55 protein-coding genes and 1 pseudogene (2 of these 56 running past the window's edge) are annotated in these 56,850 nt (G+C 68.1%); 22 read left to right on the forward strand and 34 right to left on the reverse strand.

Translation table 11 applies throughout. The annotated features are described in order from the left end of the window. Positions 1–793, reverse strand: partial view of an acyl-CoA dehydrogenase family protein gene (locus QSK35_RS22165; protein WP_285749180.1) — the 5' portion only. The gene continues 353 nt to the left of window position 1, outside the view; 793 of the gene's 1,146 nt are visible here — the first part of the coding sequence; it begins with the start codon at positions 791–793; its stop codon lies beyond the left edge, outside the window. Positions 794–891: 98 nt separating this feature from the next. Here QSK35_RS22165 and QSK35_RS22170 point away from each other — a divergent pair, with 98 nt between their 5' ends. Next, on the forward strand, positions 892–1,503 hold the full coding sequence (locus tag QSK35_RS22170) for a TetR/AcrR family transcriptional regulator (RefSeq protein ID WP_285749182.1): 612 nt from the start codon (positions 892–894) through the stop codon (positions 1,501–1,503). Here QSK35_RS22170 and QSK35_RS22175 read toward each other — a convergent pair. Beyond that, positions 1,500–1,772: a GlsB/YeaQ/YmgE family stress response membrane protein gene (locus QSK35_RS22175; protein WP_285749184.1), complete on the reverse strand. Its 273-nt coding sequence runs from the start codon at positions 1,770–1,772 to the stop codon at positions 1,500–1,502. The genes QSK35_RS22170 and QSK35_RS22175 overlap by 4 nt on opposite strands. A 25-nt stretch (positions 1,773–1,797) precedes the next feature. Continuing rightward, positions 1,798–2,718 carry a sporulation protein gene (locus QSK35_RS22180; RefSeq protein WP_285749458.1) on the reverse strand — a complete coding sequence of 307 codons (921 nt, stop codon included), beginning with the start codon at positions 2,716–2,718 and terminating at the stop codon, positions 1,798–1,800. Positions 2,719–2,869: 151 nt separating this feature from the next. On the opposite strand from QSK35_RS22180, the gene QSK35_RS22185 reads away from it, so the two are divergent. After that, positions 2,870–5,800, forward strand: coding sequence for a carboxyl transferase domain-containing protein (locus QSK35_RS22185; protein ID WP_352244138.1), 2,931 nt, complete (start codon positions 2,870–2,872; stop codon positions 5,798–5,800). Positions 5,801–5,984: 184 nt separating this feature from the next. After that, entirely contained in the window at positions 5,985–7,271 is a 1,287-nt protein-coding gene (locus QSK35_RS22190; RefSeq protein WP_285749187.1) for an MFS transporter, read from the forward strand. Between the two features lie 98 nt (positions 7,272–7,369). Here QSK35_RS22190 and QSK35_RS22195 read toward each other — a convergent pair whose 3' ends face one another. From QSK35_RS22195 to QSK35_RS22205, 3 genes are all read right to left on the reverse strand, one after another. After that, positions 7,370–8,233: an Rv1352/Rv1906c domain-containing protein gene (locus QSK35_RS22195; protein WP_285749189.1), complete on the reverse strand. Its 864-nt coding sequence runs from the start codon at positions 8,231–8,233 to the stop codon at positions 7,370–7,372. A 115-nt stretch (positions 8,234–8,348) separates the two neighbouring features. Further along, positions 8,349–9,488: a helix-turn-helix transcriptional regulator gene (locus QSK35_RS22200; RefSeq protein WP_285749191.1), complete on the reverse strand. Its 1,140-nt coding sequence runs from the start codon at positions 9,486–9,488 to the stop codon at positions 8,349–8,351. Positions 9,489–9,614: 126 nt separating this feature from the next. Further along, positions 9,615–10,028, reverse strand: coding sequence for an NUDIX hydrolase (locus tag QSK35_RS22205; RefSeq protein WP_285749193.1), 414 nt, complete (start codon positions 10,026–10,028; stop codon positions 9,615–9,617). 131 nt (positions 10,029–10,159) lie between these two features. On the opposite strand from QSK35_RS22205, the gene QSK35_RS22210 reads away from it, so the two are divergent. Both QSK35_RS22210 and QSK35_RS22215 read left to right on the forward strand, forming a co-directional pair. Continuing rightward, positions 10,160–10,894: a TauD/TfdA family dioxygenase gene (locus tag QSK35_RS22210; protein WP_285749195.1), complete on the forward strand. Its 735-nt coding sequence runs from the start codon at positions 10,160–10,162 to the stop codon at positions 10,892–10,894. Next, positions 10,891–11,235, forward strand: a complete 345-nt coding sequence (locus tag QSK35_RS22215) for a hypothetical protein (RefSeq protein WP_285749197.1) — start codon at positions 10,891–10,893, stop codon at positions 11,233–11,235. The genes QSK35_RS22210 and QSK35_RS22215 overlap by 4 nt, the downstream gene beginning before the upstream one ends. A 1-nt stretch (position 11,236) precedes the next feature. Here QSK35_RS22215 and QSK35_RS22220 read toward each other — a convergent pair. Beyond that, positions 11,237–11,716, reverse strand: a pseudogene (locus QSK35_RS22220) (GNAT family N-acetyltransferase); the annotation flags it as partial. A 21-nt stretch (positions 11,717–11,737) separates the two neighbouring features. On the opposite strand from QSK35_RS22220, the gene QSK35_RS22225 reads away from it, so the two are divergent. Together QSK35_RS22225 and secA2 are read left to right on the forward strand one after the other, a co-directional pair. After that, complete coding sequence (locus tag QSK35_RS22225) at positions 11,738–12,910, forward strand: MFS transporter (RefSeq protein WP_285749200.1); 1,173 nt, start codon at positions 11,738–11,740, stop codon at positions 12,908–12,910. A gap of 42 nt (positions 12,911–12,952) precedes the next feature. Beyond that, entirely contained in the window at positions 12,953–15,241 is a 2,289-nt protein-coding gene (gene secA2 / locus QSK35_RS22230) for an accessory Sec system translocase SecA2 (protein WP_285749202.1), read from the forward strand. A gap of 380 nt (positions 15,242–15,621) precedes the next feature. Here secA2 and QSK35_RS22235 read toward each other — a convergent pair whose 3' ends face one another. The 5 genes from QSK35_RS22235 to QSK35_RS22255 all read right to left on the reverse strand — a co-directional run bounded on the left by QSK35_RS22235 (position 15,622) and on the right by QSK35_RS22255 (position 22,271). Continuing rightward, entirely contained in the window at positions 15,622–16,734 is a 1,113-nt protein-coding gene (locus QSK35_RS22235; RefSeq protein WP_285749204.1) for an aromatic ring-hydroxylating oxygenase subunit alpha, read from the reverse strand. 6 nt (positions 16,735–16,740) lie between these two features. Beyond that, positions 16,741–17,853 (reverse strand): N-methyl-L-tryptophan oxidase, encoded by a 1,113-nt coding sequence (gene solA / locus QSK35_RS22240; RefSeq protein WP_285749206.1) that lies wholly within the window; start codon positions 17,851–17,853, stop codon positions 16,741–16,743. A gap of 1 nt (position 17,854) precedes the next feature. Further along, positions 17,855–20,185 (reverse strand): GcvT family protein, encoded by a 2,331-nt coding sequence (locus tag QSK35_RS22245; protein WP_285749208.1) that lies wholly within the window; start codon positions 20,183–20,185, stop codon positions 17,855–17,857. Between the two features lie 108 nt (positions 20,186–20,293). Beyond that, positions 20,294–21,457 carry a cytochrome P450 gene (locus QSK35_RS22250; RefSeq protein ID WP_285749210.1) on the reverse strand — a complete coding sequence of 388 codons (1,164 nt, stop codon included), beginning with the start codon at positions 21,455–21,457 and terminating at the stop codon, positions 20,294–20,296. Between the two features lie 43 nt (positions 21,458–21,500). Beyond that, positions 21,501–22,271 (reverse strand): IclR family transcriptional regulator, encoded by a 771-nt coding sequence (locus QSK35_RS22255; RefSeq protein ID WP_285749211.1) that lies wholly within the window; start codon positions 22,269–22,271, stop codon positions 21,501–21,503. A 113-nt stretch (positions 22,272–22,384) separates the two neighbouring features. On the opposite strand from QSK35_RS22255, the gene QSK35_RS22260 reads away from it, so the two are divergent. From QSK35_RS22260 to QSK35_RS22280, 5 genes are all read left to right on the forward strand, one after another. Further along, positions 22,385–22,702: a bifunctional 3-phenylpropionate/cinnamic acid dioxygenase ferredoxin subunit gene (locus QSK35_RS22260; protein WP_285749213.1), complete on the forward strand. Its 318-nt coding sequence runs from the start codon at positions 22,385–22,387 to the stop codon at positions 22,700–22,702. Then, positions 22,699–23,781, forward strand: coding sequence for an NAD(P)/FAD-dependent oxidoreductase (locus QSK35_RS22265; RefSeq protein WP_285749215.1), 1,083 nt, complete (start codon positions 22,699–22,701; stop codon positions 23,779–23,781). The genes QSK35_RS22260 and QSK35_RS22265 overlap by 4 nt, the downstream gene beginning before the upstream one ends. 10 nt (positions 23,782–23,791) lie before the next feature. Beyond that, positions 23,792–25,225 carry an aldehyde dehydrogenase family protein gene (locus QSK35_RS22270; protein WP_285749217.1) on the forward strand — a complete coding sequence of 478 codons (1,434 nt, stop codon included), beginning with the start codon at positions 23,792–23,794 and terminating at the stop codon, positions 25,223–25,225. Next, positions 25,222–26,715 (forward strand): GMC family oxidoreductase, encoded by a 1,494-nt coding sequence (locus tag QSK35_RS22275; RefSeq protein ID WP_285749219.1) that lies wholly within the window; start codon positions 25,222–25,224, stop codon positions 26,713–26,715. The genes QSK35_RS22270 and QSK35_RS22275 overlap by 4 nt, the downstream gene beginning before the upstream one ends. 66 nt (positions 26,716–26,781) lie before the next feature. After that, positions 26,782–28,125 (forward strand): type VII secretion protein EccB, encoded by a 1,344-nt coding sequence (locus QSK35_RS22280; RefSeq protein ID WP_285749221.1) that lies wholly within the window; start codon positions 26,782–26,784, stop codon positions 28,123–28,125. Between the two features lie 46 nt (positions 28,126–28,171). Here QSK35_RS22280 and QSK35_RS22285 read toward each other — a convergent pair whose 3' ends face one another. From QSK35_RS22285 to QSK35_RS22310, 6 genes are all read right to left on the reverse strand, one after another. Next, a complete protein-coding gene (locus QSK35_RS22285; protein WP_285749223.1) occupies positions 28,172–29,773 on the reverse strand; it encodes a helix-turn-helix domain-containing protein in 1,602 nt (533 codons plus the stop codon). After that, positions 29,770–31,032, reverse strand: coding sequence for an MFS transporter (locus tag QSK35_RS22290; protein ID WP_285749460.1), 1,263 nt, complete (start codon positions 31,030–31,032; stop codon positions 29,770–29,772). The genes QSK35_RS22285 and QSK35_RS22290 overlap by 4 nt, the downstream gene beginning before the upstream one ends. Before the next feature lie 51 nt (positions 31,033–31,083). Continuing rightward, complete coding sequence (locus QSK35_RS22295) at positions 31,084–31,821, reverse strand: 3-hydroxybutyrate dehydrogenase (protein WP_285749226.1); 738 nt, start codon at positions 31,819–31,821, stop codon at positions 31,084–31,086. 302 nt (positions 31,822–32,123) lie between these two features. After that, entirely contained in the window at positions 32,124–33,137 is a 1,014-nt protein-coding gene (locus QSK35_RS22300; protein WP_285749228.1) for an LCP family protein, read from the reverse strand. A gap of 76 nt (positions 33,138–33,213) precedes the next feature. Continuing rightward, entirely contained in the window at positions 33,214–33,600 is a 387-nt protein-coding gene (locus QSK35_RS22305; protein ID WP_285749230.1) for a DUF3037 domain-containing protein, read from the reverse strand. Continuing rightward, positions 33,584–34,357: a HipA family kinase gene (locus tag QSK35_RS22310; RefSeq protein WP_285749232.1), complete on the reverse strand. Its 774-nt coding sequence runs from the start codon at positions 34,355–34,357 to the stop codon at positions 33,584–33,586. The genes QSK35_RS22305 and QSK35_RS22310 overlap by 17 nt, the downstream gene beginning before the upstream one ends. A gap of 291 nt (positions 34,358–34,648) precedes the next feature. On the opposite strand from QSK35_RS22310, the gene QSK35_RS22315 reads away from it, so the two are divergent. Further along, positions 34,649–34,771, forward strand: a complete 123-nt coding sequence (locus QSK35_RS22315) for a hypothetical protein (protein ID WP_285749234.1) — start codon at positions 34,649–34,651, stop codon at positions 34,769–34,771. Here the strand turns inward: QSK35_RS22315 and QSK35_RS22320 are convergent. The 5 genes from QSK35_RS22320 to QSK35_RS22340 all read right to left on the reverse strand — a co-directional run bounded on the left by QSK35_RS22320 (position 34,747) and on the right by QSK35_RS22340 (position 38,350). Beyond that, the gene (locus tag QSK35_RS22320) at positions 34,747–35,022 is read right to left on the reverse strand and encodes an SRPBCC domain-containing protein (RefSeq protein ID WP_285749236.1); all 276 of its coding nucleotides are present in this window, start codon (positions 35,020–35,022) and stop codon (positions 34,747–34,749) included. The genes QSK35_RS22315 and QSK35_RS22320 overlap by 25 nt on opposite strands. Before the next feature lie 196 nt (positions 35,023–35,218). Continuing rightward, entirely contained in the window at positions 35,219–35,524 is a 306-nt protein-coding gene (locus tag QSK35_RS22325; protein WP_285749238.1) for an ArsR/SmtB family transcription factor, read from the reverse strand. Positions 35,525–35,541: 17 nt separating this feature from the next. Beyond that, positions 35,542–36,279, reverse strand: a complete 738-nt coding sequence (locus QSK35_RS22330; RefSeq protein ID WP_285749240.1) for an SGNH/GDSL hydrolase family protein — start codon at positions 36,277–36,279, stop codon at positions 35,542–35,544. A gap of 40 nt (positions 36,280–36,319) precedes the next feature. After that, positions 36,320–37,381, reverse strand: coding sequence for a lactonase family protein (locus tag QSK35_RS22335; protein ID WP_285749243.1), 1,062 nt, complete (start codon positions 37,379–37,381; stop codon positions 36,320–36,322). Between the two features lie 147 nt (positions 37,382–37,528). After that, entirely contained in the window at positions 37,529–38,350 is an 822-nt protein-coding gene (locus QSK35_RS22340; RefSeq protein ID WP_285749245.1) for a PPK2 family polyphosphate kinase, read from the reverse strand. 140 nt (positions 38,351–38,490) lie between these two features. Between QSK35_RS22340 and rocD the strand changes: the two genes are divergently transcribed. Both rocD and QSK35_RS22350 read left to right on the forward strand, forming a co-directional pair. Further along, positions 38,491–39,717: an ornithine--oxo-acid transaminase gene (rocD, locus tag QSK35_RS22345; RefSeq protein WP_285749247.1), complete on the forward strand. Its 1,227-nt coding sequence runs from the start codon at positions 38,491–38,493 to the stop codon at positions 39,715–39,717. Positions 39,718–39,877: 160 nt separating this feature from the next. Beyond that, positions 39,878–41,257, forward strand: a complete 1,380-nt coding sequence (locus QSK35_RS22350; RefSeq protein ID WP_285749249.1) for a DUF2252 domain-containing protein — start codon at positions 39,878–39,880, stop codon at positions 41,255–41,257. Here the strand turns inward: QSK35_RS22350 and QSK35_RS22355 are convergent, their stop codons facing one another. From QSK35_RS22355 to QSK35_RS22365, 3 genes are all read right to left on the reverse strand, one after another. Then, positions 41,258–41,758 carry a hypothetical protein gene (locus tag QSK35_RS22355; protein ID WP_285749251.1) on the reverse strand — a complete coding sequence of 167 codons (501 nt, stop codon included), beginning with the start codon at positions 41,756–41,758 and terminating at the stop codon, positions 41,258–41,260. Positions 41,759–41,823: 65 nt separating this feature from the next. Further along, on the reverse strand, positions 41,824–43,449 hold the full coding sequence (locus QSK35_RS22360; protein WP_285749253.1) for an ABC-F family ATP-binding cassette domain-containing protein: 1,626 nt from the start codon (positions 43,447–43,449) through the stop codon (positions 41,824–41,826). A 34-nt stretch (positions 43,450–43,483) separates the two neighbouring features. Beyond that, positions 43,484–43,735, reverse strand: coding sequence for a DUF3040 domain-containing protein (locus tag QSK35_RS22365; protein WP_285749255.1), 252 nt, complete (start codon positions 43,733–43,735; stop codon positions 43,484–43,486). A gap of 74 nt (positions 43,736–43,809) precedes the next feature. Here QSK35_RS22365 and QSK35_RS22370 point away from each other — a divergent pair, with 74 nt between their 5' ends. Continuing rightward, entirely contained in the window at positions 43,810–44,952 is a 1,143-nt protein-coding gene (locus tag QSK35_RS22370) for a M48 family metalloprotease (RefSeq protein WP_285749258.1), read from the forward strand. A gap of 1 nt (position 44,953) precedes the next feature. On the opposite strand, the gene zapE is transcribed toward QSK35_RS22370, so the two are convergent. Beyond that, a complete protein-coding gene (zapE, locus tag QSK35_RS22375) occupies positions 44,954–45,949 on the reverse strand; it encodes a cell division protein ZapE (RefSeq protein ID WP_285749260.1) in 996 nt (331 codons plus the stop codon). Between the two features lie 33 nt (positions 45,950–45,982). Here zapE and QSK35_RS22380 point away from each other — a divergent pair, with 33 nt between their 5' ends. Both QSK35_RS22380 and QSK35_RS22385 read left to right on the forward strand, forming a co-directional pair. Next, positions 45,983–46,699, forward strand: coding sequence for a pyrimidine reductase family protein (locus QSK35_RS22380; protein ID WP_502881697.1), 717 nt, complete (start codon positions 45,983–45,985; stop codon positions 46,697–46,699). A 17-nt stretch (positions 46,700–46,716) separates the two neighbouring features. Continuing rightward, positions 46,717–47,784 carry an ATP-dependent DNA ligase gene (locus tag QSK35_RS22385; protein WP_285749262.1) on the forward strand — a complete coding sequence of 356 codons (1,068 nt, stop codon included), beginning with the start codon at positions 46,717–46,719 and terminating at the stop codon, positions 47,782–47,784. Here QSK35_RS22385 and QSK35_RS22390 read toward each other — a convergent pair. Continuing rightward, complete coding sequence (locus tag QSK35_RS22390; protein WP_285749264.1) at positions 47,733–48,581, reverse strand: SMP-30/gluconolactonase/LRE family protein; 849 nt, start codon at positions 48,579–48,581, stop codon at positions 47,733–47,735. The two genes, QSK35_RS22385 and QSK35_RS22390, sit on opposite strands and share 52 nt — an antisense overlap. 43 nt (positions 48,582–48,624) lie before the next feature. Here QSK35_RS22390 and QSK35_RS22395 point away from each other — a divergent pair, with 43 nt between their 5' ends. Continuing rightward, positions 48,625–48,837, forward strand: a complete 213-nt coding sequence (locus QSK35_RS22395) for a hypothetical protein (RefSeq protein ID WP_285749266.1) — start codon at positions 48,625–48,627, stop codon at positions 48,835–48,837. On the opposite strand, the gene QSK35_RS22400 is transcribed toward QSK35_RS22395, so the two are convergent. Next, positions 48,834–49,709 carry an EamA family transporter gene (locus tag QSK35_RS22400; protein ID WP_285749268.1) on the reverse strand — a complete coding sequence of 292 codons (876 nt, stop codon included), beginning with the start codon at positions 49,707–49,709 and terminating at the stop codon, positions 48,834–48,836. The two genes, QSK35_RS22395 and QSK35_RS22400, sit on opposite strands and share 4 nt — an antisense overlap. Before the next feature lie 84 nt (positions 49,710–49,793). Here QSK35_RS22400 and QSK35_RS22405 point away from each other — a divergent pair, with 84 nt between their 5' ends. Continuing rightward, positions 49,794–51,341, forward strand: coding sequence for an alpha/beta hydrolase (locus QSK35_RS22405; protein ID WP_285749270.1), 1,548 nt, complete (start codon positions 49,794–49,796; stop codon positions 51,339–51,341). 271 nt (positions 51,342–51,612) lie between these two features. Here the strand turns inward: QSK35_RS22405 and QSK35_RS22410 are convergent, their stop codons facing one another. The 5 genes from QSK35_RS22410 to QSK35_RS22430 all read right to left on the reverse strand — a co-directional run bounded on the left by QSK35_RS22410 (position 51,613) and on the right by QSK35_RS22430 (position 56,091). Beyond that, a complete protein-coding gene (locus QSK35_RS22410; protein ID WP_285749272.1) occupies positions 51,613–52,476 on the reverse strand; it encodes a hypothetical protein in 864 nt (287 codons plus the stop codon). A gap of 199 nt (positions 52,477–52,675) precedes the next feature. Further along, positions 52,676–53,362, reverse strand: coding sequence for a DUF6319 family protein (locus tag QSK35_RS22415; protein WP_285749274.1), 687 nt, complete (start codon positions 53,360–53,362; stop codon positions 52,676–52,678). A gap of 34 nt (positions 53,363–53,396) precedes the next feature. After that, complete coding sequence (locus tag QSK35_RS22420) at positions 53,397–53,975, reverse strand: DUF2238 domain-containing protein (RefSeq protein WP_502881698.1); 579 nt, start codon at positions 53,973–53,975, stop codon at positions 53,397–53,399. A 64-nt stretch (positions 53,976–54,039) separates the two neighbouring features. Further along, positions 54,040–54,978: a DUF1996 domain-containing protein gene (locus QSK35_RS22425; RefSeq protein WP_285749278.1), complete on the reverse strand. Its 939-nt coding sequence runs from the start codon at positions 54,976–54,978 to the stop codon at positions 54,040–54,042. 918 nt (positions 54,979–55,896) lie between these two features. Continuing rightward, positions 55,897–56,091 (reverse strand): DUF8847 domain-containing protein, encoded by a 195-nt coding sequence (locus tag QSK35_RS22430; protein WP_285749280.1) that lies wholly within the window; start codon positions 56,089–56,091, stop codon positions 55,897–55,899. A 158-nt stretch (positions 56,092–56,249) separates the two neighbouring features. Here QSK35_RS22430 and QSK35_RS22435 point away from each other — a divergent pair, with 158 nt between their 5' ends. Together QSK35_RS22435 and QSK35_RS22440 are read left to right on the forward strand one after the other, a co-directional pair. Further along, positions 56,250–56,630 carry a response regulator gene (locus QSK35_RS22435; RefSeq protein WP_285749282.1) on the forward strand — a complete coding sequence of 127 codons (381 nt, stop codon included), beginning with the start codon at positions 56,250–56,252 and terminating at the stop codon, positions 56,628–56,630. Next, positions 56,627–56,850: the 5' end (the start) of a PAS domain-containing sensor histidine kinase gene (locus QSK35_RS22440; protein ID WP_285749284.1), read on the forward strand. 799 nt of this gene lie beyond the right edge of the window; only the first 224 of its 1,023 coding nucleotides appear in the window; its start codon is at positions 56,627–56,629; its stop codon lies off the right edge, out of view. Before QSK35_RS22435 ends, QSK35_RS22440 begins: the two co-directional genes overlap by 4 nt.

The following is a 56,850-nucleotide window of genomic DNA, read 5'->3' on the forward strand; positions in this document are numbered from 1 at the left end:
CGAGCGTCTCGTCGAAGATGCCGACGGCGTGCGCCAGGTTGGAGATCGCGCCGCCGATCCGCTCCTGCGGCAGGCGTTCCATCATGTAGATGAAGCCCTGCCCCTCCTCACCGATGACGTGCTCGGACGACAGCCGCACGTCCTGGAAGAAGAGCTCCGCGGTGTCGGACGGGTGCTGGCCGACCTTGTCGAGCTTGCGGCCGCGCTCGAAGCCCTTCATGCCGGTCTCGACGGCGAACAGCGTGATGCCGCGAGCGCCCTTCGAAGGGTCGGTCCGCGCGGCGACCACGATCATGTCCGCGGTGTAGCCGTTGGTGATGAACGTCTTGGAGCCGTTGAGGATCCAGTCGGACCCGTCCTTGACGGCGTTCGTCTTGAGCGCGGCGAGGTCGGAGCCGCCGGACGGCTCGGTCATCGCGATACCGGTCTTGATCTCACCGGTGGCCATGCCGGGGAGCCAGCGCTGCTTCTGCTCCTCGGTGCACAGGTCCACGAGGTAGGGCGCGACGACGTCACCGTGGATGCCGAGGCTCGACGCGACGGCCGCGTTGACACGGCACAGCTCCTCGGCGAACACGGTGTTGAACCGGTAGTCGTTCGCCTCGCTGCCGCCGTACTCCTCGGGGATCTCGAGCCCCAGCAGGCCCTGCCGACCGGCCTCGAGCCACACATCGCGGTCGATCTCGCGCTGCTCGATGAACTTCTCAACGTTCGGCCGGATGGTCCGCTCGACGAACTCCTTCGCCGACTCCCGGAACGCGTGGTGATCTTCGTTGAACAGCGTGCGCTGCACGGGTCCTCCTCCAGCCAACATACTAAGCGGTTGCTTAGAGCTAAGCGCCCGCTTAGCGTGCAGTACGATTCGTGGCCTGTCAACAAGGAGGACGCTCGATGACGGCCCAGCAGGAGTTCGGGGTGCTCGACGAGATGTGGCGTGACGTCACACCCGACGCCGCCCGCCGCATGCTGATCGCCGCGTCCCGCGCCTTCGCGGACAAGGGCTATCACGCTACGACAACGCGTGACATCGCGTCACTGGCGGGGATGTCGCCGGCCGCCGTGTACATCCACTACCGGTCCAAGGAGGACCTGCTCTTCCAGATCTCCCGGATCGGGCACGAGCTGTCGCTGGGCGTCCTGTCCGACGTGCCCGGCGCCACCCCCGTGGAGCGCCTGTCGAACGCCGTGTCGTCGTTCGCGCGGTGGCACGCCGAGTACCACACGACCGCTCGGGTCGTGCAGTACGAGCTGGGGGCGCTGAACCCCGCGCACCACGCCGTGGTGGCCGAACTGCGCAGGCAGATCGAGGGCAAGATGCGCTCGATCATCGAGGACGGGATGCGGGAAGGCGTCTTCGACGTGCCCGACCTGAAGGGCGCGACGCTCGCGGTGCTGTCGCTGTGCATCGACGTCGCGCGCTGGTACCAGCCGTCCGGCAAAAGGACGCCGGACCAGATCGGCGCGATGTACGCAGACCTGGTCCGGCGGATGCTGACTAACTAGGTGACCGACTTGCGGCCGTAGACCCCGGCGACCACGGAGACCCCGATCGCCGCGATCACCACCTGGACGACCAGCTCGATCCAGTCGATACCCGGTGTGTCGGCGACCCCGAGCGCGCGGGCGACGAACGTGCCGAGGAACGCGGCCACGATGCCCACGATGAGGGTCAGCCAGATCGGGATCGCTTGCTTACCAGGGGCCACCAGCTTGCCCAGCAAGCCGATTATGAGCCCGATGATCAGAGCTCCGATGATGCTTTCAGGGGACACTACTGCCTCCCTTGCTTCGGGCGGATCAGTCTCCGAAGAAGGCGTCGCCGATCTCGTCGAAGACCTCTCCCATAATCATCCCACCTACCACGCCAGCCGCACCTGCAGCGACAATTCCGCCGACTCCAGGCCCGTGACCACCGTGAATGCCGTGGCCCCCGTGCATGCCGTGGCCGCCGCGACCGCTGATCTGGGCCATCCAGTTGTTGATGATCCCGGCCCAGTCGGCGTGCATCGCCTCCTGGTGGGACATGTGGAAGTGCCCGAACGCGTCGCCGCCGGCGCGGAACAGGCCGCCGCGCTTGTCGGCCTCGAGGATCGTGTACAGGTGGTGCTGGTCGGCCACGAAGGTCAGCTCGACCTGGTTGAGGCGGCCGTGGAACTGCGGCGGCGGGTAGAACTCGATCTCCTGGAAGAACGGCAGCTGCTGCGGCACGCCGTGCAGGCGGCCCTGCTCGTTGTCGGCCTTCGTGAAGCGGAAGCCGAGCTGGCCGAACGCGCGGAGCACGGCCTCCTGGGACGGCAGCGCGTGCACCCACACCGGGTCGAGGTCGCCGGGGTCGACGGCGCCGCGGACCTCCAGCTCGGTGCGCAGGCCCATCTTCATGCCGTGCAGCTGCGTGCCCATCACGACGTTGAGCGGGGTCTCCAGCGGCACCGGGAACTGGAACGGCAGCGCGATGCGCTGGCCGGGCGCGACGGCGAGGCGCTGGGCGACGGAGATCTTGGCGAACTCGCGGTTGGTGTTGTACTCGTTGTCGCCGCTCTCGACCTCGACGCGGGTGAGCAGCGAGAGCACCACGTGGTCGATGTTCGCGGGGTGGTCACCGCCGGCGATGCGCACCTCGCCGGTCAGGTACTCGCCGGGCCGGACGTTGGGGTTCGTCAGCACCGTGTCCACCGTCGGTCCACCCACGCCAAACGCCTGCAACATCCTCTTGAACACCACGGCGGCCTCCCTGAGCCTTCTGCATTTTGCGGTGAAGTGTCCCAATGACGCCTCACCGGGTGGATCGGTTCCGTCTGGACGAACGTCAACCGAGATGGCAGCATGCGACCGCCGTCACATACTAAGCGGTCGCTCAGGAGGAACTCCCGTGCTGCTCGTCGCCAACCGGGGTGAGGTCGCCGTTCGCGTGTTGCGCGCGGCTGCCGACCTCGGAATCCGCACCACGGCGGTGTACTCGGCAGACGACGCGGACTCGTTACACGTCCGCCTGGCCGACCACGCCGTGCCGTTGCGCGGTCACGGGCCGCAGCCCTATCTGGACATCGACCAGCTGATCAACGCCGGAGAAGACTGCGTCGCCGTGCATCCCGGATGGGGTTTCCTCTCCGAGAACGCCTCCTTCGCGCGCGCCTGCCAAGACGCCGGGTTGACCTTCGTCGGTCCACGCCCCGAAGTGCTGGACCTGCTCGGCGACAAGCGCCGCGCTCGCGATCTTGCCGCATCGCTCGGCGTGCCAACGCTCGACGCGGGCGAATCGTTCCCCCTGATGGTCAAAGCCGTCGCGGGTGGCGGCGGCAAGGGCATGCGCGAGGTGCACCGGCCCGAGGACCTGGACGACGCGATCGCGCGCTGCAAGGCGGAGGCGCTGGCGGCGTTCGGCAACGACGACGTCTACCTGGAACGCCTGATGACCCCGGCCCGGCACATCGAGGTGCAGCTGGTCGGCACGATGGTGATCGGCGACCGCGACTGCAGCCTCCAAAGGGGACACCAGAAGATCGTCGAGATCGCCCCCGCGCCGCTGCTGGACCCGTCGCTGCGCAAGGCGCTGCACGAGGCCGCGTCCGCGATCGCGTACGCCGTCGACTACACCGGCGTCGGCACGGTCGAATTCCTGGTCGCGGGCGACGAGTTCGCGTTCCTCGAGGTCAACCCGCGGCTTCAGGTCGAGCACACGGTGACCGAGGAGATCACCGGCGTCGACCTCGTGCGCACCCAGCTGCTGCTGGCGTGGGGCGGCGAGTTCGACCTCTCGTTCAGCGAGCGCGGCAGCGCCGTGCAGCTGCGGATCAACCAGACCTCCGGCGGCGTCCTGACGACGTTCCAGCCTCCCACCGGCCCCGGCGTCCGCGTCGACACGCACGCCTACCCCGGCTACCGCGTCGGCACGCGGTTCGACGCGCTGCTCGCCAAGCTCGTGGTGCACGGCGAGGACCTCGACATCGCGCTGAACCGGGCGCGCCGGGCGTTGGACGAGTTCCGCGTCGAGGGCGTGCCGACGAACATCGACTTCCTGAAAGGCCTGCTGCGCAAGGACATCGTCGGAGCGCCGACCGACTTCATCACCGACGAGCCGGTTTCGGGGTCACGCGCTCCCCTGTCCGGCACGGTCGTCGCGATCGAGGACGGCGCGGTCGTGCTCGAGGCGATGAAGATGCAGCACGTCGTGCGCGTCAACGGAGACGTGCTGGTCAACGTCGGCGACACCGTGGTCGAGGGCCAGGTCCTCGCGCTCGGCGACGCCGGTGAGCACGCCGAGGAACAGGCCGAGATCGACCTCGACTTCATCCGACCTGACCTGGCGGAAGTGCTGGCACGGCATGACTTCTCACGGCCGGAGGCTGCGGCCAAGCGGCATGCTCTCGGCGGCCGGACCGCTCGGGAGAACATCGCGGACCTGTGCGAGGACTTCGTCGAGTACGGCGGTCTCGCGATCGCCGCGCAACGTGCCCGCCGGTCGTTGGAAGACCTGATCGAACGCACCCCTGCCGACGGCCTGGTCGCGGGCATCGGGCGTGTGAACGGCGAGCGGGTCGTCGCCATGTCGTACGACTACGCCGTGCTCGCCGGCACGCAGGGCCTGCGCAACCACGCGAAGAAGGACCGCCTCTTCGCGTTGGCGCAACAGGAGAAGCTGCCGATCGTGCTGTTCGCCGAGGGCGGCGGCGGCCGGCCCGGCGACACCGACCACAGCATGGTCAGCGGGCTGGACTGCGGCTCGTTCCACGCGTTCGCTTCTTTGAGCGGGCTGGTGCCGCTGGTGGGCGTGGTCGCGGGCCGGTGTTTCGCGGGCAACGCCGTGCTGCTCGGCACGTGCGACGTGATCATCGCGGTCGAGGGCGCGAACATCGGCATGGGCGGCCCGGCGATGATCGAGGGCGGCGGGCTGGGCGTGTTCCGCCCGGAGGACATCGGCCCGCTGGACGTGCAGGTGCCCAACGGTGTCGTGGACATCGCGGTGGCCACCGAAGAGGAAGCCGTTTCCGTTGCGCGCAAGTATCTTTCGTACTTCCAGGGGCCTGTCTCGGACTGGTCGTGTGCCGACCAGCGCCAGTTGCGACACGCGATTCCCGAGAACCGGCTGCGCGCCTATAACGTCCGCTCATTGATCACGACGTTGGCGGACACGGACTCGGTGCTGGAGCTGCGCGAGGGCTTCGGCCGCGGCATCGTGACCGCGCTGGTGCGGGTCGAGGGCCGGCCCATGGGGTTGATCGCCAACGACCCCGCGGTGCTGGGCGGTGCGATCGATGCTTCCGCGGCCGACAAGGCAGCAAGGTTCCTGCAGCTCTGCGATGCGTTCGACCTGCCGGTGGTGTCGTTGTGCGACACGCCTGGGTTCATGGTCGGGCCGGAGGCGGAGCGGACGGCGACCGTGCGGCACCTGACCCGCATGGTCGTGACGGGCGCGAACATCGACGTGCCGTTCGGGCTGGTTGTTCTACGAAAGGCTTACGGACTCGGCGCGCAGGCCATGGCGGCGGGTTCGTTGAAGGTTCCCCAGTTCGCGATTTCCTGGCCCACCGGGGAATTCGGACCAATGGGGTTGGAGGGGGCTGTCCGGCTCGGCTACCGACGCGAGCTGGACGCGATCGAGGATCCACAGGAACGCCAGGCACGCTTCGACCAGATGGTCGCGGCGGCGTACGAACACGGCAAGGCGCTCAACGTCGCCTCGGTCTTCGAGATCGACGACGTCATCGATCCGGCGGACACGCGCCGGTGGATCGCGACCGCGCTTGCTCCAAGTGCTTCCCGTGACGGCGGGAAGAAACGCCCCTTCATCGATACCTGGTGAGGTCGCGTCGGTGTCTGGACTGAGTCATTTCGTTCGCGGCCGGCGCCCTAGCGCCGGCCGCGGACGAAATCACGAGGGAAGACACCGACTTCGCCAGACCTCACCCGCGCAATTCAACACTGCGAGGTTTCGTATGGTCACTGCCGCCCCTACCCCCACCGATCGACGTTCGTTGCGCAAACTCATGGCTGCCGGCCTCGTCGGTAGTTCTCTCGAGTGGTACGACTTCTTCATCTACGCCACGGCAGCAGCTTTGGTGTTCCCAAAGCTTTTCTTCCCCGCGGCGACCCCCATCGTGGGTTTGTTGTTGTCCTTCAGCACGTTCTGGGCCGGCTTCATCGCCAGGCCGATCGGTGGCCTGGTGTTCGGGCACATCGGTGACAAGTTCGGGCGCAAGCCCGCGCTGGTGATCTGCCTGGCGCTGATGGCGGCGGCGACGTTCCTCATCGGCCTGCTGCCGACGAGCGCGTCGATCGGCGTCTTCGCGCCGGTTCTGCTGGTGCTGCTGCGGTTCGCGCAGGGCATCGCGGTCGGCGGCCAGTGGGGCGGCGTCGTGCTGCTCCTGACGGAGAGCGCTTCGTCCGGGCGTCGTGGCTTCGCGGGCACGTTCGGCCAGGCCGGTGTGCCGATCGGCGTGATCCTGGGCAACGTGGCGTTCATCGTCGCCTCGACGTCGATGCCGGCCGCGTCGTTCGCGTCCTGGGGCTGGCGGGTGCCGTTCCTGGCCAGCGCGCTGCTGTTCCCGCTGGTGCTGTTCATCCAGCTCAAGGTCGAGGACAGCCCGGTGTACAAGGAGATCGCGGCCCGTCGCGCGGCCTCACCCGACTCGGTCGTGCAGGCGCCGTTGAAGGAGGCCCTGCGGACGCACCGCAAGGCGATCCTGCTCGGCGCGGGCCTGATGTTCGCGTCCAACGCGATCTTCTACGTCTCGATCGCGGGTGTGCTGTCGTACGCGACTTCGACGCTCGGCCTGTCCCGCCAGTCGGTGCTGCTGGCCAGCCTCGCGTCGTCGATCATCAGCGTGCCGTTCGTGTTCCTCAGTGGACGGTTGTCGGACCGCTACGGCCGCCGTCCGCTGATCCTGCTGGGCGCGCTCGCACTCACGCTGTGGGCGTTCCCGTACTTCTGGCTCATCGACACCGGTTCGCTCGGCATGCTGTTCGCCGCGGTGACCGTCGCGGGCATCGCGTCCTCGCTGGTGTACGGGCCGATCGCGGCGTACCTGGGTGAGCTGTTCGAGGCGCACGTGCGGTATTCAGGCGCGTCGCTCGCCTACCAGCTGGCATCGATCCTGGTCAGCGGCGGCACGCCGTTCATCATGACGGCGCTGCTGGGCGCGACCGGCACTTCCGTGTCCGTCTCGGTGTTCCTCGCGCTGATGGGCGTCGTGACGGTCTACTCGGCGTGGAAGCTGCCGGAGACCAACCCGGTGGCGTCAGCGGTGGCGGCGGAGGCTCAGCCGGCGTCCTGAACGCGGCGTTCCAGCATCACGGTGTCGCGCCAGACACCGTGATGCTGGGCGGGTCAAGCGCGTCGGCCACCCTGCCTATATATCGCGTTCAGCCCTGGCTACTTCACCAGCTGCCAGGTACCACAGCGTTGGTTGGTGAAGCTCCCATCCGTCGGTGCCACTGTGACGGTGATCGACTGCGCATGGGTGACGAAGTTGTTGTCGATAATCTCGCCATCAGGTCTCGTCCGCTCCCAATAGCAGCTGTCGACACTGCGTGTGGTGCGATACGTGCCAGGCTTTATCTTGCCCTTGCCCGTGCCGATCTCGTACGTCCCACTGCCGAACGGCACGTTTCCTTCGAGGACGTCATTGAGCGCGCCTTGATGTTCCACACACAGCGCCGGTATGCCGATCTTGAAAATCTCAAGACGCTTCGCGTCATCACCGGTCTGCCCCTGGAGAAATTCCGATGCAGTGACGTACTTGCTGGGACTTGCCATACTCTCGCACACGTCGAGAACCCATGCGGATGCATTTCGATAGGTCCTGTCGATCGCGGATTCGAGTCCCGCCTTCTGCACAGCGTCGTCCACCTTCTCAGCTGGCGCGAGTTCGCCGCGCTTCACCCATACCGTCGCGACCGAGTAACTACTGCGATTGGCTTCAATTGAACTCACTACCCACTTGCCCAGCGATTCAGGAAGTGAATCTCTGATCGAAAGAAAGAAGAGGTTCGACTTCTTTTCGGCATCTGTCACGTAGATGTAGTAGCCGAGCTTCTGAATTTCGGCGACCGCCGTGCTCGCGGCTACACCCGCATACTTGGCCGTATCTATCACCGGCGGAAGCGGCTTGGAGGTAGTCGTTGTTGTAGCGGTTGTTGACGATCGGAGTGGCTCGGCCGACGGCTTCGCGGTGCCGCAAGCCGACAGAGCAGCTACGGCTACTAGTGCAATGATGGGCAGCATGAATCGGCGCATGCGGAACTCTTTTCGCAGTCGCTGGTGGTGCGTCACATCTGGCTGCCAGGCATGCCCTGTATCGGTGTGAGACCAGCAGCCCGTTACTGACCGTCGTCGCCTGCTGATCAACACGTCATTGCGGAGTCAGAAGGGCGTTGAGCCGCCGTAGCGCCAGTTGCCCACCTGCGCTGATCTCCACAAGGCCGCCCTCGTCGGCAGCACGGATCGTTCGCTGAATCTGATGCGGCAAGCGGTGCACCTCTGCTGCTATCAGCGCGGTCCGCAAGGTCTCCTCAGCCGCATCTCGCTGATGCGCCGCGAGCAGAACCTGTCCGGCCGTAACTCGCTCGATGATGTGCCACTGCGGTGCGACCGGCGCAGCATCCGGAATGCTCGCTCGCATGATCCGGACCGCGTCGGCGGCTCGGCCAGTTGCGACCAGGCCGCGTAGTTGGATCTCCCGGAAGGTGAACGGGTTGAACAGCATGCTCCGGCCGCCACCGTCGTCGAGTCGTTTGCGGTACCCGTTGATCGCGAGTTCGAAAAGGTCGGGATCGCCGTGCTCGCCTGCGGCACGAGCCAGAAGCGCGAATGCGGCTCCCTGCCCCTCCCGATCCTCGGACACGGCAACAGCGCGGCCGAGTCGTGCGATGGCCGCACCGACGTGGTCGGCCTTGCGTAGCTCGTTGCCATGCATCCGAAGCGCGTGCGCGAGGAACGCACGGTCGCCGAGACGCTCGGCGATCACCAGGGCCTTACCGGTCCACCGGGCAGCAGCCGTCAACCGTTCTTCGGGCAGCACGGTGCCGAGCGAGACCCCGAGCGCTGCGCGGCCCTGGCCAAGCAGGATCATCGTGTCCCGCTCGGCTCGGCCCTCGGCGGCTCGTGCCTCGAGTCGAGCAACAAGCGGCCAGAGTTCGTTGACCGCATCGACGGCCCGCCCGGACTGGCGCGCGATCTCGGCCAGGCGGATCGTCGAGTCGCCGAACTGGATCATCGCCGCGAAGTCGGCATCGTCGTTGTCGGTCACACCGAGCACGTGCATCGGCAATCCGAGCGTCCGCGCGATGTGACGGCGTGTCGCGACATCGCTGATGCTCCGGCGACCGGTCTCGATCATCGACACATAGGTCTTGTCGTAGTCGAGTAGCGCGGCGAGCCGTTCCTGACTCAGCTTGTTCAATCTGCGGTAGACGCGCAGGATCGTTGCCAGATCACGACTTCGAAGCGCAGTTGTCGCTTCAGGCGCGGACCACAACCACACCGCGGGCATGAGCCGACGCCCCGGCACGACCGGGGCGACGTGACGCACAGTGGCATGGCAGGTTGGACAGATCGCATCGACGGCGAGCCGACTCAGCTCGGCTCCACACGCGTCACATCGCCTGGCCGTCACGGCCTACCTGACCGCGTCCTCATGCAAGCGCGCGAACCACGTCGCAATCGAGCGCTTGTAGCCGTCCGGCATGTTCAAACCGGGCACCTCGTCCTGGGTGAACAGACCGATTTCCTTGTGCTCGTGGGAAAGCACAGGCTCGCTGTCGCCGTCCGGATGACAGCCGTAGGTCACGATGAACACGTTCTTCTCGGCGACGTTGATGTAGTACATCCAGGTGTCGAGGATCGGCCCGGTCGTGACCTTCCATTGGGTCTCTTCAGTGATCTCACGAGCAACGCATTGCTCCGGCGTCTCGCCGGGCTCGATGCGACCGCCGGGCAGCTCCCATTCCTCGCGCTCGTTCTTGAGCAGCAACACCTTGCCGCCACGGACCACCACGCCCTTTATCGAGACCGGGTAGGCAGGCTGGCTCATCGAGGTGCCCTCCGAGATCGGTGACGTGCTGCTCAACGGCAAGGTAGCACCGGAACCCACCACGCTTACGCAACTCGGTGTTGACAATCTGTCACTGGACGTAGTGGATCGAACGGCGTTCTGCTGATCCCATGGACGAGTCGTTTCGCGAGGTAGAAGTCATGATCGAGCTGATCGCCGAGCGCGGACTCGCTGTAGTCGACGGCCTCGACACTCCCGAGGATCTTCTACAGCTTGCCCACTCGATCGCGACCGTCGTGCCTCATCGGGACAGTGGTCCGGACGGTGTCACGACGATTGCCGACTTCGGCGAGGCCATCGTGCGCAGTGGGTTCGCGGGCTTCAGTACCTGTGCGCTCAACCCGCACACCGACCGTTCGGGCGTCCCGTACCCACCTGCATTGTTGATGATGAGCTGCAGCAGGGCAGCAACAACCGGTGGCGAGTGTGTGCTCATCGACGGCCAGGCCGTGTACGACGATCTCGCCGTCTCGGAGCCTGAAGCGCTCGCTGCGTTGTGTACTCCACGCTCGGTTCTCTTCGGCGGTGCGGCTGGACACCTCGGCTCGATCTTCAGCGACAACGGCGACGGCCGGATCATCATCAGACTGCGACTCGACGAGCTCGCGCGGTTCGCGTCAGAGGTAGATCGTTGGATTCCCGTACTGCGTGCGGCGATCGACCGCCACGCGATCGAGTTCCGGCTGTCGGCCGGACAGGGCTACATCCTCGACAACCATCGCTGGTTGCACGGTCGCCGGGCGTTCACGGGACAGCGCGTGGTTCATCGGGTCAACGGAGATCCGTTGCCGGCTACCGGAATCCGGACCGGTCTTCGGGCCTGGGCGTCGAGTGATGCGGCATGAGCGACGACGCGGCCACGCGTGCCTTTCCCGCGCTCGCCGCGCTCATCGCGATCAGGGACGCGGGCTGGTCGTTCGTGCACCGCGACGTGGTGGAAGGCGTGCCGACACAGGTCGACGGCTACTGGGCTTGGCCAGGAGGATGGATCGACGCTGTCCGCGTGCGCGACGAGAACGACGCGATGGCGTTGCGCACCGACGGAGACGAGCCGCCCGGCATAGTGTGGGAACGCACGGGCTCGCTTGAGTACGTGGTCGAGGAGCTGTTGAGCCTCCCTGCTCCCGGAGCCCGGCTCGCACCTCGGCTTGTCAAGGCGGTCGGGCCGATGTTGTGGACGCCGTAGATCAGTCCTGAACGCGGCGTTCCAGCATCACGGTGTCGCGCCAGACACCGTGATGCTGGGCGATCCGCTCCCGCACCCCAACGGTCCGGAACCCGAACTTGTGGTGCAGCGCGATGCTCACCTCGTTCTCCGGAAAGATCACCGCCTGCAACGTCCACAGCCCGCCCGCGTCGGCCGCCGACACCTGGCGAGCCAGCAACGCCTTCGCGACGCCGCGCCCGCGGAACGCCGAGCCCACGTAAACGGACGTCTCCACAACCCCGCGGTAGCACTCACGCGGCGAAACGCGCGCCACGGCCGCCCACCCGGCGACAGAACCATCCACCAGAGCAACCCACCGCAGATCCGGCAGCCACTTGGCGTCCAGCGACGACCAGGTGGGCACGGACGTCTCGAACGTGGCGTTGCCGGTGGCGATGCCCTCGCCGTAGATGCGCAGCACCGCGTCCCGGTCAGCAAAGTCCATCGCACGAACCTCGACCATGCACATAGATTATTCGCCATGCGAAGCGTTTTAACGGTGCTCTGCCTGACGCAGGTCACCAGCTGGGGGATCGTGTTCTTCGCACTGCCGGTGCTGGCCCAGGACATCACCAAGGACACGGGGTGGTCGAACACCTGGGTCGTGGCCGGGTTCTCGCTGGCCCAGATCGTGTCGGCGGCGGTCGGCATCCCGGTCGGGAGAATCCTCGACCGCTACGGCCCCCGCACGGTCATGACGGCCGGTTCGGCAACAGCGACGACAGCTCTGATCGCACTCACCCAGAGCCATGCCCTGACCTGGTACTTCGCCGCCTGGACGCTGATCGGCGTGGCGATGGCCGGGATCCTCTACCAACCGGCGTTCGCCGCGATGACCAACTGGGCGGGCGAGCAGCGGGTCAGGGCGCTGACCACGATCACCCTCGTCGGCGGCTTCGCCAGCACGGTGTTCGCCCCGCTGACGGCGATGCTGGTGGAACGGCTGGGCTGGCGGCACACCTACCTCGTGCTGGCCGTGATCCTCGCGGTCATCACGATCCCGGCCCACTTCTTCGGGTTGAGAAAACCGTGGACGCCCATCCAGCACCACCACGAACACGCCCCGAGGCAGATCGCGCGCAGCCGGGCGTTCGTCCTGCTCGTCGTAGCCATCAGCATGGCGGGCTTCGCGATCTATGCCGTGGTGATCGCGCTGGTCCCGCTGCTGACCGGCCGCGGGCTGAGCACGACGACGGCGGCCTGGGCGCTCGGCCTCGGCGGCGTCGGTCAGTTCGTCGGCCGGCTGGGCTACGGCTGGCTGGCGAACCGCACGGGCCCGCGCGGCCGCACGGTGGGGACGTTCCTCGTGGCGAGCGCGTCGATCGTGCTGCTCGGCGTCATTCCAGGCCCGGCGATCGCGCTCATCGCGGCCTCGATAGCGGCCGGCGCGGTGCGCGGGGTGTTCACGCTGCTGCACGCCACGGCGATCTCCGACCGGTGGGGCCCAGCTGGATACGGGCAGCTCAACGGCCTGCTGGCGGCCCCGCTCACGGTGAGTGCGGCGGTCTCCCCCTGGTTCGCCGCGTGGCTGGCCGGGCCGCAGAACAACTACCCGCCCGTGATGCTCGCACTGGCGGCGATCTGCGCCCTGGCGGCCGCGCTGGCCTCGGTGAAAGCCCCCATTCGGGACGTGTTCACAGTGAAGGCCACGTGAACCCGAGCGGAACCCTCCGCGCATGCCGTACGTTCCTGCCTCGTGACCACTCTCATGGCGCGCTTGAAGCAGCGGATGCGCCGGTTCGCACAGAAGCCGGCGTCGGTAGACCTCGCCCCGTACAAGGCTCTGCTGGACAAGGTGGACAAACACTCGTCCGGTTTGAGCGAATTGTCCGACGAGGAGCTGAGCGCGAAAGCGCAAGCGCTACGTGAGAGCGACTTCGACGTCACCGAACTGGCCGCCATCGCCCGCGAGGCCGCGGAGCGCGCGATCGGCCAACGGCCGTTCGACGTGCAGGTGCTCGGCACGCTGGGCCTGCTGGACGGCCTTGTCGTAGAGATGGCCACCGGTGAGGGCAAGACGCTGGCGGGCGCCATGGCCGCCGCCGGCTACGCACTGCAGGGCAAGCGCGTGCACGTCGTCACCGTGAACGACTTCCTGGCCCAGCGCGACGCGGAGTGGATGGGCCCGCTGTACAAGCTGATGGGCGTCAGCGTCGGCTGGATCAACCAGAGCTCCAAGCCCGAGGAGCGCCGCGACGCCTACCAGTGCGAGGTCACCTACGCCCCGGTCAGCGAGATCGGCTTCGACATCCTGCGCGACCGGATCGTCACGGACGCCGCCGACCTGATCGTGCCCGCCCCCGAGGTGGCACTGATCGACGAGGCGGACTCGGTCCTGGTGGACGAGGCCCGCGTGCCGCTGGTCCTGGCCGGTTCCACCACCAGCGACCACGCCGACCCGGTGATCGCGGACCTGGTGAAGCGCCTGCGCCACGGCCTGCACTACGAGGTCGACGACGAGGAGCGCAACGTCTACCTGACGGGCGCGGGCAGCGAGGCGGTAGAGCGCGCGCTGGACGTCGACCTGTACTCGCAGGAGCACGTGTCGACCACCCTGTCGAAGGTCAACGTGGCGCTGCACGCCCAGGTCCTCCTGCACCGCGACGTCGACTACATCGTCCGCGACGGCAAGGTCCACCTGATCAACGACTCCCGCGGCCGCATCGCGAAGCTGCAGCGCTGGCCGGACGGCCTGCAGGCCGCCGTCGAGGCGAAGGAGTCGGTCAAGACCACCGAGTCCGGCGAGATCCTCGACTCGATGACCGTGCAGGCCCTGCTGTCCCGCTACCCCGTCCGCTGCGGCATGACCGGCACAGCCGTAGCCGTAGCCGAGCAGCTGCGCACGTTCTACGAACTCGAAGTCCTGGTCATCCCGCCGAACAAGGAATGCATCCGCGAGGACGAGCCGTCCCGCCTCTACGCGACGCTGGAGCAGAAGGAAGCGGCGATCGTCGAGGAGATCAAGGAGGTCCACGCCTCCGGAAGGCCCATTCTGGTGGGCACGCTCGACGTCGCCGAGTCCGAGCGCATCGCGACCAAGCTGCGCAAGGCGGGCCTGGAGTGCGTAGTCCTCAACGCCAAGAACGACGCCGAGGAGGCCGCGATCATCGCGGACGCCGGCTCGTTCGAACGAATCACGGTCTCCACCCAGATGGCCGGCCGAGGCACGGACATCCGCCTGGGCGGCCACGACGCCGAAGACCACGAGCGCATCTCCGAGCTGGGCGGCCTCTACGTGGTCGGCACGGGCCGCCACTCGTCCTCCCGCCTGGACGACCAGCTACGAGGCCGCGCCGGCAGGCAGGGCGACCCAGGTGGCTCGGTCTTCTTCGCCTCGCTCCAGGATGACCTGGCCGCCCAGTACACGCCGGACGCCGACGAACCGTCCGAAGTGGACGACGACGGCCGCGTGACGGACAAGGGCGCGCTGCACACGTTCGAGCACGCCCAGCGCGTGGCCGAGGGCGTGAACCTGGAGATCCACCGCAACACCTGGCGCTACAACAAGCTGATCGAACGCCAGCGCGACCTGCTGCTCGAGCACCGCGACCAGGTGCTGCGCACGGACATCGCCTTCGACAAGCTGGGCAGGGGCGACCACGAGGGCGTCTCGGACGAGGTCCTGAAGCACGCCGCGCGCGTGATCACGCTCTTCCACCTGGACGACCTGTGGACGCACCACCTGACGTTCCTGTCGGACCTGCGAGAGGGCATCCACCTGCGCGCGCTGGCACGGCAGAACCCGCTGGACGAGTTCCACCGCGAAGCGATCCCGGCGTTCAACAAGATCGTCCCCGAGTCGTGGGAGCTGGCGGCCGACACCTACGCCAGCGCGAAGATCACGTCGAAGGGCTACGACCTGGCGGACTCGGGCGTGAAGCGCCCGTCGTCAACCTGGACGTACCTGGTACACGACAACCCGTTCGGCTCCGGCCTCGAGGAGTCGATGAAGGGCTTGGTCAAGATGGTGAAGGGCCGCCGCTAACCCTCAGGCGAATGCCGTTATGGCCACCTTCACGGACCTGAGGTCCGTGAAGGTGGCCATAACGGCTTCTCAGGACGGGTCGGGGACGCCCAGGCGGTCGTCTATGGGAACGGCGGGCTGGGGAATCTCAGCACCCCGGTACCGCTCCAAGTAAGCAACATGAGATTCAGTGAGGGCTCGGATCTCCGCAAGGAGGTCGAGGTGCTCCTGCGACGGCGGCGGGCCCACGATGTTGGACCGGTTGTGCGCCGTCCGCTCCGCACGCTGCGCGAGTTGCCCCAGCCTGCGGACGAAATCCAGCTCCCCGTCAGGGAGCGACAGTTGTGTCTGCTCCGTCACGGACGACACTGTCCCCGCACTTTCCGCTGTAAGTCGATCCCCTAGTCGGCTGATCCCAGTTTCTGAGTCAACCATGCGTGGAAACCTCCGATGTGGTGTTCTGACGGCACCAGGACGCCTCCCCGCGCGTACGCGCGCGAGGACATCGCGGGCTGGCATCGTTCGCACGCGTCGAAGTCCTGCTCGTTGACGCGGTGGAAGAGTTCAACCGATCGCGACACGTCGAGCCCCTCCTCGATCACGTGACGCGCGTACAGCCAGTCACATTCCACGACGGTGCGGTCGACCGCGAGCGGAAACATCCGATGGACGATCACGTGGTCGGGCACGAGGTTCACGAACACCTGGGGCTTGATCGTGATCGCGTAGTACTTGCGGTCGCGCGAGTCCTCCAACGAAGCGAGCTTCTCGAACCCGGCCGAACCATCGACCGTGAAGCCGGAGATCTCGGACCCGAACGAGGCGCCGTGCCCGACGTAGTACTGGGCGGCGTAGCCGTCGGCGAACTCGGGCAGCACCTCGGTGAGCTCGGGGTGGATCGTCGCGCAGTGGTAGCACTCCATGAAGTTCTCGATGATCAGCTTCCAGTTCGCCTTGACGTCGTAGACGATCCGGCGCCCCACCGAAAGCGATGCGACCTCGTACCCGTCGATGGCCTCCACGGCCCCGAGTCTCTCGACGACCGCGCCCATGACGGACTCCTCGAACGAGGGCGGTGAGACGGCGAGACACACCCAGGCGTAGCCGAGCCACTCACGCAGGTGCACGCGCGTGAGGCCGTATTCCACGCGGTCCACGTCGGGCATCGACGTGAGGTTCGGCGCGGCGATCAGCTTGCCGTCCAGCGCGTAGGTCCAGGCGTGGTACGGGCACTGGAACGCACGCTTCACGGAGCCCTGCTCGTCGACGCACAACCGGGCCCCGCGGTGTCGGCAGACGTTCAGAAAAGCATTCAGCGCACCATCCCGAGCACGAGCGATCAGCACGGACTCGCGCCCGATCTGCACTGTCCGGAAGTCCCCCGGAGAAGGCAGGTCCGCGCTCCGCAGAGCGCAGAACCACATCTCCTCGAAGATCTTTTCCTGCTCGGCCGCGAAGATCGCTGGATCCGTGTAGTAGCGGCCGGGCAACGTGGAGATGAGACTCCCGGTCATGGTGGTTCAGCCTCTCAGGCGCGCGGGGTCGAACAGGGCGATCGGGTGGCGCGTGGCGCCGTCGACTACGAGATCGGCGAGGATCTCGCCGACGACGGGCACGAACTTGAAGCCGTGGCCGGAGAACCCGCACGCGACGACCACCGACGGGTGGGCGGGATGCCGGGCGATGACGAAGTGCTCGTCGGGGGTCTTGGTGTACATGCATGTCACGGCGTGCTTGAAGCTGCCGGGCAGCAAAGGCATGCGCTTCCGGACGAAGTCCGTCATCGCGTCGACCTCATGCGGATGCACGACACGGTCGATCGTCGAAGGGGTGCAGATCTGGCCGCCGCCGAAGAACGCGACCTTCACCTCGCCGTCGATCGCGGGGAAGCCGTAGAACTGCTGTCCCCAGTCGAGCTCCCAGATGTAGATCGGGTGACCGTCGAAGTTGCCGCTGGGCTTGTAGTAGTACTGCACCTGGCGTTCGATCTCGAACGGCACCAGCAGGTCGCCCAGCAGCTGGGGCGCCCACGCGCCGGGACACACGACGATCTGCTCCGCCTCGTACACTCCCTGCTCGGTGCGGACGAGCCCGTCCTCCCAGGACGTGACGGGCTCCTCGAAGCGCAGCTCGGCGCCGGCCTTCTCGGCGAGCTTCAGGTGCGCCGCAGTGCTCGCCTCGGGCACGACGTACCCCGCGCCCGCCTCGTACAAGGCGACCTCATCCGGCATCGGGTCCATGGTGGGGAAACGTTTGCGGATGCCCTTCGCGTCCAGCATCTCGTGCGCCAGGCCCCACTCCTGGGCGCTGCGCAGGCTGCCGGCGACGGTGCGCGAGCCGGGCGCGCCCACCATGAGGCCGCCGACCCGGTTGAAGATCCGCTCACCGGAGTCCTGCTCGATCTGGTCCCACATCTCGTGTGCACGCAACAACAACGGCACGTAGGCCGGGTCCTCGAAGTAGGTCTGCCGCGTCACGCGCGACCCGCCGTGGCTGGAGCCCTGCGTGTGCACCGGCGTGAACCGGTCGAGCCCCAGCACCTTCCGGCCACGCTGGGCGAGCCGGTACGCGGCGGCACTCCCCATACCGCCGAGGCCGATCACGATGACGTCGTAGGACATCGCTGGGGACATCTCAGCTCCTGAGGCGGGTCATCTGGGGGTCGAACAACGGCTCCTCCGCGGTCCTCGCGCTGAGCCTTTCCCCGAAGTACTCGATCTCGACGGGACCTTCCGTGCCCGCGGGCAACCAGGCGTAGGCGATGTTCAGCCCGGTCGTGTACCCGTAGGCGGCGCTGGTGACGTACCCCTTCACCTCGCCGCCGACGAACACCGGCTCGCTGCCCAGCACCACCTGGCGCGGGTCGTCGATCACCAGACACGTGAGCTTTCTCGTGTGCTGGCGCACGGCCGCCTTACCGAGGAAGTCCTTGTCCTGGCGCACCGCGAAGGCGACGCCCGCCTCCTCCGGCGAGTGCTCGGTCGTCATGTCCACGCCCCACGACCGGTAGCCCTTCTCCAGCCGCAGGCTGTTGAACGCACCGCGCCCGGCGGCGATGACGCCGTGCTCCTGCCCGGCCGCCCACAGCGTGTCCCACAGCTTCAGCCCCATGTCCGACGACGTGTAGAGCTCCCAGCCGAGTTCGCCCACATAGGACAGCCGCAACGCCGTGACCGGCACGTTGCCGACATATGCTTCCTGGGCGGTGAAATAACCCTTGGAAGTGTCCAAGGTGGACACCGGTGAGATCAGGTCGCGCGCCTTCGGCCCCCACAGTCCGATGCAGCACGTGCCGGGCGTGATGTCCCTGATGTGCACGTCATCGGGCGCGTGTCTCAACAACCAGTCGAGGTCGAGGTTGCCGTTCGCGCCCACCTGGAACCGGTTCGCGTCGAGCCGCGCGATCGTGAGGTCGCTGCGCACCCCGCCGTCCTCGCCGAGCAGCAACGTGTACACGACGGCGCCGGGCTTGCGGTTGAGGTTGTTGGTGGTCATCCGCTGCAGGAACGCCTGTGCGCCAGGCCCGCTGACCTCCAGCCGCTTCAACGCGGTCATGTCGAACATGGCCACGCGCTTGCGCGTCACGAGCGCCTCGGCGCCGCAGATCGGCGACCAGTACCGCGCGGCCCAGTCGTTGCGCTCGGGCACCTCGGCCACTTCCGGCAGGTCCGCGTTGGCCTCGAACCAGTGCGGCCGCTCCCACCCGTTCGCCTCGAGGAACATCGCCCCGAGCTCCTGCTGCCTGCCGTAGAACGGGCTGGTCCGCAGTGGACGCGGGCTTTCCATGGGCTGCAACGGATGCAGCACGTCGTACACTTCTACGAAGTTCTGGCAGCTGCGTTCGAGCACGTAGTCCGGCGCCAGCTGGTGCGGCTCGAACCGGTTGAGATCCGACGAGTGCACGTCGAGCTCGGGCTGCCCGTCGATCAGCCACTCGGCCATGGTCTTCGCGACGCCGGCGGAGTGCGTGATCCACACGGCCTCGGCCACCCAGAACCCCTTGAGCCGCGGGTGTTCCCCGAGCAGCGGCATGCCGTCGGCGGTGAACGAGAACAGGCCGTTGAACCCGTGGTCGATGCCGGCCTCGCCGAGCTTCGGGATGATCTCCTGCGCGCTCGCCCAGGACTCCTCGAAGTCCTCCTTGGTGAACGGCAGTTCGGACCCGGTGATCTCGTGTGCCTTGACCGGCATCGGCCGGTGCCCGTAGGCGCCGATCCCGAGCTGGTCGCCGTGCGCGCGGAAGTACAGGTCCGCTTCCTGGTGGCGGAGAATGGGTTTCGGGGTGTCGCCCACCGTGCCGCTGAACGCGTACTGGTGCGCCATCGGCACCAAAGGCACCGTGAGCCCGACCATCTCGCCGAGCACCGGCCCCCACATTCCCGCGCACGACACGACGATGTCCGCCGGAAACGTGTCCGTCTCGGTGCGCACACCCCACACCTGGTCGCCGGCGGTCTCGATGCCGATGACCTTCTGGTGCGCGATGAACTTCGCGCCGCGCTCGATCGCCCGGCGAGCCTGGGTCTCCGCGGCGAGCACGGGCTTCGCGAGCCCGTCGCTGGGAATCAGGAACCCGCCGAGCACCTTGTCCTTATCCAGCAACGGATACAGCTGGGCGACCTCATCGGGACCGATGAGGCAGCTCGGCACCCCCCACGAGGTCGCCCAGCCGTGTCTCCGCTTCAAGTCCTCCAGACGCGCCGACGTGGTGGCGATCTCGAGGCCGCCCACCGACTCGAAACACCCGAGCGCGGTGTACTTCTCGACGGTGTACCGGGCGAAGGCGGTCATGCTGCGGCACGAGTTCGTTTGGAAGACCAATCCAGGGGCGTGCGAACTCGAACCGCCACGGGCGAAGAGGTCGGCTTGGTCCAGCACCGTGACGTCGGTCCAGCCGCGCTGGGTGAGCTCGTCGGCCAGCGCGCAGCCGACGATCCCCGCTCCGACGACCACCACTCGAGGCATTGGACGCACCCTCCGCCGCAGTTGCGCAGAACGGACCCCGTTCCGCTATCTGCAACAAGTTGCGCCCACCGCACCCCGCTGTCAAGACGTCCGTTCGGACGCCACGTCTCACCAGGAGACCGGCAACGCCTTCAGCCCACCGGTGAAGGTCTCGACATTCCACGCCAGGTCAGCGGCGTCGACCCGCAATCCCGGCAGCCGCCGGACCAACGCGTCGAACGCCACCTGCAGCTCCAGCCGGGCCAGCGCCGCCCCGAGGCAGAAGTGCGGCCCGTGCCCGAACCCGATGTGCCGCCCGGTATCCCGCGTGATGTCGAAAACCTCGGGCGAGGAGAACACCGCGGGGTCGCGGTTGGCGGCCGCCGTGGCCGGCAGCACGGAGGCCCCGGCGGGCACCACACCGGCCGACAACGGCACGTCCTCCAGGGCGACGCGGGGCATCCCGACCTCGACCAGCCGGATGTACCGCAGCATCTCCTCCACCGCGGCGGGCACCAGCGAAGGCGACTCGACCAGGAGCTCCCACTGGTCAGGATGCTGTGACAACAGCAGAACCCCGAGCGACAGCTGACTCGACGTGGTCTCCTGCCCCGCGCTGAACAGCACCATCACCGTGGAGATCAGCTCGTCGACGGACAACCGGTCGCCGGCGTCGTGCGCGTGCACGAGATCCGACAACAGGTCGTCCCGCGGCGACCGCCGCCGTGACTCGAACTCCCCGGCCAGATACGCGGCCGCGCGCAGGGTCGCCTCCTCGACGGCTCCCTCGGCGGGACGCGCAAGGCTCGTCGTCACGGTCACCCAGTCCCACAGGACACCCCGGTCCTCGACCGGAATCCCGAGCATGTCGCTCATCACCGTGGCCGGCAGCGGACGCGCGAACTGCGTCACGAAGTCCCCCGGCTCCATGGCCGACAGCAACGAGTCGACGATCGCGACCACACGGGGCTGCATCCGCGCCACGGCCCGAGCGTTGAACGCCTTGGCCACCAGCGAACGGATCCGGGTGTGATCGGGTGCGTCCATGTTGGTGAACGCCGGGATGCCCTGCGTGCCCGGCATCATCGTCGGCGAGCCGGGCACCGCACCGGCGGCCAGGCTGAACCGCGGATCAGCCAGGGTCGTCCGCACGTCGTCGTACCGGGTCGCGATATAGGCCTTGCCCCCGGTCGACAGCGCGACCGGCTCCAAGTCCGGCGACGACTGCAGCCCCACGACTTCGGGATCCGGGCCGATGCCCGACGGCGGGTTGAACGGGAACGTGGCGGTCATGACTCCGTTGTAGGCGCGCCACGTTCCCGCGTCGAAGCTTTCGTCAGTCGGCAAAATATCCGAGCTGCGCGGACAGAGCGGCGGCCGCCGCCGTCATCGACGGCGCGATCTGACGCACCCGCTCGCGCGAGAGCCGGTACGACGGTCCTGACGCGCTCATCGCCGCCACGACCTCACCGCGATGCCCGCGGATGGGCACCGCCACGGCGTGCAGCCCGAGCTCCAGCTCCTCGTAGCACGCGGCGAACCCGTCGACGACGACCTGCTCCAACTCGGCCAGCAACGCGTCGGGATCCACCCTGGTGTGCGTCGTGTACCGGTCCAGCGGCAGCGACACCAACCGTTTGCGCTCCTCGACCGGCAGGTGCGCGAGCAGCACCTTGCCCGACGACGTGGCGTGCAACGGCGTGCGCTGGCCGATCCAGTTGACCGTGGACACCGCCGCCGAGCCACGGGCCTGGGTGATGTTGATCGCGACGCCCTGGTCGTGCACCGCGATGTTGACCGTCTCGCCGAACTCGTCGGCCAGCGCCTGGCACACCGGCTGACCCAGTTTCGTCAGATCCATCCGGCCCGTGGCGGCGCCGGCGAGCCGGACCACGCCGAAGCCGATCGCGTACTTGCCTCTCTCCCCGAGCTGCTCGACCAGGCCGCGCGCCTCCAGAACGGACACGAGTCTGGACACGGTGGACTTGTGCACACCCAGCTCACCAGCGATCTCGGTGATGCCCGCCTCGCCCTGCGCGAGGAGTTCGAGCACGCTGATGGCACGGTCCACCGACTGAACTTGAGCTGCCGGGTCCGAGTTGCTCATAGCGCAACGGTAACCGCTAACCAGAACGGCCTCTTGACGACGCGCCTGCGTGAGCCGCACATTGTGTTGCGTTATTCGGAACGCGTCCCGCGTCACGCAACGGAGGCTTCGCGATGATTCGCGTCTGCGCCCTCAACGATCTTCCTCCGGGCGAAGCCGTCAGAGTCGACGGGACACCACCTGTCGCCGTGTTCAACGTCGACGGTGTCTTCTACGCCATCGACGACACCTGCACCCACCAGGACGCCTCGCTCGCCGACGGCTGGCTGGAGGGCTGTTTCATCGAGTGCCCGCTGCACGCCTCGTCGTTCGACCTGCGCACCGGCCTGCCAACGTGCCCGCCCGCCAAACGGCCGGTGAGGACCTACCCCGTCGTTGTGCAGGATGGAGTCGTATACGTCGATACCGAGGTGCACAGGGACGTGGCTTGAAAACGATCGCGGTTGTCGGGGCATCGCTCGCCGGTCTGAGGTCCGTGCAGGCCCTCCGGAGCCAGGGGTTCGACGGACGGATCGTCGTCATCGGCGACGAGATCCATCCACCGTACGACCGGCCGCCGTTGTCGAAGGACTTCCTGCTCGGCAAAACCGACATGGTCACGCTCGCCGACCGCGAGGAGCTCGCCGAGCTGGACGCCGACTGGCGCATGGGCGTCCGGGCGTCCGCGCTGCGCAGCGGTGAGATCGAGCTGGAAAACGGCGGTGTCGTCGCGGCCGACGGTGTGGTCATCGCGACCGGGGCCGTGCCGCGCACGATCCCCGACACGCTCACGCTCCGCACGGTCGACGACGCTCATAAACTGCGCGACAAGCTCACCCCCGGCGCCCGCGTCGTGGTGATCGGTGCCGGGTTCATCGGCGCGGAGGTCGCGTCCAGCTGCCGTCAGCTCGGCCTGGACGTCACGGTCGTGGAGGCACTGCCCGCGCCTTTGTCGCGTGTGCTCGGCGACGAGATGGGCACGGCCTGTGGTGGCCTGCACGGCGACCACGGCACCAAGCTCCTCTGCGGCGTCGGGGTCGCAGAGGTCAATCATGTGGTGAAACTCAACGACGGCCGCTCGCTGGAAGCGGACGTCGTGATCGCGGGTATCGGCACGCAGCCCGCGACGGGCTGGCTCGCGGGTTCACCGGTCGAAGTGGACAACGGCGTGGTGTGTGATGCCGGTGGTGTCACAGGGATTCCGCAGGTCGTGGCGGTCGGTGACGTGGCCCGCTACGACGGTGTGCGCGCCGAGCATTGGACGAGCGCGACCGAACAGGCCGGCGTCGCTATCAAGAACCTGTTGGCGGGCAACACGGTCGCGACGCACCGGGCCACCGGCTACGTTTGGTCCGACCAGTACGGCGTGCGGATCCAGTTCGCGGGCCGGGCGAGCGGGGACGTGCGCGTGGCGGACGGGTCCATTGCGGACCGCAAGTTCGTGGCCACCTACCACGAGGACGACCGGATGGTCGGAGTGCTCGCGATGAGCAGCGCCCGGCTGTTCACGCGACTCCGCCGGGAGCTATAGGAGGAGCCCGTTGTCGAGGCCCATCATCAACCCGTTCGACCAGAGCGTGATCGCGGAGGTCGAGGACGCGACGCGGGCCGACGCCGAGGCGGCCATCGCCAGGGCCAGAACGGCGTTCGACGACGGGGCGTGGTCCTCGACGAGCCCCGAGCACCGGGCGGCGGTCCTCAACCGCGTCGCCGACCTGCTGGAGCGCGACAAGGAGGACATCGCCCGCACCGAGACGCTCGACACCGGCAAGACGATCGTCGAGAGCCGGATCGACGTGGACGACGTGGCCGCGGTGTTCCGCTACTACGGCGGCCTCGCGGGCGCGCTGCATCCGAAGATCGTGCCGGGCGCGGGCGCGGACGTGATCAGCCGCATCGACTACGAGCCGGTCGGCGTGTGCGGGCTGATCGCGCCGTGGAACTACCCGCTGCTGCAGATGTCGTGGAAGGTCGCGCCCGCGCTGCTCGCGGGCAACACGCTCGTCGCCAAGCCCAGCGAGGTCACGCCGCTGACCACGATCCTGCTGTTCCAGCTGCTCGACGAGGCCGGCGTGCCCGATGGTGTCGCGAACCTCGTGCTGGGCACGGGTCCCGAGGTCGGCGCGCCGCTGTCCGAGCACCGCGACGTCGACCTGGTGTCGTTCACCGGCAGCCTCGCCACCGGTCAGCGGATCATGGCGTCGGCCGCGGGAACGGTGAAGAAGGTCGCGCTGGAGCTGGGCGGCAAGAACCCGAACATCGTCTTCCCCGACGCCGACCTCGAGACCGCGATCGACTACGCGCTGACCGCGGCGTTCTTCCACGCCGGGCAGGTCTGCTCGTCCGGCACGCGGCTGATCCTGCACGAGTCGATCCACGACGACTTCGTCGCCGAGGTCGCGCGGCGGGCCGACCTCGTCAAGCTGGGCAACGGGTTCGACGAGGACACCGAGAGCGGGCCGCTGGTGTCCGCCGAGCACCGCGCCAAGGTCGAGAGCTACGTCGAGATCGGGCTGCGGGAGGGCGCGCGGCTCGTCGCCGGCGGCAAGCGTCCCGACGAACCGGAACTCCAGAACGGGTTCTTCTTCCGGCCCACGGTGTTCGCCGACTGCCGCCGCGAGATGCGGCTGGTGCAGGACGAGACGTTCGGCCCGATCATCACGGTCGAGAAGTTCTCTTCGGAAGCCGAAGCCGTTTTCCTCGGCAACGACACCGACTACGGCCTCGCGGGCGGCGTGTGGAGCCAGGACCTCGACCTGGCGCAACGCGTCGCCAAGCGCTTGCGCCACGGCACGGTGTGGATCAACGACTTCGGGCCGTACCTGCCACAGGCGGAGTGGGGCGGCTTCAAGCGGTCCGGTGTCGGCCGTGAGCTCGGCGCCTCCGGTCTGCACGAGTACTGCGAACCGAAGCACGTCTACCAGAACCTCAAACCCGCCGCCCAGAACTGGTTCGCACGAAAGGATCGCGCATGAGCGAAGCCGTGTACGACTACGTCATCGTGGGAGGCGGCACGGCCGGTTCGGTGCTCGCGGCGAGACTGTCGGAGGACCCGGAAGTCACGGTTGCGGTGATCGAGGGCGGTCCGTCCGACGTGGACGACGAGCGCGTGCTCGACCTGCGCAACTGGATCAACCTGCTGGGCGGCGAGCTCGACTACGACTACCCGACGGTCGAGCAGCCGCGCGGCAACTCGCACATCCGGCACTCACGGGCCCGTGTGCTCGGCGGATGTTCCTCGCACAACACGCTGATCAGCTTCGTGCCGTTCCCGCAGGACTTCGACGGCTGGGGCGAGGGCTGGGACTGGGACACCATCGGCCCGTACTACGACCGGATCCAGATGAACATCATCCCGGTCGCGGAGAAGGACCGGAACCCGATCGCGCTCGACTTCGTCTCCTCGGCACGGACCGCGCTGGGCGTGTCCGAAGTGGACGACTTCAACGCGAAGCCGTTCGCCGACGGCGTCGGGTTCTTCTCCATCGCGTACCACCCGGAGCAGAACAACCGCAGGTCGTCGGCGTCGACCGCGTACCTGCACCCGATCCTGGACCGCCCGAACCTCACGCTGCTGCTGGAGACGTGGGCGTCGAAGATCGTCGTCTCGAATGGACGAGCTACCGGTGTCTTCACCGACAAGGGGCTGGTCTCCGCACGGCGTGAGGTGCTGCTGTGCGCGGGCGCCATCGACACGCCGCGGCTGATGATGCTGTCCGGCATCGGCAACGCCTCCGAACTGTCCGCACTGGGCATCACGCCCGTGCACGACCTGCCGGGCGTCGGCGAGAACCTGCTCGACCACCCGGAGTCGGTGATCGTGTGGGAGACCAACGGCCCACTGCCGCCGAACTCGGTGATGGACTCCGACGCGGGCCTGTTCGTCCGCCGCGACGAGAGCGACCCGCGCCCGGACCTGATGTTCCACTTCTACCAGATCCCGTTCACCACCAATACGGAACGGCTCGGCTACCCGACCGTCGAGCACGGCGTCTGCATGACGCCGAACATCCCGCGCCCGCACAGCAAGGGCCGCATGTGGCTGAAGTCGTCGGACCCGGCCGAGAAGCCCGCGCTGGACTTCGGTTACTTCACCAATCCCGACGGCTACGACGAGCAGACCCTGGTGGACGGCTTCCGCATCGCCCGGCAGATCGCCGCGCAGGAGCCGTTGCGCTCGTGGCTCAAGCGCGAGATCGCGCCCGGCCCGGCCGTGACGACCGACGAGGACCTGTCCGAGTACGGCCGTCGCGCGGCGCACACCGTCTACCACCCGGCGGGCACGTGCGCGATCGGGTCCGTTGTGGACGGTGACCTTCGGGTGATCGGTCTGGACGGAATCCGAGTCGTCGACGCCTCGGTATTCCCGACCATGCCGACGGTCAACCCGATGGTGACCGTGCTGATGATCGGCGAACGCGCCGCAGACTTGATCATGAAACCTCCAAGCGAGACAACCAACTGAGACGTAGCCACACGATGGGGTGAGCAAAAAGGCGTATCTTCAAGATCGTCCGATAACTTGCCCCTCATGCGTGTCGCGTCCACTTCGGACAGCTACCTCGACCACTTCCACCGCGCCCGGTTCTCGGGAGTGGCCGTCACGATCATCGGTCTGACCGCCGGACTGACATTGACCCTGTCGAGTCAGTCGGTCGCGTTGCCTGCCTCGGGTATCGCGATCAACGAGCAGACCGGTGCCGTGTACCTGGTGTCGGACGGCGCGCTGACGCCCACGTTCAACGTGGCGTCGGCGCGTCTTCTGCTGGCACGCAAGGAACTCGAGACCAGTCACAGCGTTTCGCGCAGCGAACCCGCTGCCGAGCCGGTGCTGGTCTCGGATGCCACCATTCGCGGCGCCCGCCTGACCACCGGGCGCCGCACCGGCATTCCGGATGCGCCGGACATGTTGCCCACCAAGGAACAACGCCTCGACTCCGCGCACGCCGCGTGGGGACTGTGTGAAGCCGAGGGCCGCACAACCGTTCTGGCCGGCCTGGATGGCCGCAAGCCGGAGCTGGGCATCCCGCTCGGCGACGACGAGGTGCTGCTGGTGCACGGGCCGGACCTCGCCGATCAGTTGGTGTACCGGCAGGGCGGCAAGGTGGTCCGGGCCCGCGTGAGTCGCGGCGTTCGGTCGGCGTGGAACCTCACGGGCACCGCGTCGCGCAACGTAGGCGCCGCGTTGTTGGACCTCATCCCCGAAGTGCCCGAACTGTCGGTGCCGCCCGCCGACGATGTGTTCCGAACTGACGACTTCAACGGTCGCGAGCGGTACTGGGTTGTTGCTGGCGGCGATACGCATCGCGTCACCGAGGCCGTGGCCCAGCTGATTTCGCGGTCCGTTCCGTCGCGGTTGACCATCACTGATGGCGTCGGGGACTGGGCTGACACCGCTCACTACCCGGATCTGCCGCCGCGGCCCGCTCTCGATACCGACAAGGTGTGCGTTGAGTGGACTCGGACCGGGGCCAATGTGTACACCGGTGCCGCGCCCTCGCTCGGGGTGCGCGTCGACATGCCTGGCGCTCAGGATTTCGTGATGCCGGCCGGGCGGGCCGCGGTTGTCCGCAATGGACGGTTTGGCGCCATCACGCTGGTCACCGACCACGGCGTCGCGCACACCGTGCCGAACCTGCTTACGGCCCAGGTGCTCGGGCTGGCGGAGCCGGACGAGAACCGCATCCCCGAGGCCCCCGCCGCTTTGCTGAAGCTCTTGCCTACCGGAACTCAACTCGACATCTCGAAGGCGTCGTGCAGCTATGACGTCGGACGTGAACCCGCGGCGTCCACGCCTCCGGTCGCACTTCCGGTGTCACAACGGGTCATCGCTCGCACCCCAAGGGAACGCCGCGCCCCCTCGTCGCAGTGCTAGCGAACGTGACGTTTGGGGACATAGAAGTACCCATACGCCACGTTCGCTAGCCGAGCACCTTCAGCAGCCGCAACGCCAACTGGACCTCTAGCAAGCGTTCCGGCGACTGCCAGTCCTCCCCCAGCAGCGCGGCGACCCGGTCCAGCCGCTGCACCACGGTGTTGACGTGCACGTGCAGTCCTTCACGCGCCTTGCTCAGGTTCGCCCCGCAGGCGAAGTAGACCTGCAACGTGTGCACGAGCTCCGTCCCACGTCGCGCGTCGTAGTCCAGCAGGGGCCCAAGCACCGACCGCACATACCCGGACACGTCGGCCCGATCCCCGAGCAACACCCCGACGAACCCGAGATCGGCCATCACGGCCCCGGACTTCTCCCGCCCCAGCAACAACAACGCCCGCAGACACCGCCTCGCCTCATCGAACGCAGACGCAACCGCAGCGGGCCCGAGCACCGGACCGGCACCACCGACGGTCGCCCCCAAACAGGAAGACGCATCCGACACCACAGCAGAGGCGGAAGCACCGGGCACCACGAGCACCACGTCCGAGCCCCAGACACCAGCCAGCCCACGGTGCACGGCCGCGTAATGGGTGGCCGCAGCCAAAGACCCATCGGTGACCAGCACGACCTGCGAATCGGTCAGCTCCACCCCGATCCGCCGAGCCCGCGCGATCAGCCCAAAAGCGTCGCGCCCGTTCAAAATGTCGGCGATCAGTTCCCCGCGCACCTTGTTCTCAGCCTCAGCGACGGTGCGCCGCAACAACAACAGCAGCGCGGTCACGACACTGGCCCGCTCGAACAACCGGCGGTCGGCGTCATCGAGGTCGGCGCGCTCCAGCACCAGACTCCCGAGCAACTCGCGGCCGGCCAGGACCGCGCACACCCACGATCCGTCCCACTGCACGGCGCGGCCGCTCATCCGGGACCGGCTGACGGCCGCCGGAGGCGGTGCGCCACCGGAGAAGTCGGCACGCGCGAGCGCGACGCCTTCCTCGTCGTGCACGGCGATCCCGCCGCCCAGCAGTTCGGCGACGGCGCCCGCGACGGAGGCCGCGTCACCCCCGCGCAGCACCAGATCCGTGAGGCGGTCGTGTGCCTCCGACGCGCGCTGCATGGCAGCGTTGTTCGAGCGGATCTTCTCGAACAGGGAGGCGGTCTCGATCGCGATGGCCGCGTGGTCGGCCAGCGACGACAGCAGCGCGACCTCCTCGGGAGGGAACTCGCGCGGTGAGCGGTCCGCCGCGTACAGGACGCCGATGACCTGGTCGCTCAGCTTCAGCGGCACGCCCAGGATCGCGACCAGGCCCTCCGAGCGCACGGCCGAGTCGATCGGTCTCGTGTGGTTGAACCGGGCGTCGGCCATGTAGTCCGATGTGGCGTACGGCTGGGCGGTCTGTGCGACCAGGCCACCCAGTCCCTCGCCCAGCCCCAGCCGGACCTGCTGGAACTCTCGGGAGATCGACCCGTCCGTCACCCGCATGTAGGTGCCGGACGGGTCGTTCATCGACAGGTAGGAGATGTCCGCGTGCAGCAGCGAGCGGGCGCGGCGCACGATCGAGTGCAGCACCGCCTCCGGGTCGCGCATGCCCGCGAGTTCCGACGCCGTCTCGAACAGCGCCGCCAACTCGGCCTCACGTCGCCGGGTCATGCCCCCATGCTGACACGCTCCTCGTGTTCCAGGTCAACACCTTGGGTCTCGCGGGACAGCGTCACCGCGATCGTCGTCAGCACCGCCATCAGCGCCACGTAGACCGACACGGGCACCGCACTGTGGAACGTCGCCAGCAGCCACACCGCGATGAACGGCGCCAGCGCGCCGGCCACGATCGACGCCAGCTGGTACCCGACCGACGCGCCGGAGTAGCGCACGCGGGTGCCGAACAGCTCGGAGAAGAACGCGGCCTGCGGCCCGTACATCGCCGCATGCAGCACCAGGCCGACGGTCACCGCCAGCGTCACCAGCGCGAAGGACTTGGTGTCCAGCAACAGGAAGAACACGAACGTCCACAGGCCGGTGCCGACCGCGCCGAACAGGTACACCTTGCGCCGGCCGAGGCGGTCGGACAGCGTCCCCCAGGACACGATCGCCACGAGGTGGATCGCCGACGCGATCAGCAGGGCGTTGAGCCCGACCGACTTGGACAGCTTCAGCGTGCCGGTGATGTAGGTGAGGCTGAAGACGGTGATCACGTAGTACGTCACGTTCTCCGCGAGCCGCGCGCCGATCGCGACCAGCAGCTCACGCCAGTGACGGCGCACCACCTCGACGATCGGCGCCTTCTCCCCCGCCACCGCGTTCGCCTGTGCCGCCAGGAAGATCGGCGACTCGGCGACGGTCAGCCTGATCCACAGACCGATCCCCACGAGAATTCCGGACAGCAGGAACGGGATCCGCCAGCCCCACGAGAGGAAGGCCTCGTCGGTCTGCACCGCGGCGAGGATCGCCAGGACCGCGGTCGCGAGCAGGTTGCCCGTCGGCACACCGGCCTGCGGCCACGACGTCCAGAACCCGCGCCGCCGCGCGTCACCGTGTTCGGACACGATGAGCACCGCGCCACCCCACTCGCCGCCGAGCGCGAAGCCCTGCACGAGGCGCAGCAACGTGAGCAGGATCGGCGCGCCGATGCCGATCGTCGCGTACGTCGGGAGCAGGCCCATCGCGAAGGTCGCGGTGCCCATCAGCAACAGGCTCAGCACCAGGAGCTTCTTGCGGCCCAGGCGATCGCCGAAGTGGCCGAACACCACGCCGCCCAGCGGTCGCGCGATGAAGCCGAGGCCGTAGCTGGCGAACGCGATCAGCGTGCCGATCAACGGGTCCGCGGCGGGGAAGAAGAGCTTGTTGAACACCAGCGCCGCGGCTGATCCGTAAAGGAAGAAGTCATACCACTCAACGGTTGTGCCGATCATCGAAGCGCCGACGATCCGTTTGATCGATGCCACCGACTCCTCCTCTGGAATCTATTGGGCGGTCCAGCCGCCGTCGATCGACAGCGACGTGCCGGTCACGAAACCGGCGTCACACAGCCAAAGCACGGCGTCCGCGACCTCGGACGGCTCGATCAGCCGCTTGATCGCCTCACGCCGCAGGAAGATCTCGTCGAGCACCTCGGACTCCGCGAGCCCGTGCAGCCGCGCCTGGTCGGCGACCTGGTTCTCCACCAGCGGGGTGCGCACGTAGCCGGGCGCGACGCAGTTCGACGTCACGCCGTGCGGCGCGCCCTCCAGGGCGGCGGCCTTGCTGAACCCCTCGACGGCGTGCTTGGCCGCGGTGTAGGCGGACTTGAACGCGCTGGCGCGGTGCCCGTGCACGCTGGAGATGTGGATCAGCCGTCCCCAGCCGCGCGCGTACATGTGCGGCAGGACGTGCTTGGTCAGCAGGAACGCGGCGGTCACCATGACCTGCTGCATCCGCTGGAACCGTTCGAGCGGGAACTCGTGGATCGGCGCCACGTGCTGCAGGCCGGCGTTGTTGACCAGGATGTCGACCTCGCGCGGCAGGACGGCCGGGTCGAACTCGGACAGGTCGACGATGTGCGCGGTGCCGCCGATCTCCTCGGCGACCTGTCGCGCCGCGTCGCCGTTGAGGTCGACGACGTGGACCTTGGCGCCCTTCGCGGCGAGCGCGCGGGCGCAGGCGCGGCCGATTCCGCTGCCCGCCCCGGTGACCATGGCGGTGTGACCTACGACACTCGTCATGGGATCAACGCTAGGAGAATCCCCACACGGGCGACATGTGTCATGACCACACACCGGGCCCTGACCACATGTGTTTAGCCAACAGTTAGCCGACAGACTTGCGCCGTACGGAATAACGGCAGGGCTGGCGGGGTAGAGAGGGGTAAGCTCCCCGTCACTCGAACGGGGGAAGATCTTTTAGAGGGGGAACCACCGATGTCGCTCACGCCCATATACGACGACCTCCTGCGCGAGCTCGAGGAGATCGCACAGGAGGCCGGTCTGACGGCGGCCACGGAGAACCCGCAGCCAGCCCAAAAGGACTAGTTCGCGGCGAGCAACTCCGCCGGGACGGGCTGGTCCTTGGCCAGCGCGTCGAACAGCGCGGACGCCTTTTCCTTGTTCCACTGCACGACCGAGCCGGCGCCCGGAACCGTGGGCGTGCCACCGACGGGGACGGTCCCGGTGACCGCGTCACTCATGTTGAGCCCCATCGACACGAGGTTGTGCAGGTGGTCGTCCTGCCCGACGGACACCGAGTCCGTCGCGGCGAACATCAGCGGCACCGAGCGGAACGGGTTGAGCAGCGTCCCAGGGCTCTTGACCTTGGTCGCGAGCGCCGACAGGAACTTCCGCTGGTTCTGCACGCGCTGCAGGTCGGCGGTGGCGAACGCGCGCGTCCGCACAAAGCCGAGCGCCTTCGCGCCGTCGAGCTCCTGGCAGCCGGCGGGCAGGTCGATACCGGCCTTGGGGTCCTTGATCGGCTCCTCGAGGCACATGTCGACGCCGCCGACGGCGTCCACGATGCCGGCGAACCCGCCGAACCCGATCTCCATGTAGTGGTCGATGTGCAGGCCGGTGGCGCCCTCGACCGTCTGCACCAGCAGCTTCGGCCCGCCGAACGCGTACGCCGCGTTGATCTTGTTGCGGTCGTTGCCCGGAATCGGCACGTACGAGTCGCGCGGCACGGAGATCAGCGACGGCTTCGCAGCGCTGTTGTCCGGGAGGTGCAGCAGCATGATCGTGTCGGTGCGCCGACCGGCCGCGTCACCGGTGGCCAGCGCGTCCTTCTGCTCCTGCGACAGGTCGTCCCGCGCGTCCGAGCCGACCAGCAGCCACGTGGTGCCCGGAGTGTCGGCCGGACGGCCCTCGTAGTCGGTCAGCGCGTCGATTCTGCGCAACGAGGAGTCGACGTAGATCCACATCGCACCCGCACCCACCAGCAGCACGAGCAGCAGAACCAGGAGCACGCGCCCGGTCTTCCGCTTCTTCCTGCGCGCCGGCGGCATCGGACGCCGCTGTTGTTGCTGGTAACCGTGGTGGTACCCAGCGCTCATATCTCGCCAACCCCGATCTCGTTCGTCGCTTACGACTTGCATAGGTGGACGCAACAAAGGTCTGGAGGTTGCGAACCTACCTGTCGAGCAGGACGAGCGTGCGATGGAGTCGGTTCAGTTCTTTTGCCGGGTCGTCGGTGAGTCCAGTGTGCGCGGGCGAGGTCTGGACCGTGGTGCTGCGCGGTGCCGTCAACCAGCGAAAACGCTGTCCCAGCGAGGTGTCCGACACCGGCCCCGCCGCCTTGTCGCCATCGCAGGCAAGGCCGAGCTGGTCCAGGCTGGCCTCCAGCAGTTCGACGTCGAAATCGGGGTCGAGCGCCCGGAGCCGATCACCGTCCACATGGGTCTTGGCGCACAGGAAGTTCAGGTCGGCGCAGTACACGATGACGCCGACGTTCATGAACTCCCCGCGCTCCTGCCGCGGCACGGCCCGCAGCAGCGCGTACTCAAACACGTGCGACACGCGCCGCCTCCACAGCCTCGACCCATTCGCGGTGGGCCAAACGATAGGCGAAGAACTCCGCGTACCGCGCACGCACCTGGTCCGGTTCGCCGTCCGGCTCCAGCCACTCGTCCGGAATGAGCTCGAGCACTTCCGCGATCAGGTCGGGCGTGATCTCCTTGCTGAGGGTTTTGTCCACTTCGGACAGACTGTTCGCGTTGGGCAGCATCGTGTGGTCGGCCGCGTCGAACCGGAAGTCCTTGGTGGCTGGGCGTTCCGGGCTCCACGAGTGGTGGAAGTAGAGCGCCGCGCCGTGGTCGATGAGCCACGGCTCGCGGTGCCACAGCAGCATGTTCGGGTTGCGCCAGCTGCGGTCGACGTTGAGCGTCAACGCGTCCAGCCACAACGTCCGCGTCGCCAGCTCGGCGCCGGGGTCGCGCACGATCGGGTTGAAGTCGAAGCTGCCGGGCAGGTAGTCGATGCCGAGGTTGAGCCCGGCGCTGGCCCGGATGAGTTCCTGCACCTCCTGGTCCGGCTCCGCCCGCGCCAGCTCGGGGTCGAGGTCGACGAGCACGATCTCGGGCACCCGGAAGCCGAGCCGCCTGGCCAGCTCGCCGACGATGATCTCGGCGATGAGCGCCTTCACGCCCTGGCCGGCGCCGCGGAACTTCAGCACGTACATGCCGAGGTCGTCGGCTTCGATCAGGCCCGGCAGCGAGCCACCTTCCCGGAACGGGGTCACGTACCGCGTGGCAGTGACCCTGCGCAGCTGTGTCACGCCCGCATGATCACACGGGTATGGCCCTACAGCCGAACGGAATTCCGGCCGGGCGAACCTCCCGCCCCGACGCGGACCACCGGGAATTGTCAGACCCTCCGGATACCGTCCGGGACATGACACAGATCCATTACGTCAGCGGCGACGCAACCAGCCCCCGAGGCCGCGAGTGGTACCGGGACCGCGCCACCAACGACTTCAAGCTCGGCGCCGCCCATCCACTACGACGCGGTCCGCGACTCCCTGCGCTGCCTCGCGGGACATGCCCGCGAACTTCGGGCGAGCGTCCACATGCCCAGAATCGGCTGCGGCTTGGCAGGCGGCGAATGGGACCGGATCGAACCCCTCATCACCAGCGAGCTCGTCGACCACGACATCCCGGTCACCGTCTACGACACGAACACCGCCGCGTAGCCCGCCAGAATCGAGCCCCACCCGCCTTCGCCGCCCACACCGCGACGCACATCCTCGGGCTTCGTGACGTGTCGTTCGAAACCGCGGTGCACCAACTCGACCCGAGTCCGCCCACCCGCCAGATCGACGAACCGCACCTCGACCTCGCTGGCATGCGCGGGATCCGGGTCGTACTCCCAGTCGCCGTTGAGGTGCCACGCCAGCAACACCCGCGCGGGCGGCTCCCACTCCAGAACCGAACCCAGGAGCACTCGGCCCCGTCAACACCGACCTCGTACCACCGGCCACCGGCGAACGGCTCGACCACCACGTCGGCGAGCTCGGCCGCGCCGATGTGGTGCCCGCTGGGCCACCACGACAACCACCGAGCGGTGAACACCTCGAACGCCCGCTCCCGCGAGGCGTTGACGGTCACCGACCGCGTCACCTCGGTGCTCAACGTCTCCGTCACTGCTCCTCCTCGACCACTCGCGCGAAGTTCTCCAGCGCCCGGCCCCATAGGTCGTCCATGTAGTCGCGCATGGCGCGCACGCCGGCCGGGTCGACGCTGTACACGTTCCGCGTGCCGACCGACGACGAACGCACCAGGCGCGCCTCGCGGAGAACCTTCAGGTGCTGGGACACCGCGGGCCTGCTGACCGGCAACGAAGCGGCCAGCTCGCCGACCGACAGCGGCCCGGCGGCAAGCCGTTCGAAGATCAGCTGTCGCGTCGGGTCGCCTAGCGCGGTGAACGCTGCTTGGTAAGTCCCCACGAACGGTAAGTCTAAACTTACGAAGTGGCTGCCGTCAAGGCCTCGAAGTAGCCCTGCTGGCCCTTCCTGTTCGGGTGGTAGGAGTTGGCGACCGGCCGCGTCAGGCCGTTGATCCACGGATCGGCCGCGCACACCCCGTGGCCCGCGAAGACGGTCCGGCCGTCGACGTAGACCGCACCCGCCGCCGCGGCCCGCGCGGCGGTGACCTCGCTCAACCGGTCGGCGGCACCGTTGAGCGCGGCCCGCTTGGCCGCGTTGAGCGCGGGACAGCGCGGGGTGTTCTCGAACAGCCGCGGGTAGCCGACGACGACCAGCTTCGCTCGCGGCGCGCGTTCCCTGATCGCCGCGTAGGTCGTGTCCAGCCGCGGTGGCAGTCCGGAGCCGACGAACTCCACCGCCTTGGCGACCGCCTTCAGGCAGGACCTCTCACCGTTGAGCACGCACGTCGTCATCACGTCGGTGAAGCCGAGATCGTTGCCGCCGACGGTGATCGTGACCAGCGTCGTCGCCGGCGTCAGCTCCCCGACCTGGTTGGCGATCACGTCCGCGGTCGTCGCCCCGGTGCACGCGGCGAAGCGGAACGACGGGAAGGCCTTGCCGTACAAGGCGGGATAGGCGTTCTCGGTGCGGCGGCACTCGCCGTGTGTGCCGCCCGCGCCCACCCCGGACGCGTACGAGTCGCCCAAAGCAACGTATTCGGGTGCGACCGGGGTGAGCAGGGCGCCCACGAGCACTGCGGCGGCGAAGAGTGTCATACCGCCGGAGTACCACTGTGGACAGAGGCGTTGAAGAGGGTTAACCCAGTCGGGTGGGCTGCACGCAGACCGGGATCGGCGTGGACAGCGGCGTCCCCGCGGGCGTCAACCTGCCGGTCGCACGGTCGACGCTGAACGACGTGACCAGGTTCGAGTTCTGGTTGGCCGCGAAGAGGAATCGCCCGGACGGGTCGAGCGTGATGTGCCGCGGGAACTTGCCGCCGGTCGGGGTCGTCTCGACGAGCTTCAGGCCGGCGCCGTCGACGGCGAACACGGCGACGCTGTCGTGACCGCGGTTGGACAGGTACACGAACCGGCCGTCCTGCGACACCAGCACCTCGGCCGGGTAGTTGCGCACCCCACCCGCGGGCGCGGTCTTGAGGACCTGGCCGGGTGTGAGCTTGCCGTTGTCGTAGGCGCTCACGACGATCGTCGAGTCGAGCTCGTTGGCGATGTAGGCGGTCTTGCCGTTCGGGTGGAACGCGAGGTGGCGCGGCCCGGCGCCGGGCTTGAGCTTGGCCGTGTTCACCAACGTCAGCTTGCCCTGCGCGCTGAGCGTGTAGCTGAAGACGGCGTCCGCGCCGAGGTCCACGGCGAGCAGGTGCTTCCCGTGCGGGTCGAACACGACCTGGTGCGCGTGCGGGCCCTTCTGGCGGTCCGGGTCCGGGCCGGATCCCTTGTGCTTCACCAGGTGCGTGCGCGCGCCGAGGCCGCCGTCCGGGCGGATCGGGAACACGCTGAGGCTGCCGCTGGAGTAGTCGGCGGTGACCAGGAACCGGCCGCTCGGGTCGATCGCGAGGTGACACGGGTCCGCGCCGCCGGTCACCTGCTTGTTGATCACCTTCAGCGTCTGGGCGTTGATCGCGGTGACACCGCCGTCGGACGTCTCGTTGACGGCGTAGAGGAACCTGCCGTCGCGCGACTCCTCGACCCACGAGGGGTTCACGACGCCCTTGATCACGCCGGTGGACTTCAGCTGGCCGTTAGCCGGGTCGTACGTGCCGATGCCGACGCCCTGCGCGCCACCGCTCCACGTCGTGTAAGCACCGAAGAACACCCGCTTCGTCGCCTTCGGTGTCGCCTCGGCGATCTCTCCGGTCATCAGCAGCCCCGCTCCAACACCCACGGCCCCCAGGAACCGTCGCCGGTCAACCACCACGTTCCGCACCTCCGCTGCACTAGTCCGCGGCCGGTGCCCACACTGGCCTAGACCACTGCGCGATGGCAAGAGGCGCAACAGTTATTGCGTCTAGCGCAACGGATCTCGATTGAGGAGCGCGTCCTTCTGGGCGTCGCGGTCGAAGTCCGCGGGCGGGAACTTCGGGTCGAGGTCGCGCATGGTCTCCAGCAGCAGCCGGCCGACCGCCCAGTTCCGGTACCACTTGCGGTTCGCCGGGACGACGTACCAGGGCGTGACGGAACATGCCTTCAGCGCCGCCATATAGGCCGCCTGGTACTTCGACCACTGGGCGCGGGTCTCCAGGTCGGACGGGTTGTACTTCCACAGCTTCTCGGTGTCGTCCAGTCGCGCGAGCAGCCGTTCCTTCTGCACCTCCGGCGAGATGTGCAGGAAGCACTTGACCACCGTGACGCCCTGGCCGGCGAGCTCCTGCTCGAACGCGTTGATCTCGCGGTAGCGGGCGCGCGTCTCGGCGGCGGTGATGAGCCCGAGGACCTTGGGCACCAGGACGTCCTCGTAGTGCGAACGGTCGAACACGCCGATGTTCCCCATGGGCGGCAGGACCTTGCGGACGCGCCACAGGAAGTGATGCCTGCGTTCGGTGGCGGTCGGTTTCTTGAACGACGCGATGCGCACGCCCTGCGGGTTCACCAGCCCGACGACGTGCCGGATGGTGCCGCCCTTGCCGGACGTGTCGAGGCCCTGCAGTACCAGAAGTACCGCACGGCTCTGCTCGGCGTAGAGCGCGTCCTGCAGGTCGTCGAGCTCGGCGCCGGTGTCCTCCAGGTCGGCCGCGGCCTCCTTCTTGCTCTTCGGGCCGACCGGGCGGGCGCCGGGGTCGATGAGTTCGCCCTGGAATCGGAGCACTTCACGAACCGACTTCTTCGCCATCAACGCAGAGTAGCGAAGCGCCGTCTAGTCCGCCGGTTGCGCAATAATCAGCCACGGATCAGTGAATCTGTGCAACAAACAGAGGCAATGCGCAACGTCCGACGGATGAAATCGCTGGTGCCTGCCCTTAGCCTTGTGGCATGACCCTCACCGCTGACCACAACACCCGCACCAGCGCTGACTTCGTCGCACTCGACGAGGAGTGGAGCACCCACAACTACCACCCGCTGCCGGTGGTCATCGAGTCGGGCGAGGGCTCGTGGGTCACCGATGTCGAGGGCCGCCGCTACCTGGACTTCCTGTCCGGCTACTCGTCCCTGAACTTCGGCCACCGCCACCCGGCGCTGGTCGCCGCCGCCGTGGACCAGCTGAACAAGGTGACGCTCACGTCCCGTGCGTTCCACCACGACCAGTTCGGCCTGTTCTGCCGCGAGCTCGCTGAGCTGACCGGCACCGAGATGGTGCTCGCGATGAACTCCGGCGCCGAGGCCGTCGAGTCCGCGATCAAGGTTGCCCGGAAGTGGGCCTACCGCGTGAAGGGCGTGCCGGAGGGTACTGCCGAGATCATCGTTGCCGGGTCCAACTTCCATGGTCGTACCACCACGATCGTGTCGTTCTCCACCGACGAGACCGCGCGCCAGGACTTCGGGCCGTTCACGCCTGGGTTCAAGGTCGTCAAGTACGGCTCGCTGGAGGAGATCGCCTCCGCCATCACCCCGCGCACCGCCGCCGTGCTGCTGGAGCCGATCCAGGGCGAGGCCGGTGTCGTCGTGCCGCCCGCCGGCTACCTCGCGGGCGTGCGCCGCCTGTGCGACGAGCACGACGTGCTGATGATCGCCGACGAGATCCAGTCCGGTCTCGCGCGCACCGGCAAGCTGTTCGCGCTGGACCACGAGGGTGTGCGCGCGGACCTGTACACGCTGGGCAAGGCGCTGGGCGGCGGCATCATGCCGGTGTCCGCGGTCGTCGGCAACCGCGCCGTGCTGGGCGTGCTGCAGCCGGGCGAGCACGGCTCCACGTTCGGCGGCAACCCGCTGGCCTGCGCGATCGGCCGGGCCGTCGTGCGGCTGCTGGAGACCGGCGAGTTCCAGGAGCGGTCCGAGGCTCTCGGGGCGTACCTGCACGGGCGGCTCGGGTCGCTCATCGGGCACGGGGTCGCCGAGGTGCGCGGTCGCGGGCTGTGGGCCGGCGTCGAGATCGCGCCCGGCGGGCCGGTCGGGCGCGCGGCCTCCGAGGCGCTGGCCGCTCGTGGCGTGCTGTGCAAGGAGACGCAGGCGACCACGCTGCGCGTCGCTCCCCCGCTGGTGATCACGCGGGACGAGATCGACCTGGGCGTGGACGCGATCGCGGCGGTCCTCGGCCGCTAGTGCCGTCATGGCCACCCTTGGGGACCTCAGGTCCGTGAAGGTGGCCATAACGGTCAACGCCGGTGCCCTTCAGGGCACCCCAGGCTTGTAGCCTCCGCGCTAGGTCACAAATGTGGTGGACGGGCCTCGCGGCTCGTCCGTCGCAGGCATGATTACTCGTATGGGTGAACGCAAGCGGGCGCAGGCCGCCGCCGCGCTGGGCACGTGGACCGAGCCCGAAGAGGTGTACGCGCAGGGCCGCAGGCTTCGCGACAAGGTCGGATTCGACGCGCACCGCGACATGTCGCTCGCGAAGAACCGGCCGTCGGTCGAAGAGTTCATGCACGCCAGCAACGAAGGCAGGCTCGAAGAGCTGATCCCGTTGCGCGTGGGCCGCATGATGGTGAACCCGTTCGCGTTCTTCCGCGGCAGCGCCGGGTTGATGGCGGGCGACCTCGCCGCCGGCGTCTCCAGTGGACTGGAAGCGCAGCTGTGCGGCGACGCGCACGCGGCGAACTTCGGGCTGTACGGCACGCCCGAGGGCCAGATCGTCATGGACATCAACGACTTTGACGAGACGCTGCCGGGACCGTGGGAGTGGGACCTCAAGCGGCTCGTCACGTCGCTCGTGCTCGCCGGGCGCACGGGTGAGGTGTCCGACAAGGGATGCCGCGACGCCGCGGAGGACGCGGTGCGCGCCTACCGGGGTGCGATCCGGCACCTCGCGGAGCTGCCGTTCATGGACTCCTGGACCGCTTTGGGCGACGAATCCGTTTTGTCCAAGGTGAAGGCCGACGACCTGCTCAAGGACTTCAGCAAGGCCGCGGAGAAGTCGCGCAAGAACACCAGCGCGCGGTTCGCGGCCAAGTGGACCGCGCACGACGGCGAGCGGTGGCGGTTCATCACCAACCCGCCGACGTTCACCACGGTGTCCGACGAGACCATGCACAACGTCATCGACGCGCTGCCGTCCTATGTGGACACGTTGCGCGAGTCGCGGCGCAACCTGATCATGCGATACGGGGTGTCGGACGTCGCGTTCCGCGTCGTCGGCACGGGCAGTGTCGGGTTGCGCAACTACCTGATTCTGTTGCACGGCAACGGCAACGAGGCGCTCGTCCTGCAGGCCAAGGAAGCCCGGCGCAGTGCGCTGGAGCCGTTCCTCGACGTGGAGCCCGCGAAGCACGAGGGCAAGCGCATCGTGCACGGCGCGCGGCTGGTGCAGGCCGAGACGGACATCCTGCTCGGCTACACGACCATCGAGGGGCGGCCGTACATCGTGCGGCAGTTCCGCAACCGCAAGGGCGAGATCGACGCGACCACGTTGAAGCGCGACGACCTCGACGACTACGGGCGGTTCGCCGGGGCACTGCTGGCGCGGGCCCACAGCCGGTCGGTCGACCCGCGCCTGCTCGCCGGGTACTTCCAGGGTAACGACGGCGACGACCTCGACGAGGCGTTCGCCGGCTACGCCTTCGACTACGCCGACCAGACCGAGGCCGACCACGCCGAGCTGGTCGACCTGGTCAAGAACGGGAAGCTGCCCGCCCTGGTCGAGTGATCAGGCCCCGACGATGGACAGGGTGACGGCGGACGGGAGCGACTTGATGCCGTCACCGACGCAGTCCAGCACGTTCGGCGTCACGCCCGTCGTCGTCTCGACGGCCGTGGCGCCGGTGTAGCGGCCCGCGGTGATGGTGCCGGTCTTGGTGACGACGATCTGCCCGGCGGGCCGCTGGACCGTGGTCTCGTAGCTGAAGAAGCTGGACTCACCGTCGGACCAGACGTACTGCAGCAGTCCGGGGTTGGACTCGCCGACCGACAGGCACGACGCCACCTTCGTGACGCCGCTGGACTGAATCGCGGACACGCCCGTGGCGGTGCCGGCACACGGCGAGAAGATCGCGTCGTACTCGATCCGCTGCACGCTCGGGAACAGCTTCAGGCCCGGCGAGTACTGCGTGGTCTTCGTGCCCACGCACTCCAGCGCCACGGGGTCGGCGGAGGCGGCGGGCGTAACGACGACCGTCAGCAGGGCAGCGGCCAACAACGCTTTGAACATGGATTCTCCGTAACCGAAAGTAGCTGGTCGATTACGGAGAATGGTGTAGCCGGACGGCCACGTCACTAAGGCGTCCGGGTGATCTTTCGCCGCTCCTCGTCCCATATGGGCTCGTCAACCTCGGTGACCTGCCCGTCCGAGCGGAATACGAGAAACCGGTCGAACGAGCGCGCGAACCAGCGGTCGTGCGTCACGGCGACGACCGTGCCCTCGAACTCGTCCAGCGCGCGTTGCAGCGCCTCCGCCGAGGCCAGGTCGAGGTTGTCGGTCGGCTCGTCGAGCAGCAGCAACGTGGCGCCGGACAGCTCCAGCAGCAGGATCTGGAACCGCGCCTGCTGCCCGCCGGACAGGTTCTCGAACCGCGAGTCGCCCGCCGCCGCGAGGCCGTACCGCTTGAGCACACTCATCGCCGCGCCACGATCACGGCCGGGGCGCCCTTCCTCGCCGTGCCACAGGATGTCGACGAGCGTCCGGCCGACCCACTCCGGATGCTGGTGCGTCTGCGCGAACAGTCCCGGGACGACACGCGCCCCGAGCCGCCACTTTCCTTCCACGGCAACGGAATCGCCCCCGAGCAGCCGCAGGAAGTGCGACTTGCCGGACCCGTTCGACCCGAGCACGGCCACGCGGTCACCGAAGAAGATCTCGTTCGAGAACGGCCGCATCAGGCCGGTCAGTTCCAGGTCCTCACACGTGATCGCGCGAACACCGGTGCGCCCGCCGCGCAGCCGCGGCGTCACCTTCTCGTCGACCGGCAGCTCCGGCGGCGGCCCGGCGGCCTCGAACCGTTCCAGGCGCGCGCACATGACGTGGTACTTGGGCGCCATCGACTCGTAGTACTTCGCCTGCTGCTGCAGGGTTCGCACAAGTTCCTTGAGCCGCTGATGCTCCTCCTCCCAGCGCCGGTGCTGTTCCTTGAGCTTCTCGATCCGCGACTCCCGAGCCGAGTGCCATGTGCCGAACGACCCGTGGTGCGTCCACGCGCTGTGCGCCTCGACGGTCACGACGTGCGTCGCGGCCGTCGCGAGCAGCTCGCGGTCGTGGCTGACCAGCAGCACCGCCTTGTCCGTCCCTTTGAGACGATCCTCAAGCCAGCGTTTGCCCGGCACGTCGAGATAGTTGTCCGGCTCGTCGAGCAGCAGCACCTGTTCGTGGCCGCGCAGCAACGCCTCCAGCACGAGCCGCTTCTGCTCGCCGCCCGACAACGTCCGCACCTCGCGGAACCGGGCACGGTCGAACGGGCTGCCGAGCGCGGCGACGGTCACCGTGTCCCACAGGACCTCGACGTCGTATCCGCCGGCCTCACCCCAGGCCACCAGCGCCGAGGCATAGCGCAGCTGGGTGGGTTCGTCGTCGTTCTCCATCATCGCCAGCTCGACCGCGTCGAGCTCGGCGGCCGCGATGCGCAACGCTTCCGGTGCGACGGCAAGCAGCAGGTCACGCACGGTGGACGAGTCCCGGACCGAGCCGACGAACTGCGGCATCACCGCCAGCCCGCCCTGGATCCGCGCGCTGCCGGCGTGCGGGGTCAACTCACCGCACAGCAGCCGCAGCAACGTGGTCTTGCCGACGCCGTTCGCCCCGACCAGCGCGACCACCGATCCGCCGCCGACCTTGAACGACACGTCGCGGAACAGCTCGCGTCCGTCGGGCAGCCGGTAAGCCAGCCCGTTCGCCTCCAGAAATCCCACGAGGGAACATGGTCACCGCATCGGACGCCGGAAGCTAACCAATTCCCACCGGGTGCTTGCGCAGCACGGCGGTGACAGCGGCGACGAGCAGGCACAACAGGCCGATGCCGGGGGATCCGATCACGAGCAGCAAGGCGCCGATCCCGCCGAACACGATCATCACGACGTAGTAAAGCCACGCGTTGCGAACCCGGCCCGACTCGAACGCGCGCGCAAGGTCCGGTTCCTCGACACTCAACCGCTGCTCGATCTCATCGAGAGAGCGGCGTTCCGCATCGCTCAGCATCGGAGATGGCCTTTCTCGGTGACTTCCGGCAAGTACCGAATACCCACGGCGAAGCGCGTGCACACTGTCATCTCGTGACTGGGGAATCCTCGAAGAAGCTGGCCAGACGGCTCAACGCCCGCCAGTTCGACGCGTACTCGCAAGAACCGCCCACCCGCCCCGAGTGGACCGCCGCCCGCGCCGGCCTCGTCGCGGTGTCCGTGGCGCTGATGCTGCTCGTCGCCATCGCGTTCGTGACCGGCCTCGTGCTCGTGCTGCAAGACTTCCCCTCGCTGTCGATCGTTCCCGGCGTCCTCCTCATCGCGATCGCGTGGACGTTGCGGCCCCGAGTCGGCCGGGCGGGCACCAACGAGTGGGCGATCATCACCCGCGACGACGCCCCGGCCCTCTTCACGCTGATCGATCGGGTGGCGGCGGCTACCGGCGCGCCGCAACCACACCACGTGGCACTGGACTACGAGTTCAACGCCTCTGCAGGCATCTTCGGTCTCCGAAGGAAAAGGCAGCTCGTGCTGGGCCTTCCGCTGTGGGGAATCCTCCGTCCGCAGCAACGGGTCGCGCTGCTGGGCCACGAGTTCGGGCATTTCGTGAACAACGACTCGGCGCGCGGCCTGCTCACCCAGTCCGCACTCACGACGCCGGGTGCCATCGCCTACCTGCTCACGCCCGCCGAGTCGCTCACCGGAGGCCCGCTGACGGCTGTCGCGGAGGCGGTGCTACGCCCTATTCAGCGGCTGCTGTCACGGCTGTTCGTGCTGATGCAAGTGGGGCTGATCGCGGTCGCGTCCCGCGACCACCAGCGCGCCGAGTACTGCGCGGACGCCATGGCGGTCCGACTCGCCGGTACCGAGGCGACCGTCGCCCTGATGCACTACCTGATGGCCGGCGAACAGCTCCTCGGCGCCGTGAGCACCGTCGAGCGCGGGATCCACAGCAACCCGAAGACCGCCAAGAACCATCCCGGCGTGGCGCCATGGCGGGCCGCGGCGGACCAGACCCGGTCCCAGTTCGATCTTCCCGCCCTGCTCGAGAAGTCGATCGAGGAGGACGCCTCGCTGTGGTCTGAGCACCCGCCCTCCGGGCTGCGGGCGCGGATCGTCGAGTCGTGGCCGCACGCCGAGCCGTCACTCGTCCTCACCCAGGAGGACTCGGACAAGATCGACGCCGAGTTGCAGCGCTACTACGCCAAGGCCGGCCGGGACCTGGTCTGGTCGTAGCCTAATTCGATCTTGATAGCGCAACCAGCCGGGAGACCGCGCGCAGGTACTTCTTGCGGTAGCCGCCGCGCAGCATCTCCTCGGTGAACAGGTCGGACAGCGGGCGGCCGGACACCGCGACGGGCACGTCCCGGTCGTACAGCCGGTCGCCCAGCGCCACCAGGCGCAACGCGACGTTCTGGTCGTCGGCCGCCCGCACCCCCCGCAGGTGCACGGCCGTGACGCCGTCGACGAGCCGCCCGTAGCGCGACGGGTGGATCTTCGCCAGCGCGGCGCACAGGGCGTCGAAGTCGTCGAGGGTGGACCCCGGAGTCGAGGCGGCGCGCGAGACGAGGTCGTCGTCGGACATGGGCGGCGGCGCGTCGGGCAGGCCGCGGTGGCGGTAGTCGGGGCCGTCGACGCGGACGACGTCGAACTTGGCCGACACGATCTGGATCTCGCGCAGGAAGTCGGCCGCCGCGAAGCGGCCCTCGCCGAGCTTGTCGGGCAGCGTGTTGGACGTGGCCGCGACGAACACGCCCGCCGCGGTCAGTTCCTTGAGCAGCCGGGTCACGAGCATCGTGTCGCCGGGGTCGTCGAGCTCGAACTCGTCGATCGCGAGCAGCCGGTGCTCGGACAGCCGGCGGACGGTCTCCTGAAAGCCGAGCGCGCCGACCAGGTTCGTGACCTCGACGAACGTGCCGAACGCCTTGGGGCCGGGCACGGCGTGCCAGATCGAGGCGAGCAGGTGCGTCTTGCCGACGCCGAAGCCGCCGTCGAGGTACAGGCCGGGCTTGCCCTCGTCCTCGGAGCGGCCGAACAGCGACCATCGCTTGCGCCGAGACGCACCCACCCGAGCGACGAACTCGCGGCACGCCTTGACGGCCAGCGCCTGGCTGGGTTCGTCGGGGTTGGGAATGTAGCTGTCGAAGCTGACGGCGTCGAAGCGCGGCGGCGGGACCATCGCGTCGACCAGTTCGTCCGCCCCGACCTGAGGATCACGATCGGCCAGGCGCATGCGCGCAGCCTAACGGCGTGCTGGGATGGCCCGGTGCAGATGTTGTGGCCCTCACCGGGCGCTGAGATCACCGACACAGTCCTCGAAGAGCTCTACGCCTACCCCTCGGACCGCACCTGGGTGCAGGTGAACTTCGTGTCCAGCGTGGACGGTGCGGTCAGCGTCACCGGCACGTCGAAAGGCCTCGGCAGCCCGGCGGACAAGAAGATCTTCATGCTCGGCCGCGACCTGTGCGACGTCGTGCTCGTCGGAGCGGGCACGGTGCTCGTCGAGCGCTACCGCGGCGCCAAGCCGAACCTCGAACGCCGCGAACGGCTGGGCCTCGCGCCGATTCCGCCGATCGCCGTCGTCACCGCGCGCGGCACGCTGACCGAGGACCTGCCGCTGTTCACCGACACGGTCGTCCCGCCGATCATCATCACGACCAAGCATGCGCACGTTCCCACGGACGCGGACGTGATCATCGCGGGCGAGGACGAGGTGGACCTGAAGTTCGCGCTCGACGCGCTGGCCGAGCGCGGGCTGCGCCGGGTCGACTGCGAGGGCGGACCGACGCTGTTCGGTCGCATGGCCGCCGACGACCTCGTCGACGAGCTGAACCTGACGCTGTCGCCGCAGCTGGCGGTGGGCGACGCCGGGCGCATCGCGCACGGGCCGCTGCCGCCCGCGCCACGAGCGATGGAGCTGCGGACCGTGCTGCACGATCAAGACGTGTTGCTGTTGCGGTACCGGCGGCGTGATTCCAGCTGAAGGGGCAGGATGGCGCCGTGGACCTGCCTGTGAACCCACCGCTGCAGCCGATGCTCGCCACGTCCGTCGACGCCATCCCGGACGACCAGGGCCTGTTGTTCGAGCCGAAGTGGGACGGCTTCCGCTGCGTGGTCTTCCGCGACGGCGACGAGGTGTTCCTCCAGTCCCGCAGTGGTAAGCCGCTGAACCGCTACTTCCCAGAGGTCGAGGAGGAGATGCGTCGCATCCTCCCGTCCCGGGTCGTCGTCGACGGCGAGCTCGTGGTGGCGTTCAACGACGAGCTCGACTTCGACGCGCTCGGCCAGCGCATCCACCCGGCCGCCTCACGGGTGCAGCTGCTGGCCGAGCAGACACCGGCGACGTTCGTGGGCTTCGACCTGCTCGTGCTGGGCGACCGGGTGCTGCTGGAGGAACCGACGGTCGCGCGGCGCGAGGCGTTGCTGGAGATCCCCGACATCCACGTCACCCCGGCCACCACTGACCCGGCGCTCGCGCGCGAGTGGTTCACCCTGTTCGAGGGCGCGGGCCTGGACGGCGTGATGGGCAAGCTCGCCGACGGCCCGTACACGCCGGGCAAGCGCACCATGATCAAGGTCAAGCACGCGCGCACCGCCGAGGCCGTGGTCGCGGGCCTGCGCTGGCACAAGGACACCGAGCCGGGCACCGCCGTCGGCTCGCTGCTGCTCGGGCTTTATGACGACAACGACGTGCTGCACCACATCGGCGTCGTCGGCTCGTTCAAGGCGGCCGAACGCCGCGCGCTGGCCGCCGAGATGGCGCCGTTGATCACCTCCGACGACCACCCGTGGGCCTCGCCGCAACCGGGCCAGCGCATCCCCGGTGAGATCAACCGGTGGCGCAGCGCGCAGGCCGAGTACGTGCCGCTGCGCCCCGAGCGGGTCCTGGAGTTCCACTACACGCAGACCGAGGGCGAGCACCCGGTCCGCCTGCGGCACAACGGCCAGTTCGCGCGCTGGCGCCCGGACCGCGAACCGTCGTCGTGCCGCTACGACCAGCTGGACATCCCCGCGCGTTACGACGTGGCCGCCGTGCTGCGGGGTGAGCTCAAGCCGCGCACGTCGTAGGTCAGCACGCGGCCGGTGTGGCGCTGGAACATCTCGCCCATCCGCTCGATGCCCTGCCACTCCGCGACCATCATGTACAGCGTGCCTTCGCCCAGTGCGCAGGCGAAACACGCGGCGTCGAGCTCGACGCGGTCCGTGATCTCCCCGCCCTCCCGGACGCGGAGGACCCGCGACGCGTCGTCGGTGAAGTCCTGGGTCCAGATCGCGCCCTCGTCGTCGAGGCAGATGCCGTCGCCGCCGACCGGCGCCCACACACGGCGGTTCGTCAGGCTGCCGTCGTCCTCGATGTCGAACGCCGTGAGCCGGCCCGCCCACGACTCGGCGACGATGAGCGTGCGTCCGTGCACGACCATGCCGTTCGGGAACATGATCTCCTCGGCCACCGTGCGGGCCTTGCCGTCGGGTGTGACCAGCACGATCGTGCCGGGGCGGAAGTCCTCCTCGCCGAAGCGGAAGCCCACGTCGTTGACGTAGATGTTCTGCTGATCGACCACGATCTCGTTCAACGCGCCGGCGACGTGGCTGACGTCGGCGTGCGTGACCCACTCGCCGTCCTCCAGCCGCAGGACCTTGTCGTCGCCCGTGACCAGCAGGTTTCCGTCGAGCCAGTCGATGCAGAACCCGGCGGCCTTCGGCCCCTTGGCGATCACCTCGCTGTTGCCTTGCGGGTCGACGGCGACGATCTCCTGCGCCACGCCCCAGTTCGAGAACCACAGGCGCCCGTCGTGCCAGCGGGGCGACTCCCCGACGACCAGGCCCTTCATCAACGTCTTCACCATGCCGTCCTCCTTCGTCATCGCTTACACGAACGAGGTGGCCAGCAATCGACATACTGCTCGCATGGATCTGGAGTCGGTGGTCGCCGAGGCCGTCGCGGCGCACGACGAGGTGACGCTGAAGCGAGTCCTGCACCCGTATCTGCACTGGACGGACGGGCCGCTGCGGCTGCGCGGCCGCAACAACGTGCTGGCGCATCTCCGGGCCCTGTCACACCTCGATCCGCCCGCGTCGGTCGAGGTGCGCGACGGCCAGATCTACCGCTGGACGACCTAGACGTCCGGCCGGGCGCTGCGGGTGGCGCCGATCGACGCGACGACGACGCAGGCAATGGCCGCCCACTGGATCGGTTCGAGCCGCTCCCCCAGCACGACCAGCCCGGCCAGCGCCGCCACCGCGGGCTCCACCGACATCAGGATGCCGAACACGCGCGGCGGCATCTTGCGCAGCGCCTGCAGCTCCAGCGAGTACGGGATCACGGACGACATCAGCGCCACGACCAGGCCCACGACCAGCACGACCGGGTCGAGCAGCGCGGTGCCTCCGGTGGCGACGCCGAACGGCAGGGCGACCAGTGAGCCGAAGACCATCGCGAGGGCCAGGCCCTTGCCGTCGGACGTCTTGCTGCCCAGTTTGGCCGCCAGCAGGATGTAGGCCGCCCAGCACGCGGCCGCGCCCAGTGCGAACAGCACACCGGACCACACCAAACCGCCGTTCACGCGGGTGAGCAGCACGACGCCGGTCGCGGCCAGCACCACCCACAGGCCGTCCAGCCAGCGGCGGGAGCCGAACACCGCGACCGACAGCGGGCCGAGGAACTCGATCGTCACGGCCGCGCCCAGCGGGATGCGGTCCAGCGCCAGGTAGAAGGACAGGTTCATGGTGCCGAGCACCACGCCGTAGGCGACGATCACCGTCCACGTGCGCCGGTCCAGGCGCAGGGCCGGGCGCCAGATCAGCAGCAGGACCACCGCGGCGAACACCAGCCGCAGGGTCACCGTGCCCGTCGCGCCGACCAGGCTGAACAGTTGCTTCGCGAACGCCGCGCCCACCTGCACGGTGACGATGCCGAGCAGCACGAGCGCGGGCGGCGGGATCGCGCCGAGCGCACGCGTGGCTACTGAGGACGCCGGTGTCGCCTGGACCATGTCTCCCATCCTGACTCACGGCCGTCTCACCTTTCACGTGCGAATCTCAACCCCCGAGAAGCCGTGTGGAGAGTGAGGAGACCCGTGCGTCGCGCTGCCCTGGTCCTGCTGGCAGTGACCCTCTCCGGGAGCGTCTTGGGTGCGTGCGCCGCGGGCCCGTCCAACCGGCCGGTCATCGCGGTCCGCGGTGAGGAGAACCTGCCGCAGGACAACCCCCAGCTCGCCGGGCCGCAGCCCGTTCCGCCGCTGGAGGAGTTCAAGGAGGACTCGATCCTGTCGTGGTCGCCGTGCACGGACGCGACCAAGGAACGCATGGGCACCACGGCTCCAGCGGGCGAGTTCGAGTACCAGTGCGCGCGGATGTCGGTGATCCTCGACTCCCCCGGCCGCCCCGGCCGCGGCAACATCGGCATCTCACTGCTGCGCGTCGGCACCGGCCGCAGCCAGCTGGTCGTCGTCGGCGACCCGGACGGCGAACCCGGCACGCTCGCCGCCGCGCGCCTCGCCGCGTCGCTGCCGAAGGAAGTGCTCAGCACCTACACGTTCATCGGCGTCGACCGCCGCGGCACCGGACGTTCGGACGGCGTGCAGTGCGTGCCCGCGACGACGCGGTCGCAGATCGTCGAGTACGACCCGGTGTCCGGCGAGCAGTCCGACCTCGTCGTCGCGATGGGCGAGGCGGCGCAGGAATGCGTGCTGGACCTGGAGAACCGCCTCACCGCGTTCGACACGTGGCGCGCCGCGGCCGACCTCGAGCGGCTCCGCGACATCCTGAACGTCAAGCGCCTCAACGGAATCGGCATCGGCGACGGTTCAAAGGTGCTGTCCACGTACGCGCACCGCTACCCGACGCGCATCGGCCGCATGGTGCTCGACGGCGCACCCGACCCGACGGTGGACTCGGTCGGCGTCCTGGAGTCCCGTGCCGCCGCGGCGGAACAGACGCTGGATGCGTTCGCCCGAGACTGCGCCGCCCGCGCGTGCGCGTTGACCAAGCCGCGCGACGACATCGCCGCGCTGGTGTCGCAGCTGCGCACCACCCCGATCCGCGGCGAGAACGTCAAGCTGACATCGGGTTCCGCGCTGCAGGCGATCCTCCACGGCCTGGCCGACCGCCCGCGCTGGCCCGCGCTGGCCGACGCCGTCGCCAAGGCGCGTACGGGTGACGGCAGCGGCCTGTTCTCGTTCATCGATCCGCAGGTGGCCGAGGTCAACGAGAACCCGCCGCGCTTCGACGCCGGTCTCGTGATCGGCTGCAACGACACCACGACGCGCATCCCGCCGGACCGCGTCGCCGGTCTCACCAAGGACTGGCAGGACAAGCACAAGATCTTCGGCGCGTACTTCGCGCGAACTTTGTTGCGCTGCGGACCTTTCCCGGTGCCACAGCTGCAGAAGCAGGAAGCGCTGAAGAGCAGCCCGCCGGTCCTCGTGCTCAGCACGTCCAACGACCCCGTCACGCCCGCACCGGGCACGGAGCGTGCCGCGCAACGCCTGCCCGGCGGCGTGCTGCTCGGGTGGCAGGGCAGCGGGCACGGCGCGCTGGGCCAGTCCCCGTGCGCGACAACGGCGGCACGCGACTACCTCATCGACGCCAAGGTGCCCGCCAACGGCACCGTCTGCCCGCCCTGATCGCACTGAGGGGAGCTTTCCCAGCGGTCAGGGCTGGGAAAGCTCCCCTCATGGCAAACCTCAGCAGCTCGAGCAACAGCCGCAGCCGGGCCCCGTGCATCCGGAGCAGCATCCACAACCGCTCATCTGAGCTGTCTCCGCGACCGTGACCTCAACCATCAGGGCCTCCCCTGTTCGAGCGGACATCCGTTGCCCACGTTCCGCCCCCGCACAAGGCCTGGGAAGCCCCCTCACCCGATCGCGAAGTACAAACCACTGGACGTAGCAGCCATCACGTCGGTGGGAACACTCCGTTCTTCGCCACCGGCAACGCCAGCTGGTTCGGCGCGTAGATCTTGACCTCCTCGCGCGGCAGGTTCACCAGTTGCGGGTTGATGTGCTGCAACACCAGCCCAACCGAGTTCGGGAACGGCGGCGCGTCGATGTCGTACTTCTCCAGGTCGATCCACCGCACGACGTTCAGCACATCGGGCGGAATCACCTGATCGTTCTTGCGCACGGGCACGCAGAGTTGCCGGTTGGCCCGCACCTTCGCGAACGCGGGCGGCTGGTTGGCGAGCACCGGGTTGAGCTGCCGCAGCCACAACCCGACGCCCAGTTCCTGTTGCGGGAACTCGGAATAGCACTTCAGGTCGATGTACCGCACGAGCCGCAACACCTCGGCCGGCGGCACGACCCCGTTCTTGATCACCGGCACGCACAGCTGCTCCGGGGCGTACATCTTCACGACCTTGGTCGGGATGCCCATCTCCCGCAGCACCGGGTTCAGGTGGTCGAGCTTCAGCGGGAAGCCGACCGGCTGCCCCTCGATGCGGTAGCACGACAGGTCGACGAACCGCACCCACGGGAACACGTCGGGCGTCGGCGTGCGGTAGTTCTTGTCGACCGGCACGCAGAGCTGTTCGCGGTTGCCGAGCTTCACCACCTCGGCCGGCAGGTTGGCGAGCACCGGGTTCAGGTGCGACGTCTTCAGGTAGGTCGGCGGCGGCGTGTACGGGTCGGTCTTGAAGCACTCGAGGTCGAGCTGCGACGCGAACCGCAACGGTGACGGCACGGCCGGAGCCGCCGCGGCCGCCGGAGCCGCGCAGGCAAGCCCCGCCGCCACGGCGAACGCCAGGAATCTTCGCAGGCGCATTTTGTTTCCCCCTCAATCCGGGATGAACCTCACGACACCTGGATTGAGGAGAAACCGGTGAAATACATACAAAACACCTATGCGGCTGATCGCCTCAGACGATCAGGTCCGCCAGAACCCTTTGTACTGCCGCCAAACCGCCGCCCCGGCGCGGCGGGGGCACCCCAGGCCCGCCGCCACCGCGCCGACACAACCCGCCTCAGGCCCCCAGGTCCTCCAGTGCCTTCTGCGCCGCCTCCAACTCCGCCCGCAGCTGCTCCACCTTCGCCAACTGCTGAGCCCGAGCCGCGTCGAGCACCCCTTCGACGATCTCCGACACCTCGGGGTTGATCAGCTTCGCAGCCTGAGCCACCGCCGCCGGTGACACGGCAACCGGCCGAACCGCCTTCCGGGTGCCCTGCAACACCTCGACGGTCCACTCCCCGTCGCCGGTGGACACGAGCGTGACCGTCACGTCCGGTGTCTTGGCGCCCTTCCGAGCGGGCCGCGCGGGCGCAGGCGCCGGAGCCGGCGCTTCCGCGGCAGGCTTGGGTTTCGGCTTGGGCTCGGGTTTCACCGGAACCTCCGGGACGTAGGGATACTCGACGACAGTCTCCTTCGGCTCCGGCTTGGCCGCCGGTTTGGCCGCGGGCGGCTTCCTCCGCGCAGGCGGCTTCTCCACCGTCAGCTCCGCGGGCGAGAACGAGATCTCGTCCTTGGAGCCAGTAGGCCGAACCTGAATGAAGTCCCCCTCCTCAGGCTCGGTGAATGCCAGCACCTTCGCCGACTTGCCCGCCTCCATGCCCACCGCCGCCGAGGTGAACCACACCAGAGGGTGCTCGCCCGCAGCGAGCTGGGCACGCAGGCCGTCGACGTCCCCGTCCGACAACCCGCTCCGCTTCGCCATCACTACCGCCTCCAATCGACGGGTTCAGCATGCACTACAGGTCTGACAATTCTCGGTCATGCCTCCGAGACAAGATCAACTGGGCCACCACCGCACCACACAACGCAAGGAACATGTCCCACTGTGTGTCCCACGGATCCCCTTGCGTCCCAAGGAAATCGGTAGCCGCGCCCCCGGCCAGCACAGCCCCAAGCCACTCGACCAGCTCATAGCAAGCACTGACCGCGAGACAGACGGAGGTGACCAACGTGAACAACCACCCGCCGGCCCGCAACGGCGTGCGCCGAACCAGAATCTCCCGCACCAGCATCGCGGGCACGAACCCCTGGACGAAGTGAGCGAACCGATCGAACCAGTTGCGGTCGAAGTCGCCCCAGAACCCGATCGGCACACGCGCGTACGTGTAATGCGCCCCCAGCGCGAGCACCAGACAGTGAAACGCAAGCAACACGTACACGAGTGTGGTCAAGGGAAACCGCCGGTGCGTCAACACCAGAACCGGCACCCCGATCAGAATCGGCGCAACCTCGAGCAGCCAGGTGAACCAGCTGTACGGCCGCACGGCCGACAGCGCCACCGCCGCGACCACGACCGCCAGCAGGATCCGGGGCATAGCCTGATCATGCCACCGCCGTCCACCCCTAAGGTCCGGAGTGGACGGCGGCGACAGCAGGGATTCACTGTTGGATCGGGTTGCCGTCAGTCCCGCAGACGTAACCGGCGTTGATGCAGTTCGAGACGCGCCGCTGCAACTCGGCCGCATCCCAAGCGTTCAAGAAGTCACCATGGAACGTGTACCCCGGCGCATTGGTCACGTTGACGCCGTTGACCGTCCCACCGAGCGACAACCCGGTCCCGTTGACCGGATAGGTGATCAGGAACTCGAGCCGAGGCACCACCACAGGATGCGAAGCCGGGCACACGAGCCCAACCGCGAACGCCATGTGGTCCCGATGGTTGGACGAGTCGAGGTCCCGCCCGTTCCAGCACGTGGGGAAGTCGAGGTAGGTCTCGACCTTCGTGCCGGGCGGACAGTTGAGGAAGTTGCGATCAGACGGCGACTGCGTGGTACAGGACCACCGAGCCGCCGGGTTCTGGTCGGGCGAGGTCGCCTTGGAGTTGCCGACGACGTACCGCAACCCCTGCGGGTAAGCGACCGCCTTCTCCTTGTCGTGAATACCTTGGTAGTAGATCGTCACAGTGTCGGGCGCGATGGGCTGCCCGTTCTTGTACAACGTGGGCACCCAGTACGCCGACCTGTCGGCAGTCGGGTTGCACGTAGTCCCCCCGGCCCGCAGCGACGTCAGCGTCGAGTACGCGTCGGTCGTCTTGTTGCCGAAGAACTGGTGCATGTGCGAGACGCCGGGCTGGTTCTGAAAGACGATCGGGTCGTCCATCTTCCGATGACTGGCCGGACAGTTGGCCCGAAACTCGGACCCCCGAACCGGCGCCGCCTGCTGCTCGACAATCGCCCGCGCCTGCTCCGCGCTGTAGGCGAAGCCGTGCCCGGCGTGCGAGGTCTTCACCGCGTTGACTGGCTGATACCCAACGATCAGCCCCGTAACGGCGAGCGCTGCGGCCACCGCCGCCGCACCGATCGCTCCTCGTGCCTTCACGTGCATATAGCTCTCCTCTCCCACGCCACTGTGAGAGCGCTCTCATGGTGGTCGAGGGTAAACCGAGGGCAAGCGACTGTCTACGTTCCGGAACAACACGAGGGGTCCTCACCAGCCGGAACGGACAACTCAGCGGTGCCGGATGGGCAACACGCGGGGCTGAGGGGGCGACTCGCGGACCGAGCTGCGGCCTCGCCGGGGCCGAGTTGAGGACTCGCGCCGCACGGAGGCGGGATCGGTGTGCGCGAACGTCAATCTCGGGGGTCGGGAACGTACGACTCGGGGTCGGGAACGTACGACTCGGGGTCGGGAACGTACGACTCGCGCACACTCGATGCGCGAAGCGCGAGCCCCCGCACACGATGCGCGAAGCGCGAGCCACGGGACCAGGACCACGACGGAACCGGCAGCCAAGGAAGCGACCACGCACGGAACCGGCAGCCGAACAAGCGACCACGTACGGGACCGGCAGCCAAAGGCGCGCGCAGCGCGCAACCACCCCGGTGGTGGGCCCCTCCCGTCGCATCGCAGGCGAAGCCCTGCCGCATCCGAGACCCCAGGTCAAGCACGCTTTTCGCTTGACCTGGGGTCTCGGATGTGGCTGCCTCAGGTGCGATGCGACGGGAGGGGCACACCACCCCAACGCAACCCACTACGAAACGAAACCACCCAAGGGCCCCTCTTTGAGCTGAGCCGGGGTCCGGGGCGGAGCCCCGAGCAGTAAAAGGCGACCACGCACGAAACCGGCAGCCAAGGCGCAACCACGCACCCAACCGGCAGCCAAACCAGCAACCACGCACGAAACCGGCAGCCAAGAAAAGTCAGCGCGTCAACACAAACGCGACCCACCACGCAAGCCGCCGCGTCACCACAAACGCGAGAGAACTTTACGACCGCATCCAACACGCAGAAGAACCGTTAGACCTCACGCAATCGGTACTCACAGCCGTACTCGACGGCATAGGAGAGGTCGTAGTGGTGGACGATCTTGGGACCCCCGTGCAGATGCACGTGAGTGATGGTCGACTTGGGATCGTCAGGCGCGGCGGGCAGGGAGTCGACACGCCCGTCGAGAGGCCCACCGACGTAGCGCACCACGTAGGGTTCAGCCACCGCGACCTCCTTCCCCACCTGCACCTGTTCCCTCAATGGTACGAAACAACGCCTCGAAGGGCTGAAAGGTCCAACCGGTTGGCGCAGGGATCGCAGCCACCGGGGCGTGGCACACTGAGTGCCGGCTCCGCCACCCGCCGTCCGTAGGGGGCTGAGAAGTGAACGCTGCCGTCCGGGTCGTGCTCGTGGAAGATCACGATCTGCTGGCCGAGGCGGTCCAGGCATGGTTCGAGGACGTGCCCGAGGCCGACGTGATCACGCGCGCCCGCTCCATCGAGGAGGCGCGCGCGGTTGTCGAGCGCGAGCACCCCGATGTGGTGGTCCTCGACCGCAGGCTGCCCGACGGTGACGGCATCTCCGCGATCAGGACTTTGAAGGAGGCGGCGCCGGGCGTGGCGGTGCTGGTGACCACTGCGACCGCGGACCGGGACACGATCGCCCGGATCGACGCGGAGGGCGGTGACGGCCTGGTGCTCAAGTCCAACAACCTCGACGATCTGGTGAGCGCGATCCTGCGTGTCACCGAGTCGGCCGGATGAGCACGGACGAGCCCACGTACGAAGAGGCGCTGTTCCGCCTCATGGTGCAGTCCGTCCGCGGTTACGCGATCTTCGCGTTGTCGCCGGAGGGCCTGGTCACCACCTGGAACCAGGGCGCCGAGCACATCAAGGGCTACCCTGCCGAGGAGATCCTCGGCAGGCACTTCTCGATCTTCTACCCGGAGGACCGCGTAAAGGACGGCACACCGGAGAGGCAGCT

Origin of the sequence: Lentzea sp. NBRC 105346, assembly GCF_030269605.1 — a bacterium.
GTDB lineage: Bacteria > Actinomycetota > Actinomycetes > Mycobacteriales > Pseudonocardiaceae > Lentzea.

Excerpts from the sequence above, each read along its gene's own strand:
- QSK35_RS22395 (WP_285749266.1), top strand. The coding sequence starts at position 48,625 with ATGGATCTGGAGTCGGTGGTCGCCGAGGCCGTCGCGGCGCACGACGAG.
- QSK35_RS22285 (WP_285749223.1), bottom strand. The coding sequence starts at position 29,773 with ATGACCCGGCGACGTGAGGCCGAGTTGGCGGCGCTGTTCGAGACGGCG.
- QSK35_RS22315 (WP_285749234.1), top strand. The coding sequence starts at position 34,649 with ATGCCCAGAATCGGCTGCGGCTTGGCAGGCGGCGAATGGGACCGGATC.
- QSK35_RS22335 (WP_285749243.1), bottom strand. The coding sequence starts at position 37,381 with ATGACCGGAGAGATCGCCGAGGCGACACCGAAGGCGACGAAGCGGGTG.
- QSK35_RS22390 (WP_285749264.1), bottom strand. The coding sequence starts at position 48,581 with ATGACGAAGGAGGACGGCATGGTGAAGACGTTGATGAAGGGCCTGGTC.
- QSK35_RS22330 (WP_285749240.1), bottom strand. The coding sequence starts at position 36,279 with ATGACACTCTTCGCCGCCGCAGTGCTCGTGGGCGCCCTGCTCACCCCG.
- QSK35_RS22290 (WP_285749460.1), bottom strand. The coding sequence starts at position 31,032 with ATGATCGGCACAACCGTTGAGTGGTATGACTTCTTCCTTTACGGATCA.
- zapE (WP_285749260.1), bottom strand. The coding sequence starts at position 45,949 with ATGCGCCTGGCCGATCGTGATCCTCAGGTCGGGGCGGACGAACTGGTC.
- QSK35_RS22355 (WP_285749251.1), bottom strand. The coding sequence starts at position 41,758 with ATGTTCAAAGCGTTGTTGGCCGCTGCCCTGCTGACGGTCGTCGTTACG.
- solA (WP_285749206.1), bottom strand. The coding sequence starts at position 17,853 with ATGTCCCCAGCGATGTCCTACGACGTCATCGTGATCGGCCTCGGCGGT.
- QSK35_RS22295 (WP_285749226.1), bottom strand. The coding sequence starts at position 31,821 with ATGACGAGTGTCGTAGGTCACACCGCCATGGTCACCGGGGCGGGCAGC.
- QSK35_RS22255 (WP_285749211.1), bottom strand. The coding sequence starts at position 22,271 with ATGAGCAACTCGGACCCGGCAGCTCAAGTTCAGTCGGTGGACCGTGCC.
- QSK35_RS22350 (WP_285749249.1), top strand. The coding sequence starts at position 39,878 with ATGGGTGAACGCAAGCGGGCGCAGGCCGCCGCCGCGCTGGGCACGTGG.
- QSK35_RS22200 (WP_285749191.1), bottom strand. The coding sequence starts at position 9,488 with ATGCCCGCGGTGTGGTTGTGGTCCGCGCCTGAAGCGACAACTGCGCTT.
- rocD (WP_285749247.1), top strand. The coding sequence starts at position 38,491 with ATGACCCTCACCGCTGACCACAACACCCGCACCAGCGCTGACTTCGTC.
- QSK35_RS22195 (WP_285749189.1), bottom strand. The coding sequence starts at position 8,233 with ATGCGCCGATTCATGCTGCCCATCATTGCACTAGTAGCCGTAGCTGCT.
- QSK35_RS22300 (WP_285749228.1), bottom strand. The coding sequence starts at position 33,137 with ATGAGCGCTGGGTACCACCACGGTTACCAGCAACAACAGCGGCGTCCG.
- QSK35_RS22215 (WP_285749197.1), top strand. The coding sequence starts at position 10,891 with ATGAGCGACGACGCGGCCACGCGTGCCTTTCCCGCGCTCGCCGCGCTC.
- QSK35_RS22415 (WP_285749274.1), bottom strand. The coding sequence starts at position 53,362 with ATGGCGAAGCGGAGCGGGTTGTCGGACGGGGACGTCGACGGCCTGCGT.
- QSK35_RS22280 (WP_285749221.1), top strand. The coding sequence starts at position 26,782 with ATGCGTGTCGCGTCCACTTCGGACAGCTACCTCGACCACTTCCACCGC.
- QSK35_RS22225 (WP_285749200.1), top strand. The coding sequence starts at position 11,738 with ATGCGAAGCGTTTTAACGGTGCTCTGCCTGACGCAGGTCACCAGCTGG.
- QSK35_RS22410 (WP_285749272.1), bottom strand. The coding sequence starts at position 52,476 with ATGCGCCTGCGAAGATTCCTGGCGTTCGCCGTGGCGGCGGGGCTTGCC.
- QSK35_RS22340 (WP_285749245.1), bottom strand. The coding sequence starts at position 38,350 with ATGGCGAAGAAGTCGGTTCGTGAAGTGCTCCGATTCCAGGGCGAACTC.
- QSK35_RS22170 (WP_285749182.1), top strand. The coding sequence starts at position 892 with ATGACGGCCCAGCAGGAGTTCGGGGTGCTCGACGAGATGTGGCGTGAC.
- QSK35_RS22365 (WP_285749255.1), bottom strand. The coding sequence starts at position 43,735 with ATGCTGAGCGATGCGGAACGCCGCTCTCTCGATGAGATCGAGCAGCGG.
- QSK35_RS22250 (WP_285749210.1), bottom strand. The coding sequence starts at position 21,457 with ATGACCGCCACGTTCCCGTTCAACCCGCCGTCGGGCATCGGCCCGGAT.
- QSK35_RS22400 (WP_285749268.1), bottom strand. The coding sequence starts at position 49,709 with ATGGTCCAGGCGACACCGGCGTCCTCAGTAGCCACGCGTGCGCTCGGC.
- QSK35_RS22260 (WP_285749213.1), top strand. The coding sequence starts at position 22,385 with ATGATTCGCGTCTGCGCCCTCAACGATCTTCCTCCGGGCGAAGCCGTC.
- QSK35_RS22210 (WP_285749195.1), top strand. The coding sequence starts at position 10,160 with ATGGACGAGTCGTTTCGCGAGGTAGAAGTCATGATCGAGCTGATCGCC.
- QSK35_RS22420 (WP_502881698.1), bottom strand. The coding sequence starts at position 53,975 with ATGCCCCGGATCCTGCTGGCGGTCGTGGTCGCGGCGGTGGCGCTGTCG.
- QSK35_RS22275 (WP_285749219.1), top strand. The coding sequence starts at position 25,222 with ATGAGCGAAGCCGTGTACGACTACGTCATCGTGGGAGGCGGCACGGCC.
- QSK35_RS22235 (WP_285749204.1), bottom strand. The coding sequence starts at position 16,734 with ATGACCGGGAGTCTCATCTCCACGTTGCCCGGCCGCTACTACACGGAT.
- QSK35_RS22190 (WP_285749187.1), top strand. The coding sequence starts at position 5,985 with ATGGCTGCCGGCCTCGTCGGTAGTTCTCTCGAGTGGTACGACTTCTTC.
- QSK35_RS22245 (WP_285749208.1), bottom strand. The coding sequence starts at position 20,185 with ATGCCTCGAGTGGTGGTCGTCGGAGCGGGGATCGTCGGCTGCGCGCTG.
- QSK35_RS22205 (WP_285749193.1), bottom strand. The coding sequence starts at position 10,028 with ATGAGCCAGCCTGCCTACCCGGTCTCGATAAAGGGCGTGGTGGTCCGT.